This window comes from Pseudarthrobacter sp. CCNWLW207 (genome assembly GCF_037203945.1).
Lineage (GTDB): Bacteria > Actinomycetota > Actinomycetes > Actinomycetales > Micrococcaceae > Arthrobacter.
In genome coordinates, this window is record NZ_JBBCBS010000013.1 from 57,672 (window position 1) to 105,898 (window position 48,227).

Below are 48,227 nucleotides of genomic sequence, written 5' to 3' on the forward strand. Positions count from 1 at the left end.
GCCTTGGTGAAGCGTCCCGAGCTGTACATCTTTGACGACTCGTTCTCGTCCCTGGATACCGGCACCGACGCCCGGCTGCGGCAGGCGCTCAAGCGCAGCACCGCCGGCGCCACGCTGGTGATCATCGCCCAGCGGGTCTCCAGCATCGTGGACGCGGACCAGATTTTAGTGCTCGACGGCGGCAGGATCGTGGGGCGCGGAACGCACAGTGAGCTGCTGGAGACCTCGGAGACGTACCGAGAGATCGTTTCCTCCCAGCTGGCAGCGGAGGAGACGGTATGAGCTCGCCGCACCGGCCGCCGTCGGGCGCTTCCCCCTCAGGCGCCACCGGCGGAACCGCAGCCGCCGCACCAACCGGGGCTGCCGGCGTCGGACGCATCCCGCGTCCCGCCCGCGGACCGGGCCAGGGCGGTCCGTTCGCGGGCATGAACGTGCCCGCGGAGAAGGCGATGAACTTCGGGCCGTCGGCCAAGCGGCTGCTGGGCACGCTGCGGCCGGAGCGGGCGTGGCTGCTGCTGGTGCTGGTGACGGGGATCGCGAGTGTGGCGCTCTCGGTGATCGGGCCGCGGCTGCTGGGCGAGGGCACCAACCTGATCTTCGCCGGGGTGGTGTCGCGGGAGTTGCCGGCCGGGGTGAGCAAGGCGGAGCTGATCGCGCAGCTGCGGGCCGCGGGGGAGAACCAGCGGGCGGACATGCTCACGCCCATGTCGCTGACGCCGGGGCAGGGGATCGACTTCGCGGCGCTGTCCAGCGTGCTGCTGTGGGCGCTGGTGCTGTACGTGCTGGCGTCGGCGTTTATGTGGGTGCAGGCGTATGTGCTGAACGGCGTGGTGCAGCGGACGGTGTTCGGGCTGCGCGAGGAGATCGAGGCGAAGATCCACCGGCTGCCGCTGCGGTATTTCGATTCGATCCAGCGCGGCGAGCTGCTGAGCCGGGTGACCAACGACGTCGACAACATCTCCCAGAGCTTGCAGCAGTCCATCAGCCAGGCGGTCACATCGGTGCTGACGGTGGTGGGGGTGCTGGTGATGATGTTCATCCTCTCGCCAGCGCTGGCGCTGATCGCGTTGGTGACCGTGCCGCTGACGCTGGGGGTCACGGCGCTGATCGCCAAGCGCTCGCAGAAGTTGTTTGTGGCGCAGTGGAAGAACACGGGCGAGCTGAACGGGCAGATCGAGGAGACGTACACCGGGCATGCGCTGGTGAAGGTGTTCGGCCGGCAGCGCGAGGTTGAGGAGCGGTTCCGGCAGAAGAATGTGGAACTGTATGAGGCGAGTTTCGGCGCGCAGTTCATTTCCGGGCTGATCATGCCGGCCATGACGTTCATCGGGAACCTGGTGTATGTGGGGATCGCGGTGGTGGGTGGCCTGCAGGTGGCGTCCGGGGCGATGCAGCTGGGTGATGTGCAGGCGTTCATCCAGTACTCGCGTCAGTTCACCATGCCGCTGGCGCAGCTGGGGTCCATGGCCAACCTGCTGCAGTCCGGGGTGGCGAGCGCCGAGCGGGTGTTCTCGTTGCTGGATGAGGATGAGGAGTCTGCTGATCCTTCTTCGGGGGTTTCTGTGGATGGTGCGGGGCGGGGGCGGCTGGTGTTCTCGGATGTGTCCTTCTCGTACTCGCCGGACAAGCCTTTGATTTCTTCGCTGTCTTTGGTGGCGGAGCCGGGGCAGACGGTGGCGATTGTCGGGCCGACCGGTGCGGGGAAAACCACTTTGGTGAACCTGATGATGCGTTTCTACGAGCTGGATGCGGGGCGGATAACGCTCGACGGCGTGGACGTCACCTCAGTGCCGCGGCGCGAGCTGCGCTCGCGGCTGGGGATGGTGCTGCAGGATACGTGGCTGTTCGGCGGGACCATCCGGGACAACATCGCGTACGGGCGGCCTGGGGCTACGGAGGCTGAGATCCTGGAGGCCGCGCGGGCGACGTACGTGGACAGGTTCGTGCGGTCACTGCCTGACGGATACGACACTGTTTTGGAGGACGAGGGCTCCAACGTGTCCGCGGGGGAGAAGCAACTGTTGACGATTGCCCGGGCGTTCCTGGCACGGCCCTCTGTTTTGATCCTGGACGAGGCCACTTCTTCGGTGGATACCCGGACCGAGGTGCTGGTGCAGAAGGCTATGCGGGCTTTGAGGAGCGACCGGACTTCCTTTGTGATCGCGCACCGCCTGTCCACCATCCGCGACGCCGACCTCATCCTGGTGATGGAGGCCGGGCAGATCGTGGAGCAAGGGACCCACGCTTCGCTGCTGGCTGCGGGCGGGGCTTACGCGCGGCTGTACGAAGCGCAATTCGCGGCGCCTGTGGCGGAGGTTTAGGGGCTCCTTCGCTGGCCACAAGCAGTCGAGGATCATTGCCGTTCTAGCTCAGTGGTTGGGGACTATCCCGCCCCGCTCAACCTCATAAGGGACTCCGCCTTGCCGGGCTGCGATCGCCACGATGGTCGAAGTTAGGGGCCATGGCACGAGCTCAATGGTGGGCGGCGCTGTTAGCCCGCCCCTCACACCCTCAACCAACAGGGCCCAAGAGTGGGATCGAGGGGCTGAATGCATCAGCCCCTCGATCTGCTTCATACCGATTCACTTCTGGTTCGCTCAGGATGTTCCAAGTCGGACGGCTGGCCCGTTCTCCACAAAACTTGGGTGGAACCAACCGATCACGAACGGGGCCACCACGATCAACGTAAGGATGCTTCCGAGCGTCCACAAGACCACTGACCTCCACTTGGACGTGCGAATCCGCGTCGTCATGGAGGAAGCAGCAACCAGAAGCGGCAACCCCGGAAAGAGTGGGAACGCCACGAACTCAAGAACCACGAACAAGGCGAAGATCCAGTCGATTCTTTGATACAGGCGGCCATCATGGTCCGTGCCCGCTTGGACGCGTGCGCTCATGGTTTTACTCTTTCAGGTTATCCGCCGACTTGCCACGCAGTGACGCCGCCAAGCCTGTCAGTCTGGTAGTGGAGTCCCACCTGAAGAGTGATGGGGCTGCCCTGGTAGGCAATGCTGGCATCAAAACGGTAATACGCGTCGGCAACTACCCCGGCGGCAGGGGCGGTACAGCTCAATACCGTAACGGACCACCCGACGGCGACCCCGCCCTCGGAATGGCATACGTGATAGCCAGGATCCGTTGCTGAAGCAATCCACGCGTGTGTGCCGTTCCAGTAGGTCCGCCCGGTGTGTTTTTCGACAAGCGAGCCGCCCCAGTATGTGTGGGTCCACAAACGGGTCCAGATGGAGCCCGTCGCTGTCGCAGTAACGAGAGATGCGGTCTCAGCCTCGCTGAGACCTTGCCTGACGGCCTCGGCCTTGACTTCCGCGACAGTTGCCCTAACAGGCGCGGTTTCCGTGATCGTCACCGTTGCTGAACACAACTCCGCGGCATCCTTCGCGGACTGTGTTGCGCTGGTTCCCGTTTTGGCAGCAATCGCTTTGACCTGCGAAACGCACGATTCAGAGACAAAGCCGGACTCTGCCGAAACAGATATCTGGTTTGTAGGTGGACCAGACAACTGGACGACCCGACTTGGTTCAATGCTTACCGGCCGATCTTCCATCTGTTGGGCCGAGCCTATTTGAATGGCGTAAGCCGGAGCGGCCATAGAGAGACACCCCGATATCAACGCGAGAGATGCCAGGGCTGAGGCAAAAATATGTGGTCGTCGCATGTGAAGCTCCTCATCATATTGATGCCCCCCTGAGCTACGACTGTGTCGTGCCTCAAGACCTTACGACTTCTAAAGACTCACGGGAAGAGATCGAGGGAAAACCCATCGGCGGGGCGGGTGTTCTCGTTGCTGGACGAGGATGAGGAGTCTGCTGATCCTGCTTCCGGTGTTTCTGTGGATGGTGCGGGGCGGGGGCGGTTGGTGTTCTCGGATGTGTCCTTCTCGTACTCGCCGGATAAGCCTTTGATTTCTTCGCTTTCTTTGGTGGCGGAGCCGGGGCAGACGGTGGCGATTGTGGGGTCCGACAGGTGCGGGAAAGACCACGTTGGTGAATCTGATGATGCGGTTCTATGAGCTGGATGCTGGGCGGATAACGCTCGACGGCGTGGAAGTCACCTCGGTGCCGCGGCGTGAGCTGCGCTCTCGGCTGGGGATGGTGCTGCAGGATACGTGGCTGTTCGACGGGACGATCCGGGACAACATCTGTTATGGGCGGCCTTCGGCTTCTGAGGCGGAGATACTGGAGGCGGCGCCGGCGATGTATGTGGACCGCGGCAGCGCTATGCGACCTCTTCGATCCACCAAGTCCCTTCGAGCCCTTCAGGACGGATCTTCTCAAAGGACGTTTCGTAGATTTCCAGAATTCGAAATACAACTCCATACGCTGCCCAATCATGGACGCCACCGTATTCATCCGAATAGGAATCCCAGATTTCATCACCCTCGGCCTTCGGCAGCTGAAATTGTGCCCCGAACGGCCCCCTCGAATCATGGGGAAAGCCGTCGTAGAGAACCACAATTTTGCCATCGACCACCGAGATATCACCCGGCCTCAAGGTCCGGGCGAGCTCCGAATCAGCAAAAATCCTCCGAACCTCACCAAGGATCGAAGAATGAAGCTCCACCGAATCAGTCATCTGATGATTATCCCGATTGCCACTCGTGCCACCAGTGGCATTGGCTGTCGTCGCCTACCGACGCGCTCATAGCAGATCATCAGAGCTGCTTAGTCATCAGCGCAGATCAAATCAGCAACTCTTGCGCTCAGATTGGATTGCCACCGCGTATGAATAAGGACTTGACCCGTTGGACGTGCAACATTCGCGACGCCAAATGTCGCTTCCTTTGCGTGTGTTAGCTTGATCACCGTCCTTCCGGCCTGAAGGCTTCGGAAGGCCCAAATTCACCGCAGCTACCTTTTCGGAGGCACCATGGGACTTGGCTCCCACACACAAAGAAGTGATCGGGCTTTTACGGCCTATCTGCTCGACACGGCAGTCGCCGACGCCTGCACCGGTCGAGCCGCTGTTAGCACCGGGAACCCGGCCCGGCCCGCAACCATATCCAAGGGAGGTGCTGCATGACACCACCGAACGGAACTCTCGCAGAAACCAAGCCCGATGGAACAGAGGGGTCTTCCCTTGCGATAGCGGCAGTTCACGCTTCCGGCGAATCCACCAACGAACTTAAGCGGGGGCTAAACCACCGCCACCTGCAGATGATCGCCATCGGCGGAGCGATCGGTACCGGGCTGTTTGTGGCCTCGGGCAGCACCATTTCCCAGGCGGGTCCCGGCGGTGCTTTGGTCGGCTACGCGCTGGTCGGGCTGATGGTATTCCTGTTGATGCAGTCACTGGGCGAGATGTCGGCCAAAATTCCGGTTGCCGGTTCATTCCAGTCCTTTGCCACCCGTTTCGTCTCCCCGTCCTTTGGGTTCGCGATCGGCTGGAACTATTGGTTCAACTGGGCCATCACCGTGGCCGCAGAGCTGGTCGCGGCCGGAATCATCATGGACTTCTGGTTCCCGGGGGTCCCGGGATGGGTGTGGGCCGGGATCTTCCTGCTGGTGCTGACCGGGCTCAATGCCCTCTCGGCCAAGTCCTTTGGAGAATCGGAGTTCTGGCTCTCGCTGATCAAGGTCAGCGCAGTGGTGCTCTTCCTGATCGCCGGTGTGCTGATGATTTTCGGCATCCTCGGGGATAACTCTCCGGGACTAAGCAACTGGGAAAACCGCGAAGACGTGTTCCACGGGGGTTGGGTCTCGATCATCTCGGTCTTTATGGTTGCCGGGTTCTCCTTCCAGGGTACCGAGCTCGTAGGAGTCGCCGCCGGCGAAGCGAAGAACCCGCGCCGCGAGGTGCCGAAGGCTATCCGCACTGTCTTCTGGCGCATCATGCTTTTCTACATTGGCGCCATCTTCATCATCGGCTGCCTCATCCCGTTCACGGATCCGAGCCTGCTGGCTTCCGGTGAGTCCGACATCGCATCATCGCCCTTTACCCTGGTCTTCGATCGCGCCGGAATTGCCTTCGCGGCGGCCTTGATGAACGCCGTGATCCTGACTGCAATCCTGTCCGCGGGCAACTCCGGACTGTATGCGTCCACCCGGATGCTTTACGCCATGGCCCATGACGGCATGGCCCCGAGGATCTTCGGTCGAACCAATGCGCGTGGTGTACCGATCGCGGCGTTGCTCGCGACGGCGGCCGTGGGACTCTTCGGGTTCCTCTCCGCGATCGTCGGGCAGGGTGCTGCCTACTCCTGGCTGCTGAACATGTCGGGCCTTTGCGGCTTCATTGTCTGGGCGGGAATCGCAGTCTCCCACTACCGTTTCAGGCGCGGATTCCTGGCCCAGGGAAACAAAGTCAGCGACCTGCCGTACAAAGCATCCCTGTTCCCCATTGGCCCACTGCTGGCCTTCGCCCTGCTCATACTGGTCATCGCGGGACAGAATTACGAGGCCGTGCTTGCCGGACGGTCCGTGGAGGTGCTTTCCTCCTACATCGGGTTGCCTGTCTTCATCGTTCTTTGGCTGGGTCACCGCTACATCACCAAGTCCAAAGTAGTGCCGCTGCTCGAAATGGATCTCACGGCACCCAAGGACGTTGAGGACGAACCTAGGGTCGCAGCCCAGTAACTGGGCCGAAAGAGGGAAGCCGGGTGAGAACAGCACCCGGCTTCGCTCCTCTCCCAAGTCAGTAAAGGACGTGGAGATTGCGGTGGTGGGCGGGCTGCAGGTGGCGTCCGGGGCGATGCGGCTGGGTGATGTGCAGGCGTTCATCCTGTACTCGCGTCAGTTCACCATGCCGCTGGCGCAGCTGGGGTCCATGGCCAACCTGCTGCAGTCCGGCGTGGCGTCCGCGGAGCGGGTGTTCTCGTTGTTGGACGAGGAGGAGCATTCGCAGGATGCTGCTTCCAGTGTTTCGGTTGACGGTGCCGGGCGGGGGCGGCTGGTGTTCTCGGATGTGTCCTTCTCGTACTCGCCGGATAAGCCTTTGATTTCTTCGCTGTCTTTGGTGGCGGAGCCGGGGCAGACGGTGGCGATTGTGGGGCCGACCGGGGCCGGTAAGACCACGCTGGTGAACTGATGATGCGGTTCTATGAGCTGGATGCGGGGCGGATAACGCTCGACGGCGTTGATGTCACCTCGGTGCCGCGGCGTGAGCTGCGCTCTCGGCTTGGGATGGTGCTGCAGGATACGTGGCTGTTCGACGGGACGATCCGGGACAACATCGCGTACGAGCGGCCTTCGGCTAGCGAGGCTGAGGTCCTTGAGGCTGCGCGGGCGACGTATGTGGACCGGTTCGTGCGGTCGCTGCCTGACGGGTACGACACGGTGCTTGAGGATGAGGGCTCCAACGTGTCAACGGGGGAGAAGCAGCTGCTGACGATCGCGCGGGCGTTCCTGGCCCGGCCCTCGGTGCTGATCCTGGATGAGGCGACGTCGTCGGTGGATACCCGGACTGAGGTGCTGGTGCAGAAGGCGACGCGTGCTTTGCGGTCCGACCGGACTTCCTTTGTGATCGCGCACCGCCTGTCCACCATCCACGATCTGGCCGACCTCATCCTGGTAATGGAGGCCGGCCAGATCGTGGAGCAGGGGACTCACGCTTCTCTATTGGCTGCGGGCGGGGCTTACGCGCGGTTGTACGAGGCGCAGTTCGCGGCTCCTGTGGCGGAGGTTTAAGAATGCATTTGTTCTCACTATCCTGCTTAAGGTAAATGGGCAATAGCCGAGCGTTGGCCTTCCGCCACTAAGGTTGGCAATCCGTTAGATCTACACCCAATCTTCCCGGGACAGGAAGACTGCGCTCAAAAGTAGCCCGCCTTCCACAGTTGAAGCAATAAGCCTTTGGTAGCGTTGTGATCCGCCGAAGGTTCGAACAGAAGCCGCTTCGCCATGGTGGATGACCACGCTGCGGTCACCTCGTGCCGCCGTGACATGGGCTCGAGTTTCAGTAACGATGCATCTATTCCCCGTTACGCCTAACGAAAGAGGCAACTTCCCGTCGAATGAGTTTGTAACTGCGCGACGGCGACCATGGGACGAAAGTCTTCCAAAAGACGCGACGCCGACGTGATTGCCGACAAGCATGCGACCAAATTCCCAGAAGGCATAGGTGCCGGAACCCCGGGATTCTGGCCCATTGTGAGGCTGGTCGTTAGCACGTGAGACTGCAACAAGCATTGTCTTGCCCGAGGGATCCTTGATCGTTTCGCTCTTTAAAACCTCGTAGGAGTCATGAGTAGGGTGGTTAATCGCCTGGCCCCATCCGATACTGCTTCGAAGCGAACGGCTTTCAATCCTTGTCTCCCTCGATGGCTCCCGCGCATGGACATCGAGGAAGACCGCCAAGCCTTCGTCGCCCAAGGAAGCCGCGACAGCTCCCATTCCGGTACTTAGAGATTCGGTGGGTGCAGCCAGCATGCGCTCAGGCTTTAGGTTACCTTCAGATAGCTTTCCGGCACTATCAAGGCGAAATCTGTATGTTCCGATATCAGCTGCGAGAAATATTTGATTATAGAAAATACGCATATCTAAAAGCGCTGAGGCTTCGATGGGAATTTGGAAGGATGAGGATGGAGAGGATTTAACCCTAAGCATTGACGAGGGAACCTGATCAAGTGCTACGGAAGCACTCTTCATTTCGGGTCCCGCACCAATACCTTTGCTCGAGAACAAGGCGTAAGCTACGGCAAGCCCAGTTTGGCCATGTGCATCGCTTAGATCTCTTACCAGATGCTGCACATCGTAGGTAAGGAGGCGGCCATCAAAGGTCAGTACGTAAAGATTTCCTCTATAAGCGAAGGCGTCTAGGGCACTCGGCTCATCGATGAAGGCTGAAAGATGATGCACTATACCTTCCCTCTATCGATACGAGCTTTCTCAATTTCTGATATGTAGCCCTTATCGCGCCATCGCGAGGTCAGGGTAGCTGGTGGTCGGTGCTCGAACTCACGTTTCGAATCGCGGGCTGAAACCGGGTATCCATGCCGCTCATCTGATGGGTTTGATGGGTTAGGGAACTTTGCGATTCGTTCTCCGTCGGTTCCAAATTCTTCGAATTTGATGCCAACTCCCCAGTTGTGCTTCTTGTCGCATACATACTTTTCCTTATGGGAAGTTATGAAAATTCCATATTCCTCGAGCGGAAGAATCTTCCATTTGTTTCGGTGGCCGCTTGCTTGTTGACGATGGTCGGTTCGTGACAAATAGGCGGGCACCGTGCCGGATGCATCGAATAGAATGCCGGCCGATGTTGCTCGGCCGCTGGTGCCAGCAGAATTACCAGCGCCGGACGCCGAAGCTGAAGTGTTCTTTTTCGTCACAGATACAAAGATACCCTTGGCAATCCAGACCTAGGACGATTGCGAAGCATTATTTGGACAACAGCAGGATGTGTTCGCGAGTGCAGTCGGAGAATCAAAAACCAAGCAATTGGCCATCCGGGCCGCGTTCCTCCCAGGTGAAGTATGACCGTCCAGTCTTCACCTGGGCCCCCATAACAGCACCTAATTCATGACGCCGCTTATCGCGAGGAGGAAGATAAAGGTCAGTTCCCGTGTCGTGCCGGGAGTCCAGTGCACCTGCCCGGGTACTGGGGCGGACGCGCCCGCCCTCATCCAAGACTGCTTTCTCCGCCATTCGACTGCTGTAAGTCTTCCGCCCAAAGAAATTCTCAATGGCTTGCCAGATTAGCCGTTTGTTCGCCAAAGGCTCCTTCTCCAGCTGCCAAGGCAGGAGTTGCGAGCAACGATAGATCCTGCCGTTCGCTGGAATCGTCCCAACGAGCGAACCCACTCGGACCAAAGCGCCGTGGGTCGCACGGTGTGTGCTGGCAACAGCAAGGCCGGATCGTTCTTCTCAGCCCTGAAAAACGAGCGTGTCTGTCGGACCGTTTACGCGACTAAATCACAGGCCCGGAGCGACGTCATTCGCTACATCGAGGGATATTATTACAGCCGACGCCGTCACTCGCTCTCGGTTACCGCCGGCCTAACGAAGTCCATTATGGTTATCAGCAGGCCGCTTTGACAGCGTAGAAGAATCCGCTAATTCCCCTGTCGGAAATCCCCGCAGCAGCTCACTCCGTGGATTGCAGGACCGTATGAAATGTCGACACTCCTCGCAGGCCTTGGCGGTAAGAAGCATTTTCGTGTTGGTGATGGGGGTAGTCTCACAGCATGGCCATACCTTCCGCTCTCAATGCTGCACTTAGTAAGATCCCGAAACGGGCTGAGTCCAGAGGAGAAACTGAACTCCGCGACACTTTCGAAGACTCCGGCATAGCGAATGCGCTGGATAGTGTGGATCATCAAGTCCTCTATGGGAGGCGTGGTACGGGCAAAACACACGCTCTTAGATATTTGACCGCCACTAAAATTGGGGAGGGCGACGTCGGGATCTATGTTGATCTCCGGACAGTTGGCTCCGCCGAAGGCATTTTCGACGGGGAACAAATAGGGGCCGTGGAACGGACGGGCCGAATACTCGTTGATTTACTGAATCAAGTTCATGACGAGATCCTTCGAGTCGCTCTCGATGACAACGAACTGGTGGGAGACCCACTCTTTGTCACACGCCTTGATGATCTTCTAACAGCCATAGGTTCAATCCGAGTTGATGGACCTATCGAGCAAACGACAGATATCGAGACAGGGAGAGCACGGAAAGACTCTGGGGCTATCGGTCTAGATCTAGCTAAGCGAAACGTTACCCTAACTGCAAGCGGAGAAGACACTTCCTCAGAGAAAGAACGTGCCGTTGTAATCCGCAAAGGCAACGAACGTGTGTCGCTTAACTTTTCGGACGTGGCACGTGCGCTCCGACTTTTGGCGGAATCACTCTCTGCGAGACGAGTGTGGTTGATCCTTGATGAGTGGACAAGCGTTCCCTGGGAGGTGCAGCCCTATCTAGGAGCCTTCATCGTTCGTTGCGTGCTTCCAGTACAGGCAATGACCGTCAAGATTGCTGCCATTCAACAGCAGACAAACTTCCGCCAGAAGTTGGCAAATGGGAAGTATCTAGGCATCGAGTTGGGCGCGGACATGTCCGCGAACCTCAGCCTTGATGACTTTATGGTGTTTGAACAAGAAGAGACTCAGGCCAGGAACTTCTTTCGAGGGCTCCTGTTCAAGCATTTGACTGCGGGGGCAGAAGACCACCGGCAAGTCCCGGGGCTAACGAAGGAAGGTGAGTTGGTAAGACTTGGTTTTACAGACACAAGGGCCTTCGATGAGCTGGTTCGAGCAGCCGAAGGCGTGCCCCGGGACGCGATTAATATCGTAGCGAAGGCAGCTTGGAGAGCGGCAGACCGTCGCATATCAACCTCTGACATACGTCGAGCGGCGAGGCAGTGGTTTCAAGATGACAAAGAAGGTGCTCTCAGGGGCGAGCCAGAGGCCCAGAAACTTCTCAACTGGGTCATCGACAAGGTTATCCGTGACAAGAAGGCGCGAGGGTTTCTCGTCAATCAAAAGGATCAAGGTGCAAGCCCGTTAAGCGCACTATTCGATGCGCGGGTGCTGCACTTGGTTCGACGGGGTTACTCGGCTCAAGACGAACCAGGCGAACGATACGACGTTTACGTCATCGATTATGGCGCCTATGTCGATCTGATTAACACGCAAAGCGCACCTAAGGGAATGCTACCCATTTTCAGCGATGACGACGAGGAAGGCGACTGGGTTGAAGTCCCAACGCAGGACCTTCGCGCCTTGCGCCGAGCGATTCTCAACTTTGAGGAGTTCGCTGCTTCTCTAGGCAAGGAAGAAGCACTGCAACGAAAGGTGTCAGCGCCGCAATAAGATTCAGGCTCGTGCTCTACGCATATATCAGCACCCGACACAAACCAAGGCGCACGAGCGCGGGAAGTCCCGCCTTGTCCGCCTTGCTTGCGCCGCCGAATAGGAGCGCCACTAGAGACCTAAGCACGTCGCGGACTGCCAGCGAACTGATCAAGTGGGCTTACTCTCGGCTGAATCAGGCGCAGCCCTGCTCCTGCGACGGAGGCTAAAGCAGAAACTGCTCGCAGTCGCTGCTGAAGGCCGTGAACCACCGCGTCATCATGGCGGAACAACTCATTCTCGTTCAGAACTCACTCGCGTTTCGATGCTCTCAGGGCCGCCGTATGTGACCTAATCTTCCGAATTGCCATTGGGCAGTTTGAGTGAGGCCTCTGAGGGATCCATTGGTTCCAAGTCGAATCCTCGCCTAATCGGAAGCAAGACCGGCTCCACACCGAGCTTCGCGGATAACGACCGCAGTGACTCCCTCATAAATGGATGAAGCACCATTAGGCCCACTTTGGAAATGAAGTCTTGCCTTATGGATTGATCAACCTCGATTGGTCCTGGGAACTCGAAGGTCACTCCTTCGTCAACGGTAAAACGAGCATCATCCGAAACAACATTCAGGCGTTGGCGTACCTCGACTGCATCCATGGACGTCTGTATTCGGAAGTAGACTTCAGCATCGATGTCGATGCTTCCGTCATGATCGGCATCATCACGAGCGTCGCTGGTCACGGGTGCATCATCATCGAGACCTGCGTCGCGTCGGACTCCTCGCAGCTCGTAGCAGGTCATGCCACCTAGTTCGGAGTCGTCAATCATCGACTGGAGGTCCGTGTACACCTTCGAGGGATGTGCGGAGGTCGCAAGGTCAGGCACTGTTCACCCTGCCCCGCTCCAGCTGCTCGCTGGTCCACGGTTCTGGAATTGGCGCGTTTCCCAGACGCACATTTCCCCCCGTGTGGACCTTAAAATCGGTCCACCCCTGGGTTTGGTGGTAGCGGCCATTCCTGGCCTTAACCTGCACGACGAGCTCCGCGTCCACTGCACGTGCGTATCTCTGAAGTGTAAAAAGTGTCGGGTTCCCACCGAGCTTTTCGAACTCAGATACCGTCGACTGTGACGTTCCCATGATTTTTGCTAACTCTTTTTGCTTCAACTTCAGGTGCTTGCGCCGTCGAACCAACTGAAGGATTGTCTCGGTAAGTGTGTGCGCGTCCTTCCGCGCCTCGATGACCTTTGGGTCATCAACATTAACGCCGAGTGCTTCCAAAAGGTTGCCCATAGCTGTCTCCCTTCGAGGACACCTAACTATCGGGTATAACCGATATTCTTGTCAATTAGTTCCCGTTGTGATGGTTATAAGTCTTCAAACGTTCCTTGGCCAAGTCCACCGACTCGGTCTGGCGCTGCTTGGTCTTGCGGAAGAATGTAAGAGCGAGCAGAACGAGTCCGCCGTCGACCTCGGCGTACGCCATCCGATACGACCTGCGATCGAGATGCAGCACGAATTCCATCACACCATCGCCGAGAGGCTTGACGTCCTTCTTGAGGGTGTCGCCCGACGCGACCCTGTCCATGAGTTCGTCCAACTTGATCAGCTCCGTAGTCGAAAGCTTCTGCTTGGCTATCTCTTTTAGGACGGGGCTCCTAGCATCCCCCAACTTGAAGTAGTTCCACTGCTTCACGCCAGCCGGCCCGCCTGACATTCCCAGCTCCGCAAATCGCTGGCACGTAGGAGGGGCCTCCCTGAGCTTCGGCCACACGCTTTGGCATGCATCCCGTAACGGTCACGAGAGTGGACAATGAGACCGTTGAATTTCTCCTCATTGATACAGATAGAAGTCGTTACCGGCTGCCTTCCGCAGTAGGTGGCGAAAGACTCAGAACGGTGTTTCGGTGTCCGAAGGGCCAGCTCAGCGAGTTCCCTCGGTATTGTCGGTTCGTCCAAAACGGTAGTCTTCTCCACTCGCTCTGCCCTTGGTTAACCCCGGACGTACTTAGAAAAGTAATGTGTTCATCTTGGCAGACGGGACGACTGAACTTCCGACGGTGGGACGGTCAGATGAAAATCCGGGCTTGCTGCGCCGATACTTCTCCTCCTGGCTGGAGCTGGGTCGATGTTGGCGGTAAATTGGATGGCCCTACATATCGTCCACTTATTCGCCTTCACGCCTCTCTTGCTCCCACAGAAAATGTCAACGGGATGCTGAAGCGACCCTATCTGACTTCGCATACTTGAACTGTTTCGCGGGCACCAGCGAACTGATCAGGGAAACTCGCCCGGCCCCCTCAGCACCCAACACAAACCAGCGGGCGTGTGCACGGGAGGTCCTTCAGCGTTCGCTCTTCTTCTGCCGTGAATAGGCGAGCCGCTGGATACCTCGGCACCTCATAGACTGTCAGGGAACCGGCGGGGACGGGTTTACGTGAGCTGAATAGGCTCCCGTTAGCGGCTCAGGCGGCGGATGTTCATGAAGCCCCAGGCCACACACCCCCGCCGTAGCACACAGAAATACGAAGCAATATTTCGGCGTGTCGCACGTAACCTGTTTAGATGCCTCGTTTTGCTCTTGATATTGAGTCCGTGCCCCGCCCTGCCCGCGCCCAGGAGCTGCTGGACGCCGTGAACCAGCGGGTCGTCATTGCCGACGGCGCCATGGGCACCATGCTGCAGGGCCGGGAACTCTCGCTCGAGGAAGACTTCCTGGGGCTCGAAGGCTGCAACGAGATCCTCAACGCCACGCGGCCGGACGTCCTCGCAGACATCCATGACGCGTACTTCGCCACCGGCATCGACGCCGTCGAAACCAACACCTTCGGCGCCAACTGGTCCAACCTCTCCGACTACGGCATCGACGACCGCATCGAAGAGCTCGCCCGCAAGGGCGCGGAAATCGCCCGCGACCGAGCCGAAGCGGCAGAAAAAACGGACGGACGGATGCGCTGGGTCCTGGGCTCCATGGGGCCGGGCACCAAACTCCCCAGCCTCGGCCACACCACCTACGACTACCTCAAGCAGACCTTCGCCCTGCAGGCTGAGGGCCTCATCGACGGGGGAGCGGACGCCTTCCTCATCGAAACCAGCCAGGACCTCCTGCAGACCAAAGCCGCGGTCAACGGCTGCAAGCAGGCCATCGTGTCCCGCGGCATCCGGCTCCCCATCTTCGTCGAGGTGACGGTCGAGACCACCGGCACCATGCTCATGGGCTCCGAGATCGGCGCTGCCCTCACGGCCCTCGAACCGCTCGGCGTCGACGCTATCGGCCTGAACTGCGCCACCGGCCCGGACGAGATGAGCGAGCACCTGCGCCACCTGTCCAAGCAGTCCTCCGTGGCCATCGCCTGCATGCCCAACGCCGGCCTGCCCGTCCTCGGCCCCAACGGCGCGCACTACCCGCTCTCACCCACCGAACTCGCCACCGCGCACGAGCAGTTCGTGCGCGAATTCGGCCTCGGCCTGGTGGGCGGCTGCTGCGGTACGACGCCGGAACACATGGCCGCCGTCGTCGAACGTCTTGCCCCCTTCCGCACCGCCGCCGCTGTCACCAGCGGCGGACGGGGCGCCGACGGCTCCCGCGTTCCCACCGAGCGTGAAGCAGGCATCGCCTCCCTCTACCACCACGTGAACTTCGACCAGGAGTCCGCGTACCTCGCCATCGGCGAGCGCACCAACGCGAACGGTTCCAGGGCCTTCCGCCAGGCCATGCTGGAAGAGCGCTGGGACGACTGCGTGGACATCGCCCGCGAGCAGGTCCGCGTCGGCGCGCACCTGCTGGACGTCTGCATCGACTATGTAGGGCGCGACGGCGTGGCGGACATCAAGGAGGTCGTCTCGCGTTTCGCGTCGGCCTCCACCCTCCCGCTCGTCATCGACTCCACCGAACCTCCCGTGCTGCAGGCCGGGCTCGAGCACATCGGCGGACGCCCGGTGGTCAACTCCGTCAACTACGAGGACGGCGACGGCCCGGACAGCCGCTTCGCACGCATCATGCCTCTCGTGAAGGAACACGGCACCGCCGTGATCGCCCTGACCATCGACGAACAGGGCCAGGCGCGCACCACCGAAGGCAAGGTGGCCATCGCCTCCCGCCTCGTCGACGCCCTGGTGGGCGACTGGGGAATGCGCGTCGAGGACATCATCGTGGACGCGCTGACCTTCCCCGTCGCCACCGGCCAGGAAGAAACCCGCCGGGACGGCATCGAAACCATCGAGGCCATCCGCCAGATCACCACGAAGTACCCCGGAATCAACACCACGCTCGGCGTCTCCAACGTCTCCTTCGGGCTGAACCCGGCAGCGCGCATGGTGCTGAACTCCGTGTTCCTGCACGAGGCCGTCCAGGCCGGCCTGACCAGCGGGATCATCGACGCCGCCAAGATCGTGCCGCTCGCCTCACTGCCGGAAGACCAGCGCAAGGTCGCCTTGGACCTCGTCTATGACCGCCGCGAATACGATGCCGACGGCAACCTCACGTACGACCCCCTGGCCAGCATGCTGGACCTGTTCGCCGGCGTCGACACCGCAGCGCTGAAGGACCAGCGCGCCGCGGAACTCGCGGCGCTGCCTACCGGCGAGCGCCTGGAACGGCGCATCATCGACGGCGAAGGCAAGGGCCTCGAAGAGGACCTCGACCTGGCCCGCAGCGAAGGCATGACGCCGCTCGGCATCATCAACGACAACCTGCTCGAGGGCATGAAGGTGGTGGGCGAGCGCTTCGGCGCCGGCGAGATGCAGCTACCGTTCGTGTTGCAGTCCGCCGAGGTGATGAAGAACGCCGTGGCCCTGCTCGAGCCGCACATGGAGAAGTCCGACTCCTCGGGCAAGGGCACCATGGTGATCGCCACCGTGCGCGGCGACGTCCACGACATCGGCAAGAACCTGGTGGACATCATCCTCACCAACAACGGCTACAAAGTCATCAACATCGGCATCAAGCAGGGCATCGCCGAGATCATGGCCGCGGCCGAGGAGCACAACGCCGACGTCATTGGCATGTCCGGGCTGCTCGTGAAATCCACCGTGGTGATGAAGGAGAACCTGGCCGAACTGCAGTCCCGGGGCCTCGCGAAGAAGTGGCCCATCATCCTCGGCGGCGCAGCCCTCACCCGCGCCTACGTGGAGCAGGACCTGGCAGAGCAGTTTGACGGCGTGGTCAGGTACGCCAAGGACGCCTTCGAAGGCCTTGCCCTCATGGAACCGCTGGTCCGTGTGGCCCGCGGCGAGTCACCGGACGACGTCGGCCTGCCGCCGCTGAAGAAACGGATCCACAAGGGAGGCGCGAAGTTCACGGTCACCGAGCCGGAGGCCATGCCCGGCCGTTCCGACGTCGCCGCCGACAACGCCGTGCCCGCGCCGCCCTTCTGGGGCACCCGCATCGTGCGCGGCGTCGCCCTCCACGACTACTCGGCCTTCCTCGACGAGCGCGCCACGTTCATGGGTCAGTGGGGGCTCAAGCCCGGCCGCGGCGAGGACGGCGCCTCCTACGAAGAACTGGTGGAACGTGAGGGCCGCCCTCGCCTGCGCTACTGGCTGGACCGCATCCTCGGCGAGGGAATGCTCGACGCGTCCGTCGCCTACGGCTACTTCCCGGTGGTCTCCGAGGGGGAGCAGGTGGTGGTGCTGCACCACGGGGAGGATCGCGACGGCGTCCTCGGGACCGCGGGTCTGCTCGCCCCCGACGGCGGTTCAGGCGGTCCGATCGGCACCGACCGGCTGCGCTTCAACTTCCCGCGCCAGCGCCGCGACCGGCACCTATGCCTGGCCGACTTCGTGCGCTCCCGCGAATCGGGGCAGGTGGACGTCCTGCCGGTGCAACTGGTCACCGCCGGTTCGAAGATCGAAGAATTCACGTCCAAGATGTTCGCCGCCAACCAGTACCGCGACTACTACGAACTCAATGGCCTGGTCATGCAGCTCACCGAGGCGCTGGCGGAGTTCTGGCACGCACGCATCCGTAAGGAGCTGGGCTTCGCGGCCGAGGAGCCGAAGGACACGGCAGGATATTTCAAGCTCGACTACCGCGGTGCCCGGTTCTCGCTCGGCTACCCCGCGTGCCCGGACATGGAGGACCGCCGCAAGGTGACGGAACTCCTGAAGCCCGAGCGAATGGGCGTGATCCTCAGCGACGAACTGATGCTGCACCCTGAACAATCCACCGACGCGTTCGTGTTCCACCACCCGGAGGCGAAGTACTTCAAGGTGTGAGTTGGTGCTGGTCCCTGGCCTGGGCGTCGTGAGCCTGCCCGGCTTGCCTGTCAAGGCTGGAGACCGGCTTCACCCGCCGGAGCGCGGCGAGGATGGCCCGCCCCACCACAGCGATTCCCACCACCGTGGTGATGCCGCGCAGGGTGTCCCAACCCGCCGTCGACGTCACCAGCGAGTACAGCAGGAAGCTGCTGAGGTTGGTGCCCAACGGCGCGCCCGGCAGGTACGAGATGCCGGTGCCGGCTCCCACCGCGAACGGCCAAAACCACAGGTTGGTCAACAGGCCGAACACGTATGACGCCACGATGCCGTAGCCGCCCAGCATCCACAGTTCGGCTTTGCCCCGTACCCGCCGGGGGAGCAGTCCGGCCCCAGCACCCACCCACGCGCAGGCGAAGATCTGGAACGGTGTCCACGGCCCGATGCCACCCCACAAGGCACTTGAGAGGGCGATCGTGGCGGCGCCGAGGAGCATGCCGAAACGGGCACCGTACGCCCGGCCGGCCAGGAGCAGCAGGATAAAGACTGCCTCCACGCCCCCGACGCCGGTGCTCGCCACGCGCACCGCGGAACCGACGGCTGCCAGGACGCCGAGCAACGCCACCGTGTGTGCGGAGCGGACCGACCCGTCCAGAGAAACCACGACGGCGACGGCGGCGAGCGGCGCAATCGCCAGCGCCGCGTAGGGGAGGGCAGCGGCAGCGTCCTCCGGGAAGGCTGCGGCGAGCAGCGGCCAGCAGAACGCTGCGAGGGCCAGAAGGTTTGCGGCTGCGAGGACGGCGAGCTCGACGCCCCGGGGCATCCGGATGCGGCGCTGCCTTGCCGCGCCCTGGGTATCTGTTGGTTCGCTGACCCGTGGCCTCGGCCCGGCACCCGCCTGCCGGGAGAGCTGGAGGAGCGGTTCGGGCTCGTTGGCCGGTACGGAAGAGGGCACGACGCCGTCACTCATCGGCAGGATCCGGGCACCGAGGCCCTGGGCAAAGTCGACGTCGTGCGTGGCGATCAGGACCGCCGCACCTGAGTCCGCTGCCGCCCGCAGCGCTGCCGCCACTGCGGTGCGCGCCGCAGGATCGAGTCCGCGCGTGGGCTCGTCGATCAGGAGCACCTGGGGGCTGTCCATGGTCTGCAGCGCAATCGCAAGGATCCTCCGCTCTCCTGCTGAGAGGTCCCGGGGATGCTCATCCCCAATGGGAATCCGGACGTCACCGCGCAAGCGGGCCAGGCGTGACGCCGCGGGCATTGGGGAAAGCTGGTCACTGCTCCGGCTTGGGTTGCTTCGGCCCGGGTGACGCCGAGCCTGCCGCGCAGCGCGCATCTGGCGCCGCTCGGCCGCGCGGAGCTCTCCCGCCACCGTGTCCCTGGTGAAGAGGTCGTCCGAGGCATCCGGGACGAGGGCGACCCGGCCGCCGTCGACCGTCCCGCCGTCGACCGTTGTTCCGCCAACTGTTCCTTCACCCAGGGCGAGAGCCACCAGGAGGGATGATTTCCCGGCACCGTTCGGGCCCACGAGGGCCACCACTTCACCGCGGTGCAGGGTCAAGGACGCGTCGAGGACAAGCGGCTTGCCCTTGCGGTGCACCGCGACGTTTGCCGCCGTCAGCACCGGCGCGTGCTCCGCTGGCTGTACTGGCGTTGGACGGGCGGCAGGGGCCGACGGCGGCGCTGGCGCAACGCCCGGCGCCAGGGCGCCGTCGTCGATGGTCCACCAGGAGTCGGCAACCGGTACGAGCTGCTGCGCCCGGTGCTCTGCCACGATGACACAGACACCGTCGTCGCGGGCGAGGGCGTTGAGTACTGTGATGACGCGCCGGCGTGCTGTGGTGTCGAGGTCGGCCAGGGGCTCATCAACCAGGAGCAGCGCCGGATGCTGCACCACCGCGGCGGCGATGGCTACCAGAGTTGCCTCACCCGCCGAGAGGGTGCTGACATCCCGGTCCAGCAGTGCCGACACCCCGATTCGCTCCGCGACTTCCAGCACCCGTTCCGTGGCGGTACCCGATGCCATGCCGCGCAGCTCAAGGGCCAGGGAGATTTCGTCCCGGACCCGGGTGGAGGCGAAAGCGGCGCGGGGATTCTGCAGGACGACGCCGATGAGCCGTGCGGTATCGCGCGGCGGCGTGGTGGCGCGGTCCGTACCCGCGACGCGCACGGTGCCGGAGATTTCCCCGCCGTCAACGTGTGAGAGAAGGCCTGCGATCCCCCGCAGGATGGTGGATTTGCCGGAACCCGTCGGCCCGGTAATAACCGAAATTGACCCGCTCGACGGCGCAAACCCGGCAACGCGCACCTGAGCATCACCAATGCGGAACTGGGCGTCGCGCACCAGAAGCGGGCCGCCGTCGTCGTGCCCGGGTTGGTGTGCTGCCCTACTCCCGAAGCCGCGCAGCTCCAGGGCCGCTGCCACCCGGCCTGCGTGCTCAAGGGTGCGCTCGAGCACGGGTACCAGGGCCCGGGCTCCGAAACGTTCACCCCGCAATCGGAAGGCCAGGCGTACGGACGCGACGGCGTCGGCCAGCGCCGGGAGCGCCGCCCAGGCCACCACCAGGGTCCGGGCCAGGCCCTGCAGGGGGCCGCCGCGGGCCAGGCGGACGAAGCCGCGGGCTATGTCCACCCAGGCGTTGAGGATGCCGAAACCGAGGATGATCCCGGCGATCGGCAGGGCGGACAGAACTGCCTGCCACAGCCCAGGTCCCGTTAGCGGGCCGAGGAGGACCACATGGGCGTACGGGGCTGGCAGCCGCACCGGCGGCAGGTCGAGCAGAACCGGCTCACCGATGCCCGCCCCGTTGAAAAGGATGCGGTAGATGACCCGCGCCGCGATGAAGACGACGGCGAGAGCCGCCGCTGCACGTAGCGGCGCGGGTCGAAAAGTCATGCCTTCGGGGCGGCCGGTTCGCCGTCGACGGTGTACAGCAGTTCGAGGCTCTCTCCGGGGCTGACCTGAAGGGTGGCGAGGCCTTCCTGGGCGTAGGCCCAGTCACCGGTGGCGGGCTTCACCCAGAGGGACCAGTAGGCAAAGGCAGCCGGCATGCCGCTGCATTCTTCCTTGTACGTGCCGCCCTTGTGGACGATTTCGAAGTCTGCGGCGGGCACGCCGTTCACGCGGCACACCAGTTCGTTGGGGTACTGCGTGGTGCCTACAGTCTTCACGTCTGCCTCCTCGAGCACCTTGGAGGCGGGGGTCTTCGCGTCCACGGGCACGCACACGGACTTGTCAGCGGCTGCCTGCTTCAGGGATCCCGAGTCGACGATGACCTTCACTCCGGAGCAGGGTCCGGCGGCGGCGGAGGAGGCCGCTGCCGTGGAGGCCGGTGCAGAGGTGGTTGGCTGGGTGGCGGCCGGCGTTGAACAGGCGGCGAGGGTAAACAGGAGACCTGCGGCGGCGAGGGAGCTCGCGGCGGCGGTGCGGATCGTAGTCAAAGTCACGTGTCAAGCGTAGGGCGTTGCTGGTCAGGAGCGGGATGCCGTCGCATTGTGTGACGCTACTTCTCCACTGAAACCAGGAATGACGCCTGCATCAGCAGGCGTCATTCCCTTTCGGCGGGCGGCCACACCGTAACCACGCACCGGACAACATCGCCCAGCCGGAGGTTTTCCAATGAGCCAATTCGCGACCTTGTGCCTGCCGACGTCGAGGTTTACCGTAATCCCATGGCTCGGCGAATTCGCGGAGATGCGACGGCGGCGGCCGTCATGGTGGCGGGGTCGGCAACGTTCCTGGCCGGGGCCTTCATGCCAGTCTCGCGTGTGTATGTCGAAAGAGACCCGCAGCGCAAACTGGCCATTCTGCTGGCGGACCCTGGGCAGTGGAGTCCCCAGCAAATGCTCTTGGCCGCAGGCACAGCTGCGTTGCCCGTTGGCGTGGTGATGCTCGCCCGTCACTGGGATACGGGAAGCGGGCGGGGCAGTCAGGAACCCTTGGCGGGGCAGCGGCTTGCCCAAGGCGCCGCACTTGCGTGGGTCGCGGGAGCTGGTCTGTTCCTGGGTCACCTGAAGGCGCGATCCAGGGATCCGGAGGCCTTCGCGTTGGGGAATATGCCCTTCTGGCCCTTTCAGGGATACATGGGGCTGAGCCTTGCCGGCATGGCTGCCCTGGGTGGCGGGCTTTTGGCACGGGCGCGTGCTCACACCAATTCCGGCGCCCTGCCACAGGACCCGCGCTGGCCGGGCTGGCTCAATGTGGGCGGGGCCGGAGTCTTCGCCGGCGTCCTGGTGGCTACCGGTGACCTGCCGCCCCTGCTGGTCTACGTCGTGGAGCTGACAACCGGGGCTGCGCTGCTACGGCAGCTCCGCCGGAGCGCCGACCCGGGGAAGCCAGCCTAGCTCGCGGACCCCTCAGCGATTGTGAACTTGTACGGACCCCAATTCACTGGGGCCGTCGCCGTGCAGGAGCAAAATAGTCCTCGGTTAGAACTGGGTAGTGCCGCGCATCTTCCGGGGGCGGCCGTCCGGGTCCACCACCAGGCGGTACGCAGGGTCCGCCCAGAGACGCTGGAGGGGCGTCACCGGTTCTGTGGTGTGGTGCCGCACATGTCCCCTGGGGCGGGGTGGGTGGGCGCCGGTCTTGTGCCAATGGTCCAGGGCATCGGCGGCGGCATTCCACAGGCCTAGGCCGTCCGCCGGATCGAGCAGCCGGGGATCACTCTGGTCCAGGCCCAAGTGTTCGGCCCAGAGCTGGAGCCGGAGCCCTTGGGCCAAAGGACGGGAAGCCCCGGAACCATTGCGTGCCTCGGGTGCTTCCTCCTGGCCATCAGAGGTGTCGATGACCGCGCAGGTCAGCTCGCTGTCCGTGGTCCAGGACCGCCGGTTGAAGTTGTCCGACCCGCAGGTGAACCAGGCGTCGTCGATGATGCAGATCTTGGCATGGACATAGATCGGAGTTCCGGCCCTGTTCTCCAGGTTGAACACGCCGAATCTGTCGGGAGCAGCGCGGCGCATCCTATCGATGGCGCGCAGTTGCCCAAGCCGCTTGGGTGGCCCTCCCAGCGCACCGTCGGAATCCGGGTAGCGGGGTACCACGGCGATCACGTTCAAACCGGGGTTCTGTTCGAGGGCCGCCGCGATTCCCTCTGCCACCTCAGCCGACCACAGGTACTGGTCCTCGATGTAGATCAACGAACGGGCCAGGCCGAAAGCCTTGGTGTAGGCCCGGGCAACGCTCCGCTCACCATGGGGTGCGAACGGGAACGGCGGATGCTTCACGCCGTAGGTGCGCAGCAGTTGCACGGCGTGGGGGCCAGCCGGCGGCGGGGGCGGCGCAGTCTCCGGCAGGGGTTCGGGGTGCCGGGGCATATCGGCCAGGCGTTGCAGCAGCATCCGGTATGGAGTGCGACGGTCCAGAGGATGGGGGTCATCCCACCGTTCCGCGAACAGCTTCAGAACATCCGCCACCACCGGGCCGCGCAGTTCCAGGGCGGCATCGTGCCAGGGCGGCTGTTTCCCGTACCGGGGATCCATGTCCACAGCCTGCGGGTCTCCCATGTGGTCGGCGTCGTCCCGGCGGCTGTGGGAAAGGTCGATCCCGCCAACGAATGCGACGTCCCGCGAAGGGTCCTGACGATTGCGGATGACGAACAGTTTCTGGTGATGGCAGCCGAAGAGGCGCACCCGTTGATCCAGCAGCACCTCGCCGCCGGCGTCGTTGATCTGGCGGCTGAGGTGCTCGTTGGACAAGTTGCTCATGGGGCAGACACGCGCTCTCCGTGGGACCTCCAGACAAGCCCGCGCACTTCAACTCCGGCCCGGGCCAGCCGCGCCAGCACCTCGCCGATCGCCGGCCCGTCGGGCGTCAGCCGTTCGTCGCCGTCGCCACGCCAGTCGGTGAACCACACCCGGTCTCCCGCCTCAAGGGCGGACAGTTCCTCGTGCAGCCGGGCGAAATAGGTGGCACCGTGAATCAGGGGCCGCACGAGGTTCCCCTCCGACCACGACTGCGATTCCCCACTGCCTGTGTGCACTTCGGTGGCTGCATTGCCCCACTCGGCGGCACTCAAGAACCAGTAACCAGCACTACTGTCCACTCGTCGTTCCCTTCGGGACCCGGGGCCTGTCATTGGGCGTCCGGCCTACCAGTAGCCTACGACTGTGCCGGTCAATGTCATCCGGTGGTGCCGTCGTCCCGCCAAATCCGGAGGTCTGGACACACTGAGCCGCCGGATTTATCGTGCAGATGTGGCGGCTGCCTGACTGGCAGGATTGCCAGTGCTGCCGGTCTGTTGTTGCGGCCGTCCGTCATGACAGGAGGAAGCAGATGGAACACGTAGAAGAGACCGTTGACGTCGCCGTACCGGTGCGGACCGCGTACAACCAGTGGACCCAGTTCGAATCCTTTCCGCAGTTCATGTCCGGTGTGGAGTCCGTAACCCAACTGACCGCCACCACCAATCACTGGGTTACCAAAGTAGGTGGTGTCCAGCGCGAATTCGACACCGAAATAGTTGACCAGGAGCCTGACGACCGGATCGCCTGGCGCAGCACCGACGGCAAGTCCCATGCTGGCATCATCAGGTTCACGCCGCTGGACGCCAATCACACGAAGGTCAAAGTCCATTTCGAATGGGCGCCGGAAACCGTCACTGAAAAGGCAGGCGCGGCACTGAAGATCGACGAGATGCAGGTCAAGTCGGACATGCGTAAGTTCAAGGACTTCATTGAATCGCGCGGCACCGAAACCGGCGCCTGGCGCGGTGAAGTCAAGGACAGCGGCCCGACCGGGCAGGTCTAAAACCGGAGGGTTCGCCCAATTCGTGGGAAGCGCGCGGGATCGCTGGATCGCTCCAGCGATCCCGGGCCCTTTCCCGCGAGTTCGGCAGCGGGGGCTGCGTTGGGCCCTCGCCACAGCTGGAAAAACGTCCGCAGCCAGTCCCTGCGCCCAGTCCAAGGGACTGAAATGTACTTGTATAGATGTATACAAGTATGCTTAATGCGGAGGTCACCACATGGCACATTCACCGTCCCGGAACACCGGGGCACACGTTGTCTACGCGGAGCTGAAGCGGCAGATCCTGAGCCTTGAGCTGAAGCCCGGGGCGCGCATCTACGAACCAGCAATGGCCGAGGCGCTGCAAGTGAGCCGTACGCCGCTCCGGGAGGCCATCCGCCGGCTCATTTCGGAGAACCTGCTGGAACAGCAACCAACCGGTGGTGTTCTGGTGCCGGCCCTGGATGAGGCGGCAATTTCCGAGCTGTAAGAGGTGCGCGCGGCCATGGAATCGCTCATGGCGCGGCAGGCGTGCGTGAAGGCCACGACGGCGGACATCGAAGCCCTCCACAGCATTCTTGAGCGCAGTGCGGCCATGGTGCAGTTTGCCGATGAAGCCATGAAGCTGGGCATGTCGCTGCATTCAAAGATCGCCGATATTGCGGGGAACTCGTGGGCCCGGCGGTTTCATGACCAGATCTCCAGCCAGATGGAGCGATACCGCCATTTCACCAACAGTACGCAGGAACGGCGGGACCAGGCGCTGGCACAGCATCGGATCCTGGTCGACGCGGTGGCCGCCGGCAAACCCGACAAAGCCGCCAAGCTAGCCTTCGACCACGTTATGGGAGCCAGGGACGCGGCCGTGCGTGCCCTCACAGGCAGCAGCCTCGTCATCACATGATCGGCGAACTCGGACGCCGCTCGGCCACAGCACTCCTCACGCATTCCGCCCTGATCCAGGCGGTCACCTTCCTGGTCCGTCCGGCCGCCACCTACCGGGCGCTCGAGCTGGAGGTTCCTGGATTCGCGCTGGGTCTCCTCGCCGCCAGCTACGCGGTCTTTCCCCTGTTGCTCGCCGTCCCCACGGGCGGACTGGTGGACCGCCTGGGCGAGCGGAGGCTGATGGCGATCGGATCCGCCGTCGTTCTTGCCTGCTCTGCCTTCCTGCTGCTGTGGGGATCGTCCATCGTGACGCTGGTCATCGGAACCGCGTTCCTCGGTGCCGGCCAACTTGCCTGCGTAGTGGGGCAGCAGGCCGTGGTGGCCAACAACGCTGCCTCATCCAGGATGGATTCCGCGTTCGGCTACCTGACGTTCGCGGCATCGCTGGGACAAGCCTTGGGGCCGTTGGCGATTTCCCTGGTGGGAGGCGCCTCGGTGCGGCCCGATACGCAGGCGATCTTTTTCCTCTCCGCCTGCATGAGCCTGGTGCTTTTCGTGACCACATTCGGCGTTTCGGCCAACGTCAGCGGGGGCAAAAGGAAGGCAGTGGTGGGCGATGGTGGCGGAGGCAAAGGCAGTGTTGTTGCGCTGCTGAGGACACCCGGCGTCGCACGCGCTCTGGCCACCAGCGCCACCGTCCTGGCCGTGGTGGACCTGACCATGGTCTACCTCCCGGCGCTCGGATCCGAACGCGGGCTCTCAGCGGCAACGGTGGGCCTGATGCTGACCACCCGGGCCGTGTTCTCCATGGTTTCCCGGCTCCTGCTGGGCCAGATGGCACGGAAGCTGGGGCGCATGCGGTTGTTGGTGTTCAGCCTGGCGTTGTCCACTCTCGCGCTTTCCGCGGCCGCAATTCCCATGCCGGTATGGCTGCTGTTTGTGATCATGGCTGTGCTGGGGTTGGGCCTCGGCATCGGCCAGCCCCTCACCATGTCCTGGCTTTCAGCCCAGGCTCCGGCGGGGCAGCGCGGCCGGGCGCTGGCCCTTCGGCTTGCCGGCAACAGGGTAGGCCAGGTGGTGCTGCCCAGCGCCATCGGCGTCGTGGCGGCCGGACTTGGCGCAGGAGGCGTCTTCCTGGCGTCAGCAGTGGTGGTGGGCGGGACGCTCCTGCTGCTGCGCGGCGTGCGCCTGGACGATTAGACTCGTCCGCTCAGGACGGCGAACGGGTGTCGAACGCCCCAGCCGATTCCCGTAGAAGGCGTGCGACGGTGTCCACCGGCGTACTCGGTGACCGTCGCCGGTCGAACCGGCGCAGGACGATCCGTCGCGTTCCGAGCCCGGGGACGTCCAGGACGTCGACCCCGTCGTGGGCGACGCCACTCAACGCCAAGGTGGGCACGATCGCAATACCCTCGCCCGCAGCGACGAGCGCGAGTGCGGTGAGCGTTTCCTGGTATTGATGCACGGTTTCCATCTGGGCGCCCGTTGACTGGCGGAGCCGACCGAGCACTGCAGAGTTGGCGGCTGTGGGTTCCACGCCGAGCCACGGAAGTGGCAGCCGGGCAAGGTCGATGTTCTCGGTGCTGAGCAGGGCGCCGGCGGGAACCACTAGCTTCCATGGCTCGTCCAGCAGGGGCTCCTCGGTCATTCCGGCGGAAAGCGAACGCTGTTCGGCCGTCGTGGAATCGAGCTCCACCACGACGGCGTCGAGCTGGCGCTGGCGGAGCAGCCGCATCAGGGCAGGGAAGTCGTCCTCGACGATCCTGATCTGCAATTGCGGGTACTGGGAGCGCCACTCGGGCAGGCGTGGGATCACCACCGTCCGAACGAAGCTGGTGAATCCGCCCACGCGCACGACCCCTGCGATCTGGGCCCCGCCTTCGATACGGGCGCGGGCGACGCTGAGTGCGCGTTCAATCTCCTCGCCGGCTTCCGCGACTGCCAGGCCGGCCGGTGTCAAAACTGAACCTTTGGGCGTGCGCACCACCATGGCGTGCCCCGTCTCGTCCTCCAATTTGTTGAGCTGCTGTGAGACGGCCGAGGCCGTGATTCCCAACTCGTCCGCCGCGGCGAGCACCCCGCCCGTACGGGCAACAGCAAGAAGAACGCGCAGCCTGCGCGGATCGATATCCATGTTAAGTAGTTCTAAACCACACCTTCAGTGAAATGCAATTGCTCTAAAGGCATTTCAAACTCATAATTGCTGTTAAAACCGGACGGGCCCGCGGAAAAATCCAGGCAACACCCTCTTCCCGGGCATCACCTCTGAAAGGACATCATGGAACTGCTGTGGGAAATCGCAGGTTGGTCGGGGGCAGTTCTGATCCTGTCGGCATACCTGTCTGTTTCCATGGGTTGGTTGAAGGCCGGCAAACGCTTCCAGATGGCCAACCTCATCGGTGCATGTGCCTTCATCGTCAATGGCGCGGTCCACGAAGCGTGGCCTTCAGTAGTCACGAACGTTGCCTGGTGCCTCATTTCCGCCGTCGCGATTCTTCGTATGCGTGCCACACGCGAGTCGCCGGTTGCTGCAGTTGAGGCCCTGCAGGTGCAGTTTCCCGGCGTCCCTGACACCACCGGCCAGATCGCTGTTGTCGAGGCAATTACGTCTGCCGTTCACGGCGACGCCGCGGGACGGGTGGCTGAGTGCCAGGCCAGCCGGCGTGACGCGCGGGCAGCACTGCCCACTGCGTGGACGTCCTGAATTCGCCCAGTTCGCGGGAAAGGTGCGAGATCGTGGGATCGTTCCCGCGATCTCGCACCTTTCCCGCGAGTTCGACGGCGGGTCCCGGTGCTCATGCCGGGGTTCTCCCTTAGAGGCGGAGTTCCATAAAGACGCTGTTTGGATCCAGGACGTAATCGGCGAAAGGAGCGCACTCGGTGAAACCGTTGCGGGCGTACAGGCGTCGCGCCGGAGCAAAGTAGTCCTCGGTTCCGGTCTCAAGGTAGAGGCGCTCAAGATTGCGGGCACGGGCGTCGTCGAGGATGTGCCGGAGCATGAGCGTGGCCACGCCCCGCCCCCGTGCGTTTGCCGTGGTGCGCATGGACTTGATCTCGCCGTGTGTGGGGGACCCGGGCGGGGAATCCAAGAGCTTGAGCGCGCCGCACCCCAGCAGGCCGCCTGCCTCCCGGGCCGTCCAAAACGTGATTGACGGTGCGGACAGCGCCGAGTGGTCCAGCGCGTGGACGCTTTCGGCCGGCGAGGTGGCGAACATGTCAGCCAGGTGTTCGCTCAGGAGCTGATGGACATCGTCGCGTGCGGGGTCATCCCGGTCAATCGAAATCACGCTCTCCAATTTACCGTTTCCGTACTCGGCCTCGTCCGCCTACAACCTTGCTCGTAAGAAGTGCTGCCAACGCGAACCGAGGAACGCGCGGGGAACGGCCGCGACCTACCTTTAAGCGAGAAATCGGAAAGGAGGTGAGAGCAATGGCAGACCACTATGCCTCAGGAACCTGGCAGGTGAAGCAGGGCAGCGATCAGGAGTTCATAGACCGATGGACGGAGTTCCTTCAGTGGTCCCGGGCGAACTACCCGTCGATCCTCGTGGCGAACCTCATTCGTGACCGACGTGTTGCCGGGCATTATGTTTCGTTCGCGGAGTGGACCGACGAGGCGTCCCGGGACGCATGGAAGCAGAACCCGGAGTTCATGACCCACTTTGATGCCTGCGTGGCGCTGTGCGAACACATGAGCGGCGCTGATTTCGATCGGGTAGCGACTGTGTAATCCATCTGCTTTATTGCCTGACCGCCGAGCGCGGTCCGGCCGCCGACAGCGTCAGCCGGACCGCCCGCGCGGGCCAATGCGGCCTGCAGTGGGCGGTTTCGGTCATGTCAGGCTCCAGTCTCTTTTGCGATCACACAGGTTGCGGGACGATCCGAATGTACGGCTTGGGCTCCTTCCAATCGCCAAATATCCCGAGGGCCTCGCTGTTCGGCACGGAGCCGGCGATGATGACTTCCTCGCCTTGCTTCCAGTTGACCGGCGTCGCCACCCGGTGCTTCGCAGTGAGCTGAAGCGAGTCGACAACACGAAGCACTTCATCGAAGTTGCGTCCGGTTGTCATGGGGTACACGAGGATCAGCTTGATCTTTTTGTCCGGCCCAATGACGAACACGTTGCGGACGGTCTGGTTGTCCGCGGGCGTGCGGCTCTTTGCGTCCCCGGACGTGGCCGCCGGGAGCATGCCGTAAAGCTTCGCCACGGTGTAGTCGTCGTCGCCGATCACGGGGTAATTGGGGCGTGCCCCCTGCGTCTCTTCGATATCGGCGGCCCACCGCTCGTGATCAGCTGTCGAGTCCACAGACAGGCCGATGATCTTGACTCCGCGTCGGTCGAACTCGGGCTTGATCTTGGCCATGTAGCCGAGCTCGGTCGTGCAGACCGGGGTGAAGTCCTTCGGGTGGGAGAACAGCACTCCCCATGAGTCTCCGAGCCAGTCATGGAAGCGGATATCGCCGACAGTCGTCTTGGCGGAGAAATCGGGTGCGATCTCACCGAGTTGCAGTCCCATCATGTCCTCCTGGTCGTTGTGATGTGATGACGGAACCAATTGGCTCGCGTCACTTCTGACGGTAAGGCGACCCTGTTCCCCGACCGTTCCCCCCAGCTACCATGAGGGCGTGGAGAAGTGCGCCGTCCTCATGCTGGGCGCGTTCGGTGTCGTGATTGACGGCCGGCCGGTTCAGGACGACGCGTGGAAGCGGACCAAGGCGGCCGGGCTCGTTAAGGTCCTCGCCCTCGCAGAAGGGCACCGACTGCATAGGGACGTCGTCGCCGATCTGCTCTGGCCCGACCTCAGCGCGCAGGCTGCCGCTTCGAATCTTCGCAAAGCTATGCATTTCGCGCGCGCCGCCCTCGGCTCGCCAGACGCCGTTCAGGCGCACGGCGACCTGCTGGTGCTGCTGCCAGGCGTGGATGTTTCCATTGACGCGGAGCGGTTCGAAGAGGACGGGCGCGCCGCCCTTGCCTCATCGGCAGGGGTGGATGAAGCGCTCGCCCTGTATCGAGGCGACCTGCTTCCCGATGATCGATTTGCCGTGTGGGCCGAGGACCCCCGCGATCGGCTGCGCACGCTGTACCTGCGCTTGCTCAAGGCCGCGGCTCGATGGGACGACGTGGTCAAGGCCGACCCAACGGACGAGGAAGCCCACCGCGCGATCATGGTTCGTGCGCTCGGCGCGGGCGATCGCCAGGGCGCGATCCGCCAGTTCGAGCGACTGTGTCGTCGGTTGCGCGCCGACTTGGGCGTCGGCCCAGGGGCGGCGACCGTCGCGGTCTACGAGGAGGCCATCGCCCAGGACAGCCGACGCGCGGAGAATCGCACGCGGGTCACGTTGGCGCGAGCACTCATCGCCCTCAATAGTGGCGACCTCGTCGAAGCCACATCATACGCACGGCGTGCACGCGAGCTGGCCATGGAAGCGGACTTGGGCCGAGAGATCGGCGAGGCCAGCGCAGTGTTGGCGATCGCGGCGAACATGCAGGACCGTTGGCCCGAAGTGTTCGAGGCCGAGTTCGTGGAGTTCACCCAGCACGACTCTGCGCGCTCCGGCTACATTCTTGACGCACAGTTGTGCCTTGCCGAGTTCTGCCTGAGCGGGCCGGACGGGCACGGGAGAATTGCGCGGCGAATAGCGCGCCTGCGCACGATCGCCGAACGAGCAGGCTCGGTGCGCGGCCTGGCCATCGCAGACCTGTTGCTGGGGGAGGCGGCACTCTTCTCCGGTGAGCTCAGCGAGGCGCGCAGTCTTCTCCAGTCCGCACTCGAGTTGCACCGGCGGGCCGGGGCACCGGCCGGCGAGATCGTGACACTGCAACGACTGGCTGAGGTTGACCTCGCGCAGGATCGGCCCGAGGAGGCCGCCCGGGCAGCCAGTCGCGCTCTGGGTGCCGCGGCGTCCACGTGGCTCGAGCCGCATCTCGTCGTACGCCTGTACGGGGTGCTCGCTGAGGCTGCCAGATCTCCGGCGCAAGCGGTCCGCATCATTGAGCGAGCCGACGCGGCACTGGCCGGGAGGAGCGTCTGTCCACCGTGCTCGATGGGTTATCAAGTGGCCGCAGCGACGCATTACGCACTGGCCGGGAAGCTGGACGCAGCCCGCCGCCGGCTCGCCAACGCGGAGCAGCTCGCAGGCATGTGGCCTGGCGGACCATGGCACGCCGCCCTCTGGGAAGCACGAGCCGTCCTACGCCGCGCAGAGGGTCACGATGATCAAGCCATCGCCCTGTTTTGGGAGGCGGCAGCTAGTTTTGCCGAGCTCGGCAGGCGCCAGGACGAGCAGCGCTGCCTGGCCCGAGCAGCACAAAGATCGCCAAAGGCGACCGGAAAGCCTTTGGCTGGATAGTTCCGGAGAGCTTCGTTCCTCAACTGCTGAGGTCCCAGTGCACCCGGATGGCCTCGGCAATGGGGCCGGCGGTGACATCGACGCGGAACGCGACGGGCGCTGTCCCCGTTTCCTCGATCACCGAGTCACGGTACACGCGGCCGCAGGAGGGGCACAGGGTGTAGAGGTCCTCATCGGATGGCCATTCCGCCAACCCGGCGGGGACCGGGGTGTCGTCGACGTTGTGGACGGGGACGCCTTCTGAGTTGGCCTGGATCAGCCCGTCCTTGCTGACGGTGTTGCCGCACACGCAGGTGATGGTGGTGACATCATGACCGGTCACGTCGGCGGTTTCCGCGTCCATGGTGACCTCCCCGGTGATGGAAGAGATGTTGTGTAATCAGCTTATGCCTGCTGATCCTTGGCGTCGCCGGTGCTTGTAAATCCCCGTTGTGGTGGGCGCCCAAGAGGGCCACCATGATGCTATGAACGCTGAAACATCGAAGGCGTCGGAGCTGAACCTCCCCCAGGCCTTCCTCCTTCTGGCAACGAACGACGTCACCGGCAAACCAGATATTCCGGTGTTCGCACTCAGGACCACCTTGGCCGGCGCAATCCTGGCCGAACTGGACCTGATCGACGCGATCGAACTGCAGGGCAAGCACGTCAAAGCTACGGGCGCCTCCGCGGAAACGGATCTCCAGCACGAACTGGAACTCATCCGTGGCAAATCCCGGCCCCACACCCCCAAACGGTGGGTCTCCATGCTCGAGGGCCGCGCCGAAGTCCAGCGTATCTATGAAGGGATGGCGTCACGGGGCATCGTGGAACATGTGGGCGAACGGCACCTGGGCCTGTTCCGGGCTGTGCGGTACCCGGAGAAGGACCATGCTCCGGAAGCGGCGCTCCTGGAAAAGATCCGCGCCGCCCTCAGCGGCCCGCCGTCCAACCTTGAGGTGCCGGACACTTCAACCGACGCCGGAACGGCCGTTGCGGGCACGGCCGTTGCGGGCACGGCCGACGCCGGGACCTCCGACGCAAGGACCGCCGACGCAAGGACCGCCGACGCCGACCCGGCTGAGGCTGCGGCGACCGAGTCCACGAAGCCCGGGGACGGTGCCCCTGCTGCCAAACCTGGCTCCGAAGCGCCCGATGCCAGGACCACGGCACTGATCGCCCTGCTTCAGGCTTCCGGGCTGCTCGTCAAGCTCTTTCCGGAAGCGGACCTGACGCGGGCGAATGAGCTGTCGTGGGACTACTGGCCGACCCGCGCGGTGGAGGACGAGCTCCGGATGATCCGCATTGCGGAGCAAGAAGCCGCCAACTTGTGATGCCGCTGCGCCGGGCCTGATCAGATGAGGCCGAGCTCGGCGAAAGCGGCAACGAGCCCTTCCTCCCGGGGAGGCGCGGCGGTGCGATCGGCGAGTGCCACCAGCTCCGGGAGTGATCCTTCGATGGCGACGCCGACCCCTGCGTAGGCGATCATCTCCAGGTCGTTGGCGCCGTCGCCGATCGCAACCGTGTCTTCCCGGGCAATGCCCAGATGGGCGATAACGGCTGCGACGCCGTCGGCCTTGCTGATCCCGCGCTGGTACAGTTCCCCCGCGTGCCGGCCGTCGTCGGCCACCGAATTGCCGACCACCGCGATGGCCCCGCCGATTTCGCCGACCAGATGCTCCATGGCAACGGGGGAGTCAAACACGGAGACCTTGGCGAACGGTACGGCGGCCAGGTCCGAGGTGGGCCGCACGGCCCGCATGATGTCGGACGAACCCACCGGGCCCTCGGGTGACTGCTCGAAATGGGCGTCCAGGATCACCTGCAAGCGTTGCATCGCGTCCGGTGGTGCGTACAGGGCCTCCTGCGCCTCCAGGACATACACGGCGTCGTGCGCGTCGAGCGCCCGGACAGTGCGGGCCGCAAGATCAGCCGGAAACAGCCTGTCCAGGAGCACAGTCCCGCCTACTTCGGCGTAGGCACCGGCGCTGGCCACCAGGCCGTCGAAACCGGCGGCGAGAATGCTCTTGGGCAACATTGACACTGGACGCCCTGTGCATAAAAAGACCCGATGACCGGCCTTCCGTGCCGTCCGGACTGCGCGCACGTGCCCCTCGGGAACCACGCCATAGTCCGCATAAGTGCCGTCAACATCAAGGAAGACAGCCCGGACAGTTCCAGTGGTGCTCGGCGTTACGCTCATGATTCCGGATCTTACACACCGGCAACATCCCCCTCGTAACAGTCGCCCTCGGCCGGGTTAGACTCGCCTCCATGGGGGAACACAGCACATCAGGGGAACGCAAGGAAAAGTCAGCCCGGGTCTCGGCGGCCGTCCTGCCCGTGGCGGGCCTCGTCGCGTTGGTGGTGGGTTGCCTCGTCGCCTGGAGCAACGCGAATGTCAGCTTCGGCTGGTTCGCTTACGCGCCGCTGAGTGACCAGCTCTTCATGGGGAGCGGTGTGGCAATCGTTAGCCAAGGGACACAGATCGGCTTGGCGGTAGCAGCCACCGGCCTGCTCATCCTGGCGTTCTGGGCCGGGTACAGAATCGGCAGAAGAGCTAGCCCCAAGCCGAACAGCAATAAAACCGTTCCGTAATTGGTGATCCCGGCAGCTCCGTAACCGACGCCTCCCGTTCACCGTCCCGAAACCGTTGTGGCCACGCCCGTTCTCCCGCAGCAGGAAGTCTTTTCACGCACCACTGCCCAGCGCCCCCATCGCCTGGGCGATGAATCGACTCAGCTGTACCAAGGAGAACCCCGTGTTCCTGAAAAGCGCCGTCACCGCCCTCGTGGCACTCACCTCCCTGACCGGAATCGCAGCCCCGCCGGCCGCGAACGCGGCCCACGCGCCGTCGTCCGTGGTCCTCGGACAGCCGCTGCCCGCCGCCCACGCCCACAACGACTATGAGCACGACCGTCCGCTGTTCGATGCCCTCGAGCACGGCTTCACCAGCGTTGAGGCAGACGTCTGGCTCGTCGACGGCGAACTGCTCGTCGCCCACGACCTCGAGGATGCCACGCCCGGAGTAACGCTCGAGAGCCTCTACCTCGATCCGCTGGACGAGCTGGTTCGGAACCAGGGCCACAGCGTTTACCCCCACTGGGACGGCAGCTTCCAGCTCCTGATCGACATCAAGAGCGAAGGGGAGGCCACCTACGCCGCAATCGAGCAGGAACTGGCCGAGCACCGAAGCATCATGAGCCGCTACAGCAACGGAACCACCAAACCCGGGCCCGTCACTGCCGTCATCAGCGGAAACCGTCCCCTGGCCACCATGGAGGCACAGGACAAGCGGTTCGGCTTTTACGACGGACGCTCCGCCGACCTCACCTCCGGAAAGCCTGCCGAACTCATGCCGCTGGTCAGTGACAACTGGACCAAGCTTTTCAGCTGGCAGGGCGTTGGCCCCATGCCCGAGGCCGAACGCGCCAAGCTCCAGGCATACGTGGCAGAGGAACACATTCAGGGCTACCGCGTCCGTTTCTGGGCCACCCCGGACCAGCCCGGCGCCGCCCGAGACGCTGTCTGGAACGAACTCTTCGACGCCGGCGTGGACCACATCAACACCGACGACCTTGAGGCGCTGGAACAGTTCCTCACCGCCCGCACGGCCTAACTGCCCCGCAACAGAGAGTAGGAATAGCTCCATGCCTTCAAAGACCCTGAAAACGACGACGGCGGCAGCCGCCCTGGCGCTCGGCCTCCTTGCGCCGCTGCCCGCCAACGCGTCCAACCACACCTCCGACAACGAAGCGTTCACCTTTGGCGTCATCGGCGATATCCCTTACGGCGACGCCGAAATCGCCAAGTTCCCGTCCCGCATCCAGGACATCAACGCCGACAGCGCGCTGAAGTTCGTCACCCATGTGGGCGATATCAAGAACGGCTCCTCGGTCTGCTCCGACGAGTACTTCGCCAGCATCCGCTCCCAGTTCGATACCTTTGAGCACCCGTTGGTCTTCACCCCGGGCGACAACGAGTGGGTGGACTGCCACCGCACCAACAACGGCGCCTACAACCCGCTGGAACGGCTGAGCAAGCTGCGTGAGGTCTTCTTCGACGAGCCCGGCAAGACCCTCGGGGAGACGATGCCGGTCCAGACCCAGGAGAACCTGGGTCTGCCGGAAAACGTCCGCTTCGTCCAGAACCGCGTGGCCTTCTCTGTGCTGAACATCCAGGGCAGCAACAACTCGCTGCTGCCGTGGAGCGGCCTGGGCGAAACCGCGCCGACTCCGGAGCAGTTGACCGAAGTTGAGCACCGGACGGATGCCGTCCTGGACCAGATACACAGCACCTTCGCCGACGCCGATCGCCGCAACGACCGAGCCGTGGTGCTTATGACCCAGGCCGACATGTTCGATCCTTCGCAGCTCGCCGCGGCCTCTGCCAACCCCGAAACGGTCTCCGGGTTCCGCGAAATCGTGGCGGCTATCATCGACGAAACCAATCGCTTCGACCGGCCGGTCTACCTCATCAACGGCGACAGCCACGTCTTCGCCGAGAACCAGCCGCTGGCGGATGGCTCGCCGTGGCTGGACATCTACGGCCAGCCCGCCGCGGATGACCTGCAGCGAATCACCGTGGACGGCTCGGCCAACGCCACCAACTACGTCAGGTTCACGGTGGGCGGCAACAGCGGCGAGGCCGGCAGCGTCCTGAGCTGGGAGAAAGTCCCCTTCCGCCAGTAGGCACCCAACCGAAGCGAACGACGGCGGGTACCTCCCGCCGTCGTTCCCTTGCGTGAGTGCCCCTGAAGGTTCAGCATGAGAGCATCCTGCGCCGCCCGCCATGCGGCCGGCTACGCGCAGAGTCAGCGCCACACCGGAAGCCGCGGCGAAGGAGACACGGATGAGCAACTCACGAATTGCCGAGGCGATCTCGTCAGCCAAGGCGTACCTGGCCGCACACCCTGACGAGGCGCGTTATCGCGACTCGGTTGCCTCCGCCGTGGTGGAGGACGGCCTTCGGGTTCGCGTAACCGGCGCCGATGGTGCATCCCTTGTCACAGACATGGTGGCGGGGGTCGGAGGAACTGCATCAGCGCCCTCGCCCGGGTGGCTCTTCCGTGCCGCGTACGCTTCCTGTGCAGCCACACTGATCGCGATGCGCGCTGCCGAACAGGGGGTGGTCTTCTCTTCCTTGCAGGTCGAGGTGGACGGCGAATCCGATGACCGGGGCATTCTAGGCATCGCGGAGGACGTGCCGGCCGGCCCGGTCAGCATGAAGGTCACCGTTCGAGCGGTGTCGACCCAAGACGAAGGAACGGTGCGGGAAGTCATCGCGTGGGGGCTGGACCATTGCCCAGTAGATGATGCGGTCCGGCGGCCCGTCCCGGTAGAGCTCGACGTCCACGTAGCCAGACCATAACCGGGCCTGGACCCAAAACCCCTGCAATGCATTCTTTTGGGAAACCGGTATCAATGCATCTGGAATTGGCCGCCTAGACCACGATTTTTGTTGTAAATTTTAGCAATGGAATTGAAACGTAATGGCACGGCTACCCTGATGGACGTGGCCCGGGTGGCGGGGGTCTCGCGTTCCACTGCGGCACGTGCCCTGGGGGGATATGGGGCAGTGAGCCCGGAACTCCAAGCGATGGTGTCTGCGGCAGCCGAAGCCCTTGGTTACCGGAGCAATGCGCTGGCCAGGAGTGTCAGTTCGGGCCGTTCGCACACCATTGGGGTTGTGGTGAGCGATATCGAAAATCCACATTTCGCCCGGGCTGTTCGGGGAATGACCGATGCTGCGAAGGCGGCAGGCTTCGATGTCATCCTCGCAAACACGGATGAGAATATCGACGCAGAACGCGCGGCAGTCCAAGTGTTCCTGGACAAGCGCGTGGACGGTCTGATCGTGGCGTCAACCAGCCGGAGCGATTCCGGGCACCTGCTGGATGTTGTGGGCATGGGGCGGCCTTTGGTGCTCTTCGACCGGCGTCCCGACAACGTGGACTCCGATTGGGTTGGGACTGACTGCTACGCGGACGCCAAGACCGTCATGGAATACCTGATCAGCAAGGGGCACCGGAATATTGCCTTCCTTTCGGCCACCACCAAGACTCCCGAGGAGCTGGAGGCGGGACACCCCCTCCCTATCTCAACCATTGCGGACAGGGTCCGCGCCGTGCGGGAGTCGGCCAGGGCCGCGGGCGTGCGCTATGAGTTCATTTCCGACGCCATGTCACCACAAAAGACCCACGTGATTGTTGCCTCCTTGCTCAACCGCCGGGACAGGCCCAGTGCCATCATCGCTTCCTACAGCAAGCTGGCACTCCCGGCCTTCCAGGCAATTCGCGCGGCGGGGTTGACCGTTCCGGAGGACATTTCGCTCGTATGCCTTGACGATGCGGACTGGATGACGGTCAGTTGCCCGGAAGTCCACGCCATTTCCAATCCTGCCTATGAGATGGGGATGAAGGCCGCGGAGGTACTGCTGGGTCGTATCGACGGTTCGGGCCCGGAGTTCAAGGACCACCTGCTCCCGGCAACGTTCACTCAGCGCGCTTCCGTTTCCGACCTCGCGGGAGTGGCGGTGGTCACGCCCATCGCGTAGCCCCTCCAGCGTCCCTCTTCAGGGCCCGAGACCCTTGGTTTCGGGCCCTTTCTTGCGCTCTGTACCTGGCATCGTGAGGGCGCCGGCGGCGCCCGGCGGTCCGGCCCTAAAGAAAAACAATTGCTGGAGATACCGGTGTCTCATAGCATAGACGAATTGCGGGAGACCGGTGTCCTACCTTGGACTGCGCTATACGTAATCTGAGCGAAACAACATTGAAACCATTGACAATTACTGTTTACTTCAGAAATACTTTCGTTGCATGAAGTGATACGGATCACTCATCGGCGCAGACTTTTTCCAGGCAGGAGCTGTACGAATGAATGAACAGACAAAGTTGTGGGGCGGCCGTTTCGAGGGCACGTCCAGCCCGGAACTCGCCCGCTTTTCGCGGGCTGATCCCCGGTACTTCCGCATGGCACCGTACGATCTGCACGGTTCACGGGCCCATGTCCGGGAGCTCAACCGCTCCGGCCTCATCGGTGATGCTGAGCTGGGGAAGTTCCTGGACACGATTGATGACCTGGCAAGGGACATCGAGCGTGACCGCGTTCGCCCCCAGGAAGCGGACGAAGACGTCCACACCTTCCTTGAACGCCTCCTCATCGAGCGCATGGGACCGGTGGGCGGCAAGATCCGCGCCGGACGCTCACGCAACGACCAGGCTGCCAACGACCTCAGGCTCTACATGCGGGACAAAGTCCGGCGGGTCAGCGAACTGCTGATCGAACTGGCGGAGTCCCTGGCCGGGCAGGCCGACCAGCACCTGAACACGCCCGTCCCCGGCTTTACGCATCTTCAGTCCGCACAGCCGGTGGTCTTTGGCCATCAGATCCTGGCGCACGCACAGCCCCTGATCCGGGACCTTGAGCGCTTCCAGGACTGGGACCGCAGGGCAGCTGTTTCGCCCCTTGGAGCCGCGGCCCTGGCCGGTTCAACCTTTGCCCTCACCCCCGAAATCGCAGCAAGGGAACAAGGCTACGAAACCAGTGCAGAAAACTCGATCGACGCCGTGGGAAGCCGCGACGCCGCCATTGAATTCCTCTTCGTCTGTTCCCTGACGCTGATCGACATTTCGCGTTTGTGCGAGGAGATCATCTCCTGGGCCTCCCAGCAGTTCCGCTGGATCACCATGGATGACGCCTACTGCACGGGCAGCTCCATCATGCCGCAAAAGAAGAACCCGGACATCGCCGAGCTGGCCCGCGGCAAGGCAGGGCGCGTCCTTGGAGACCTCATGGGACTTATGGCAACCGTCAAATCCCTGCCGCTGGCCTACAACCGGGACCTCGCGGAGGACAAGAACGCCGTCATCGACGCCGTTGACACCCTGGAAGTTGCGCTTCCGGCACTGTCGGGCCTGGTCCGGACCTTCACCGTCAATGTCCAGGAAGTCCGCCGGCAGGCGACAGCCGGCTACACGCTCGCCACCGAAGTTGCCGACTGGCTCGCCAGGCAGGGGATCCCCTTCAGCGAGGCACACGAAGTTTCCGGCTCCCTTGTGCGCTTCTGCGAAAGCCGGGGACTGGACTACGACGACCTCAGCGATGAGCAACTGGCCTCGGTCGATCGCCGCCTGACCCCCGACATCAGGAACGTCCTGACTCTCGAAGCGGCACTCGATGCCCATTCAGGGTTTGGTGGAACGTCACCCAAGCGAGTGGCCGAACAACTGACGCGGCTGCGGGCAAGGCTGGACCAGATGAAGACCTGGGCTGCCGACTACAACGGCCTGCGGGTCAGGCCGGACCACGAGGGCTGAACCATGGGCCCTATCAGCGCAGATGCACGCGGCGCAGCAGATACCCTCCACGATCAGGAAAAAGCCATGAACACTCAAACTGAGCCCAGCGTCACCGACGCTGCTTCGGTCGACTTGAAAATTGTCCCCCGGCGGCACGTGGGGCGGTGGGTTGGCGCCACAGCGGTGGTGCTCCTCCTCGTCTGGTTGGGAGTCTCCTTCTCCCGCGCCAAGATCGACTGGCCCACGGTCCAGGAATACCTGACGGTCCCCGTGCTGATCCAAGGCATCGGTGTGGCTCTTCTCCTCACCGCAGTGGCCATGGCCCTTGGCCTGATCCTGGGCGTGGTCACCGCCGTGATGCGCCTGTCCAAGAATCCTGTGGTCTCCGGTGTGGCCTGGCTGTATATCTGGGTCTTCCGCGGCACCCCGGTCTACCTACAGCTCCTTATGTGGTTCAACCTTGCGCTGATCTTCCCAGTGATCGGCATCCCGGGACTTTACTCGGGCCGCATGATTGATGTGCTCACACCCTTTGTCGCAGCGTCCATCGGCCTCGGTTTGAACCAGGGCGCCTACACCTCCGAAGTGGTCCGCGGCGGCATCCTCTCCGTTGACGAGGGCCAGACGGAAGCCGCCCAGGCCGTGGGCATGACACGCCTGCAGGCTATGCGCCGCATCGTGCTGCCGCAGGCGATGCGGGTCATCATCCCGCCCGTGGGCAACGAAGTGATCGGCATGCTGAAGACCACCTCGCTGGCCTCCGCCATCGGCGTGAGCGAAATCCTCTCCGAAGCCCAGCACATTTACTACGTCAACAACCGGATCATGGAACTGCTCATCGTCTGTGCCGTCTGGTACTTGGGTGCGGTATCCATCCTCAGCATCGGCCAGTACTACCTTGAACGATTCTTCGCCAAGGGTTCCTCCAGCCGGCAATTGCCGCTGACTCCCTTCCAGCATCTGAAAAGCATCTTCGGCACAAACAGGAAGGCACTCTCATGACCACGAACGTTCTGGTTCGCGCCGAAAACGTCCACAAGAGCTTCGGCCTGAATGAAGTGCTGAAGGGCATCAACCTTGACGTCAATGCCGGAGAGGTGGTCTGCCTCCTGGGAGCCTCCGGTTCCGGAAAGAGCACATTCCTCCGCTGCATCAACCACCTTGAGACGCTCTCCAACGGGCGCATCTGGGTGGGCGAGAAAGTGGTGGGGTACCGCCAGGACGGTAACCGCCTCTATGAACTTTCAGACAAAGAGGCGGCCAGGCAGCGGCGGTCCATCGGCATGGTTTTCCAGCGGTTCAACCTCTTCCCCCACATGACCGTGCTGGAGAACATCATCGAAGGGCCGGTGCTCGTCAACAAGGTCAAGCCCGCAGAGGCCAAGCGGCATGCTTCGGAACTCCTTGCCCGGGTGGGCTTGGAAGGACGCGAGTCGTCCTACCCCCGTCAGTTGTCCGGCGGACAGCAGCAGCGCGTTGCCATCGCGAGGGCGTTGGCGATGAAGCCGGAACTGATCCTCTTTGACGAGCCGACGTCGGCGCTGGACCCCGAACTGGTGGGTGAGGTGCTGGACGTGATGAAGGACCTCGCCAAGTCTGGCCTCACCATGATCGTGGTCACCCACGAGATCGGATTCGCCAAAGAAGTGGCGGACCGCGTCGCCTTTATGCACGGTGGCGAAATCGTAGAGCTCGGCCCGCCCGCCGACGTCCTTGGAAATCCCCAGCACGAGCGGACCAAAGCCTTCCTTTCCCGCGTTTTCTAAGTTCACCATCCCCAAGATTTTCTAGACTCACCATCCCCAACGAACTGGAGCCATCATGAAGCACTTCACCAATGCCGCACGCATCGCGGCTCTGACCGCCGTCGCGGCCTTTGGCCTCACAGCATGCGTGGGCGGCGCAGAGACTGCTACCGAGGCAGCCGCAGGCACTACCGGCCTGCCCCAGGCAATCAAAGACGCCGGAAAGATCCGGATCGGCCTGTCTCCCGACTTCCCGCCCATGGAGTTCCGGGACAGCGACAAGAAACTCTCCGGCGTCGACATCGAACTGCAGCAGAAGCTTGGCGAGGTCCTCGGTGTCGAGATCGAAGTGGTCGAGTCGCCTTTCGACCAACTGATCAACTCCGTCCAGACAGGCCGCGTGGACCTGGTGATGTCCGGCATCTCCGACACCCTGGAACGGCAGAAGACCGCCGACTTCGTGGACTACTTCAAATCCCAGGGCCGCCTCTACACCTCCGGCGCCCGTGCGGGAGAGTTCACTCAGCAAACGGATATTTGCGGCAAGAAGCTGGCAGTCAGTGGCAAGACCGATTACTTTGAGCAGGTCAAGACCCTCAGCAAGACCGTCTGCACGGACAAGGGCCTTCCTGAGCTGGGTATCCTCCCCACGGACTCCGGAGCTGCAGCCCGCCTCCAGATCGAGCAGGGCCGAGTGGACCTTGCAGCGCAGGGCGGCGAAAACCTGGCCTACTTCGCCAATACGGAACCCGGAAAATATGCGTCCGTCCTGGACCCGCTGCCGGCCAAGCCGTTCGGCGTCCTCATGAAGAAGGGCGACACCCAACTGGCCAACGCCGTGAAAGACGCGTTCACCGAGATCGTTGACAATGGCGAGTACCAGAAGATCCTCGACAAGTGGGGCCTGGGCTACGGTGCCATGACCCCCGAGGTCAACGGCGTCAAGTGAACCGAGACGCAGCAGTGAAGGCTGGGGCGGCGGTGTGGCCGGAAGGCAAACGCAGCGCCGTCGCCCTGGCCTTCGACCTTGACGGTCCCACCGGCGATGCCATGCTCAAAGGCACCATCTGGGACCGGCCGGAGTACTTCAGCCAAGGCGCCTACGGACCGTGGCGGGCCGTGGACAGGATCCTCGGGCTGTTGAAAACGCACGAAATAGCAGCGACTTTCTTCACTCCTGCCTGGGTGGTGGAGACGTGGCCGGAGCAGTGCCGGCGCATCGTTGAGCAGGGCCACGAAATGGCCCACCACGGCTACAAGCACGAAAAGTATTGGGACCTCAGCCTGGTGGAGCAGCGGCACGTCATCGAAACCAGCCAACGCATCTTCCAGGATGTCCTGGGCACCACGGCGGTCGGCTTCCGGACACCATCGGGGGACTGGCGCCCCGAGACCCCGGCCTTGCTCGAGGAGATGGGTTTCCTCTACTCCAGTTCCATGCGCGGAGACGACCGCCCGTACTTCCACACCGGCGGGAAGCTCGTTGAGATCCCTGCCCGGTCCGACATGGATGACTACGCCTCGCTTGCCTACACCACCAACCCGGACTGGCCCTCGGGCGGTGATCGGATAGCCAGCTATGACCTCACGCTGGACAACTGGACCAGGGAGTTCGACGGCTATCACGCCGAAGGCCTGTGCCTGTCCACCATCTTCCACCCCAAAGTGGTGGGCAAACCCGGCCGGGCAGTACTGCTGGACCGCTGGATCCGGCACGCGAAAGATGCCGACGACGTCTGGTTCAGCACATGCGCCGACATCGCCACGTGGTGGCAGCAGACCAAGGAGCCCCAGACGTGACTATGACTCAGGAAACCCAGGGACGGTGGCCCGAGGGTAAAAAGTGCGCCTTCGTAGTCACGGTCGGGTTTGAGGCGGAACTGTCCGTACTTGCTGCGGCGCCTGACGCCGTCGACCGCGCCAAGAGCCTGTCGGTGGGACAGTACGGGGGAACGCGGGGAGTAGACCGCCTGCTGGCTGAACTGGACCGCACAGGCACCAAAGCGAGCTGGTTCGTTCCCGGCGCCAACCTCGCGAGCTACCCCCGGCAGCTCGAGGCAGTCGCCGGGGCAGGGCACGAGTTCGGCAACATGGGCTGGCAGCTCGAAGACATGGGCAGCCAATCCCTCGCCGAACAGGTGGACAGTATCGGTCGCGCCCAGGACGCCTTCCAGTCCCGCCTCGGGCTTCGTCCGGAGGGATTCCGCGCAGGACGCGGGTCCTACGCGCCCGGGCTGACTGACGAACTGCTTACCCAGCGATTCACGTGGTCCTCGTCTTGGCACGGCGACGACCTGCCCCACTTCCACGCAGGATCTGCGGCCGCATTGGTGGAAGTGCCCCGCCACCACGAACTGGACGACTACCCCTACTTCGTCTTCAACCTGGACCCACCCATCCCCGCGGGAAGTCCACGGATTGCTTCCAGCCGGGAAGTGCTGCGGAACTGGATCCTGGAATTCGACGCCTATCGTGCAGAAGGGTTGTGCTTCGTCCTGACCCTCCACCCGGAAATCATCGCCACACCCGGGCGGATCGGAATGCTGCGCGAGTTCATGGACCATGTATCCGCCCACGACGACATATGGCACGCCACCGGCGGCGATGTGGCCCAGTGGTGGCGGCAGAGCGCCAAACCCAATCCTGCAGACCACCCCGCCGAGATATTCCACGCACTTACCCGCGAAGGCAGGCCAACATGACCAACGACCCCACAGCTTCAGAGCGGATCGCCGGTTTCCTCACGGCGCTGCGGCCAGGAGACATCCCCGCCGATGTCCGGCACAGGGCCAAGATCCACATCCTTGACACTCTTGGTGCCGGAATTGCAGGAGCCTCCTCACGGGAAGTGGACATCAGCCGGACAGCGCTCGGAGCTGTCTATGGAACTCCCGCCCCCGGCTCAGGGGCACCGCTTTGGGGGACACCCGCCGAACTGCCCGCGCTGGGGGCGGCGTTCGTCAACGGCATCGCCTGCCACGCCTTCGAACTGGACGACTCCGGCGGGTGCGACCATTCCGGTGCTGTTGTGCTGCCCGCGGCGCTTGCGGCAGCGTCGCTGCCCACGGCCGGTTCCCGCGGAGGAACCGACGGCGGAACAGCCGACGGCGGACCGCACGTTGGCGGCGCCAGTCTCCTCCACGCCGTTATCGGTGGATATGAAGTGGCCCGCCGCGTCCAGGACGCTCTGGGCGGCTACGACTCCGTCAACAATGCGGGCTGGCATTCCACCGGCGTGTGCGGAACGTTCGGAGCCGCAGTGGCGTCCGGCGTGATCCTTGGCCTGGACACCGAACAGATGGTTTCTGCCATTGGCCTGGCCGGGTCCTTTACTGGCGGCACCTGGTCATTCATCGGTGACGGTGCAATGTCTAAGCGCATGCACGTGGGCCGCGCTGCCGAAGCAGGCCTGAACAGCGCACTTCTCGCCAGGTCCGGGTTCACCGGACCGCGGGACCTGTTCGCCGCCCCGTGGGGCAGCTTCCTGCGCCTCTACGGCCGGCAAGAGGACATAGACCAATCCCGCCTGTTCGAAACACTCGGTGAGGAATGGCAGATTGAACGGGCATCCATCAAGCCCTACGCCACCTGCCGCAGCACCCACGCCGCCATCGATGTCATCCTGGACCTGCGGGAGCAGCCCGGCGTCTCTGCCGAGTCGGTCCGCAATATCACCGTCCACACCAGCGCGCTCATCGCCGACATGTGCGGCAAGGCCGACGTGAGCTCCTTGGTTTCGGCTCAGTTGAGCATGCAGTTCGCCCTCGCCACGGCCCTCCTGCACGGGGGAGTCGGCCTGGCTGAAGTGGCTGAACAGGGCAGGACTGACCCCCGGATCCTCGAACTCATGGAACGGATCCACTTGGTGGTGGACCCCCAGCAGCAGGGAGGTTCGGCGGAACCGCGGATCGAGGTGCAGACGGAGTCCGGCACCATCATTGTCCAGGCCGTCCGGGCTAAGGGTGCCTCCACCAACAGGCTCAGCGACGACGACACCATAAGTAAGTTCATGGACCTCGCCACCACCAGGCTGCCGGAGACGGCGGCACTCAGCGTGGTGGAGAACGTCATGGAACTCGAATCCAGCCACGACATAGGCCCGCTCCTTCGGCTGCTCACCGTGAATTCCGAACCGGCGCTCCTGAGGTAATAGGGAAACGGAAACCAGGGTCCTGCGCGATCAGGTCAGCCGGTTGGCACCAGACGGAAAGGTACGACGGCGGCGACCCCCCGCCGTCGTTCGCTCGCCCGGGTGACTCTCGGCTCAGTCCGTTTCCGGCCCTTCGCAGAAGTGGCAGCCGTCTTCACAGCCCTCCTGTGCTGACACTTGGCTAGAAGCTGTCAATGGAGGCTCCCGCGGCAGAGAGGACATACTGGGGCTTGCGGGACCCGAACTGGCTCGCCACCAAGGTCCACGTCACCAACTCGCCGCCGCTCGGCGGCATGATGCTCCCCTCGGCGAGGAGTTGCGCATCTGCCTCCTGGCCGGCCGGCGCCCACCATCCGTTCAGCGGGCAATGTTCGCCGGTCCGCGCCTCGCGGCCTTTCCGGGAACTCTTGCTGGGGAACTGCCGGTGCGGGATACGTTTCTTCATCGCTGCTTCTTCGCTTTGCGGGATTTTAGTGGGCTGACACCAGACGGGTAAATGTGGTGTGGATCCCAGTATCTAACTGCATAGCATTTAAGAAAAAGCGATGTTTTCCGCACAATATTCATCGCAATTAGTGATGAATAGTTTTACGTTTCGGGGCGTCCCGCGTCGGCAGGTTCGGTCCGGAACTTTATCAGCTTGTGGGTCCCGTCGCAGTACGGTTTGATCGCTGAGGCTCCGCAGCGGCAGAGCGCCACCGTCCGGCGCTGCCTGGGAACGGGTTCCCCTGTTGGCGTGAGGATCTCGAAGTCCCCGCGGACCAGCAGCGGTCCGTCCGGGCAGACCACGATCGACCCTTCTGCTGGTTCGTGGTTCATGTGCTCCTGATCTTCTGTAGTCATGCCGCGGCGGGCAATTTGGTGCGCAGCGATGACCGGCCGTTTTCCCAAGCGTCCACAACGTGGTGGGTGAGCAAGGTGTCCAGGGCGAGGGCCGCCGTCGCGCCGAACAAGACGTCGGGGAGCAGGTCCGGGTCCGCTTCCACCAGGCCTCCGGCCAGATCCCGCCCGGCAATCTGCTCGTGGACGGCGTCTGCTTCGACGTGCTCATCGAAGTACGCTGTCGCTGCGGCATCGAAGTTATGCCGGCGGAAACCGTTCCCGTAGAGCTGGTTGGGCCGGGAGGACGTCATCTCATAGATCGCCAGGTGACCGGCGATGGCACCGCGCAGCCGGCGGTTCAGCCCGAAGAGGGACATCATGTTCACTGATGCCAGGGCAAGGGCCGGAACCGTGTTGACGTAGGCGCCATAGCGGTCATCGAGCCCGAGGGCACGCATGGTCCTGGCAAAGAGGGCGCTGTGCATCCGGTCCGCGCGGCCGCCGCCGTATTCGTCCGCCTGGATTTCCACCAGGGCCGCCTTCGCACGGCCGGCGAGGCGGGGAATGGCCCACGTGTGCGGGTCCGCTTCCTTGAGTTGGTAGATGGATTTCTGAATGAGGAATTCCTTGAGCTGGGAAAGTGTGGCCCTCTTCGCCACATACTTCGACATGCTGGGCCCCGTGTCCGACGCCGCGAGGTTAAACAGGACCGTGGCCACGCCGTCGCTGATCGGAACCGCCCCGGGAACCTGCGGAATGTCGGGAACCGCAGCTTTGGCTGCAGTCCTCAGTCCCTGTTCGAACGGCTTCTCCAGAAGCCGGCGGACGGCGATCATGCCGGGGTGCCATTCCCAACTGTCATCCACGCCGTCCAGCCCGCTGTAATGCAGCTCGTACAGGCAGAACAAGGCCAGCTGGAGGTCGTCGTCCTCGATAGCGTCTTGAGCCTCGGCCAGTTGTGAGGTCACAAGTGCGTGGAGGTCGGCCAGGCCGGCGGGGGTATCAACGGGCTGGCCGGCGAGGATCGCGAGCAGGGCGGCGCTGATCGGCCCCCGCTGTTCGGGGATGTGCATGGTACTCCTACTGAATCTTCGGCCCGGGGCGGGCCCCTCTAAGGACGTTTCTAGGATCAGAACCGGTTGCGGCTGCGGGGATTCGCGGCCGGGTTCTGCTTGGCCCGGCGGGCGCGCATGATGCGGCTGATGATGGTGGGGAGCAGGGCAAGCAAAAGCTTTTTCATGGAGTTTCCTTCGTCGAACGGGGGAGAGGTGAAAAGCAGACAGGCCGGCGCCGCCGGGGGAGGCGGGTTGCCGGCCTGTCTGCTGGGTGGTGGTTAGGGGTT

At 63.3% G+C, this 48,227-nt stretch carries 44 protein-coding genes and 4 pseudogenes (1 of these 48 only partly in view); 28 read left to right on the plus strand and 20 right to left on the minus strand.

All coding sequences use genetic code 11. The annotated features are described in order from the left end of the window. Together V9L17_RS18530 and V9L17_RS18535 are read left to right on the plus strand one after the other, a co-directional pair. On the plus strand, positions 1 to 282 hold the 3' portion of the coding sequence (locus tag V9L17_RS18530) for an ABC transporter ATP-binding protein (RefSeq protein WP_337352444.1). The gene continues 1,452 nt to the left of window position 1, outside the view; only the last 282 of its 1,734 coding nucleotides appear in the window; the start codon falls outside the window, past its left edge; its stop codon occupies positions 280 to 282. Next, complete coding sequence (locus tag V9L17_RS18535) at positions 279 to 2,321, plus strand: ABC transporter ATP-binding protein (RefSeq protein ID WP_337352445.1); 2,043 nt, start codon at positions 279 to 281, stop codon at positions 2,319 to 2,321. Before V9L17_RS18530 ends, V9L17_RS18535 begins: the two co-directional genes overlap by 4 nt. 276 nt (positions 2,322 to 2,597) lie before the next feature. Here the strand turns inward: V9L17_RS18535 and V9L17_RS18540 are convergent, their stop codons facing one another. Together V9L17_RS18540 and V9L17_RS18545 are read right to left on the minus strand one after the other, a co-directional pair. Beyond that, the gene (locus V9L17_RS18540) at positions 2,598 to 2,897 is read right to left on the minus strand and encodes a hypothetical protein (protein ID WP_337352446.1); all 300 of its coding nucleotides are present in this window, start codon (positions 2,895 to 2,897) and stop codon (positions 2,598 to 2,600) included. 17 nt (positions 2,898 to 2,914) lie between these two features. After that, positions 2,915 to 3,610: a hypothetical protein gene (locus V9L17_RS18545; protein ID WP_337352447.1), complete on the minus strand. Its 696-nt coding sequence runs from the start codon at positions 3,608 to 3,610 to the stop codon at positions 2,915 to 2,917. Between the two features lie 171 nt (positions 3,611 to 3,781). Between V9L17_RS18545 and V9L17_RS18550 the strand changes: the two are divergent. Further along, a pseudogene (locus V9L17_RS18550) lies at positions 3,782 to 4,229 on the plus strand (ATP-binding cassette domain-containing protein); the annotation flags it as partial. A 7-nt stretch (positions 4,230 to 4,236) separates the two neighbouring features. Here V9L17_RS18550 and V9L17_RS18555 read toward each other — a convergent pair. Continuing rightward, positions 4,237 to 4,593, minus strand: coding sequence for a hypothetical protein (locus tag V9L17_RS18555; protein WP_337352482.1), 357 nt, complete (start codon positions 4,591 to 4,593; stop codon positions 4,237 to 4,239). A gap of 443 nt (positions 4,594 to 5,036) precedes the next feature. On the opposite strand from V9L17_RS18555, the gene V9L17_RS18560 reads away from it, so the two are divergent. Both V9L17_RS18560 and V9L17_RS18565 read left to right on the plus strand, forming a co-directional pair. Beyond that, positions 5,037 to 6,593 carry an amino acid permease gene (locus V9L17_RS18560; protein WP_337352448.1) on the plus strand — a complete coding sequence of 519 codons (1,557 nt, stop codon included), beginning with the start codon at positions 5,037 to 5,039 and terminating at the stop codon, positions 6,591 to 6,593. 70 nt (positions 6,594 to 6,663) lie between these two features. After that, positions 6,664 to 7,643, plus strand: a pseudogene (locus tag V9L17_RS18565) (ABC transporter ATP-binding protein); the annotation flags it as partial. A 90-nt stretch (positions 7,644 to 7,733) separates the two neighbouring features. On the opposite strand, the gene V9L17_RS18570 reads toward V9L17_RS18565, so the two are convergent. Then, on the minus strand, positions 7,734 to 8,813 hold the full coding sequence (locus V9L17_RS18570) for a hypothetical protein (RefSeq protein WP_337352449.1): 1,080 nt from the start codon (positions 8,811 to 8,813) through the stop codon (positions 7,734 to 7,736). Next, on the minus strand, positions 8,813 to 9,286 hold the full coding sequence (locus tag V9L17_RS18575; protein ID WP_337352450.1) for a hypothetical protein: 474 nt from the start codon (positions 9,284 to 9,286) through the stop codon (positions 8,813 to 8,815). The genes V9L17_RS18570 and V9L17_RS18575 overlap by 1 nt, the downstream gene beginning before the upstream one ends. A gap of 502 nt (positions 9,287 to 9,788) precedes the next feature. On the opposite strand from V9L17_RS18575, the pseudogene V9L17_RS18580 reads away from it, so the two are divergent. Together V9L17_RS18580 and V9L17_RS18585 are read left to right on the plus strand one after the other, a co-directional pair. After that, positions 9,789 to 10,000: pseudogene (locus tag V9L17_RS18580) on the plus strand (IS3 family transposase); the annotation flags it as partial. Between the two features lie 141 nt (positions 10,001 to 10,141). Then, positions 10,142 to 11,764: a hypothetical protein gene (locus V9L17_RS18585; RefSeq protein WP_337352451.1), complete on the plus strand. Its 1,623-nt coding sequence runs from the start codon at positions 10,142 to 10,144 to the stop codon at positions 11,762 to 11,764. A gap of 330 nt (positions 11,765 to 12,094) precedes the next feature. Here the strand turns inward: V9L17_RS18585 and V9L17_RS18590 are convergent, their stop codons facing one another. From V9L17_RS18590 to V9L17_RS18600, 3 genes are all read right to left on the minus strand, one after another. Further along, on the minus strand, positions 12,095 to 12,484 hold the full coding sequence (locus V9L17_RS18590) for a hypothetical protein (protein WP_337352452.1): 390 nt from the start codon (positions 12,482 to 12,484) through the stop codon (positions 12,095 to 12,097). 136 nt (positions 12,485 to 12,620) lie between these two features. Further along, positions 12,621 to 13,034, minus strand: coding sequence for a helix-turn-helix domain-containing protein (locus V9L17_RS18595; protein ID WP_337352453.1), 414 nt, complete (start codon positions 13,032 to 13,034; stop codon positions 12,621 to 12,623). A gap of 55 nt (positions 13,035 to 13,089) precedes the next feature. After that, the gene (locus V9L17_RS18600; protein ID WP_337352454.1) at positions 13,090 to 13,437 is read right to left on the minus strand and encodes a type II toxin-antitoxin system RelE/ParE family toxin; all 348 of its coding nucleotides are present in this window, start codon (positions 13,435 to 13,437) and stop codon (positions 13,090 to 13,092) included. An 869-nt stretch (positions 13,438 to 14,306) separates the two neighbouring features. Here V9L17_RS18600 and metH point away from each other — a divergent pair. Continuing rightward, positions 14,307 to 17,957, plus strand: coding sequence for a methionine synthase (gene metH / locus V9L17_RS18605; RefSeq protein ID WP_337352455.1), 3,651 nt, complete (start codon positions 14,307 to 14,309; stop codon positions 17,955 to 17,957). Here the strand turns inward: metH and V9L17_RS18610 are convergent. Together V9L17_RS18610 and V9L17_RS18615 are read right to left on the minus strand one after the other, a co-directional pair. Further along, on the minus strand, positions 17,947 to 20,832 hold the full coding sequence (locus V9L17_RS18610) for an ATP-binding cassette domain-containing protein (protein WP_337352456.1): 2,886 nt from the start codon (positions 20,830 to 20,832) through the stop codon (positions 17,947 to 17,949). The two genes, metH and V9L17_RS18610, sit on opposite strands and share 11 nt — an antisense overlap. Further along, positions 20,829 to 21,383 (minus strand): hypothetical protein, encoded by a 555-nt coding sequence (locus V9L17_RS18615; RefSeq protein WP_337352457.1) that lies wholly within the window; start codon positions 21,381 to 21,383, stop codon positions 20,829 to 20,831. Before V9L17_RS18615 ends, V9L17_RS18610 begins: the two co-directional genes overlap by 4 nt. Before the next feature lie 225 nt (positions 21,384 to 21,608). Here V9L17_RS18615 and V9L17_RS18620 point away from each other — a divergent pair, with 225 nt between their 5' ends. Then, positions 21,609 to 22,280: a hypothetical protein gene (locus V9L17_RS18620; RefSeq protein ID WP_337352458.1), complete on the plus strand. Its 672-nt coding sequence runs from the start codon at positions 21,609 to 21,611 to the stop codon at positions 22,278 to 22,280. 84 nt (positions 22,281 to 22,364) lie between these two features. Here V9L17_RS18620 and V9L17_RS18625 read toward each other — a convergent pair whose 3' ends face one another. Both V9L17_RS18625 and V9L17_RS18630 read right to left on the minus strand, forming a co-directional pair. Beyond that, positions 22,365 to 23,639: a phospholipase D family protein gene (locus V9L17_RS18625; RefSeq protein WP_337352459.1), complete on the minus strand. Its 1,275-nt coding sequence runs from the start codon at positions 23,637 to 23,639 to the stop codon at positions 22,365 to 22,367. Then, the gene (locus tag V9L17_RS18630; protein ID WP_337352460.1) at positions 23,636 to 23,977 is read right to left on the minus strand and encodes a hypothetical protein; all 342 of its coding nucleotides are present in this window, start codon (positions 23,975 to 23,977) and stop codon (positions 23,636 to 23,638) included. Before V9L17_RS18630 ends, V9L17_RS18625 begins: the two co-directional genes overlap by 4 nt. A gap of 230 nt (positions 23,978 to 24,207) precedes the next feature. Between V9L17_RS18630 and V9L17_RS18635 the strand changes: the two genes are divergently transcribed. From V9L17_RS18635 to V9L17_RS18645, 3 genes and pseudogenes are all read left to right on the plus strand, one after another. Beyond that, positions 24,208 to 24,681 carry an SRPBCC family protein gene (locus V9L17_RS18635; RefSeq protein ID WP_337352461.1) on the plus strand — a complete coding sequence of 158 codons (474 nt, stop codon included), beginning with the start codon at positions 24,208 to 24,210 and terminating at the stop codon, positions 24,679 to 24,681. A gap of 214 nt (positions 24,682 to 24,895) precedes the next feature. Beyond that, positions 24,896 to 25,561: pseudogene (locus tag V9L17_RS18640) on the plus strand (GntR family transcriptional regulator). Then, complete coding sequence (locus V9L17_RS18645; protein ID WP_337352462.1) at positions 25,558 to 26,742, plus strand: MFS transporter; 1,185 nt, start codon at positions 25,558 to 25,560, stop codon at positions 26,740 to 26,742. Before V9L17_RS18640 ends, V9L17_RS18645 begins: the two are co-directional and overlap by 4 nt. 10 nt (positions 26,743 to 26,752) lie before the next feature. Here the strand turns inward: V9L17_RS18645 and V9L17_RS18650 are convergent, their stop codons facing one another. Further along, a complete protein-coding gene (locus tag V9L17_RS18650) occupies positions 26,753 to 27,676 on the minus strand; it encodes a LysR family transcriptional regulator (protein ID WP_337348782.1) in 924 nt (307 codons plus the stop codon). A gap of 144 nt (positions 27,677 to 27,820) precedes the next feature. On the opposite strand from V9L17_RS18650, the gene V9L17_RS18655 reads away from it, so the two are divergent. Then, positions 27,821 to 28,246, plus strand: a complete 426-nt coding sequence (locus tag V9L17_RS18655) for a CBU_0592 family membrane protein (RefSeq protein WP_337352463.1) — start codon at positions 27,821 to 27,823, stop codon at positions 28,244 to 28,246. A gap of 109 nt (positions 28,247 to 28,355) precedes the next feature. Here V9L17_RS18655 and V9L17_RS18660 read toward each other — a convergent pair whose 3' ends face one another. After that, positions 28,356 to 28,829 (minus strand): GNAT family N-acetyltransferase, encoded by a 474-nt coding sequence (locus tag V9L17_RS18660; RefSeq protein ID WP_337352464.1) that lies wholly within the window; start codon positions 28,827 to 28,829, stop codon positions 28,356 to 28,358. Positions 28,830 to 28,972: 143 nt separating this feature from the next. Between V9L17_RS18660 and V9L17_RS18665 the strand changes: the two genes are divergently transcribed. Next, positions 28,973 to 29,272, plus strand: coding sequence for an antibiotic biosynthesis monooxygenase family protein (locus V9L17_RS18665; RefSeq protein ID WP_337348785.1), 300 nt, complete (start codon positions 28,973 to 28,975; stop codon positions 29,270 to 29,272). 130 nt (positions 29,273 to 29,402) lie between these two features. On the opposite strand, the gene V9L17_RS18670 is transcribed toward V9L17_RS18665, so the two are convergent. Then, positions 29,403 to 30,062 (minus strand): peroxiredoxin, encoded by a 660-nt coding sequence (locus tag V9L17_RS18670; RefSeq protein WP_337352465.1) that lies wholly within the window; start codon positions 30,060 to 30,062, stop codon positions 29,403 to 29,405. A 106-nt stretch (positions 30,063 to 30,168) separates the two neighbouring features. On the opposite strand from V9L17_RS18670, the gene V9L17_RS18675 reads away from it, so the two are divergent. Beyond that, positions 30,169 to 31,893 carry a BTAD domain-containing putative transcriptional regulator gene (locus V9L17_RS18675; protein WP_337352466.1) on the plus strand — a complete coding sequence of 575 codons (1,725 nt, stop codon included), beginning with the start codon at positions 30,169 to 30,171 and terminating at the stop codon, positions 31,891 to 31,893. Between the two features lie 19 nt (positions 31,894 to 31,912). Here V9L17_RS18675 and V9L17_RS18680 read toward each other — a convergent pair whose 3' ends face one another. Further along, complete coding sequence (locus V9L17_RS18680; protein WP_337352467.1) at positions 31,913 to 32,236, minus strand: hypothetical protein; 324 nt, start codon at positions 32,234 to 32,236, stop codon at positions 31,913 to 31,915. A gap of 121 nt (positions 32,237 to 32,357) precedes the next feature. On the opposite strand from V9L17_RS18680, the gene V9L17_RS18685 reads away from it, so the two are divergent. Next, positions 32,358 to 33,203 carry a GOLPH3/VPS74 family protein gene (locus V9L17_RS18685; protein WP_337352468.1) on the plus strand — a complete coding sequence of 282 codons (846 nt, stop codon included), beginning with the start codon at positions 32,358 to 32,360 and terminating at the stop codon, positions 33,201 to 33,203. 20 nt (positions 33,204 to 33,223) lie between these two features. Here the strand turns inward: V9L17_RS18685 and V9L17_RS18690 are convergent, their stop codons facing one another. Then, a complete protein-coding gene (locus V9L17_RS18690) occupies positions 33,224 to 34,072 on the minus strand; it encodes an HAD family hydrolase (RefSeq protein WP_337352469.1) in 849 nt (282 codons plus the stop codon). Between the two features lie 71 nt (positions 34,073 to 34,143). Here V9L17_RS18690 and V9L17_RS18695 point away from each other — a divergent pair, with 71 nt between their 5' ends. The 12 genes from V9L17_RS18695 to V9L17_RS18750 all read left to right on the plus strand — a co-directional run bounded on the left by V9L17_RS18695 (position 34,144) and on the right by V9L17_RS18750 (position 46,063). Beyond that, complete coding sequence (locus tag V9L17_RS18695; RefSeq protein ID WP_337352470.1) at positions 34,144 to 34,467, plus strand: hypothetical protein; 324 nt, start codon at positions 34,144 to 34,146, stop codon at positions 34,465 to 34,467. Between the two features lie 163 nt (positions 34,468 to 34,630). Further along, entirely contained in the window at positions 34,631 to 35,488 is an 858-nt protein-coding gene (locus tag V9L17_RS18700) for a phosphatidylinositol-specific phospholipase C/glycerophosphodiester phosphodiesterase family protein (protein WP_337352471.1), read from the plus strand. 31 nt (positions 35,489 to 35,519) lie between these two features. Then, positions 35,520 to 36,560: a hypothetical protein gene (locus V9L17_RS18705; protein WP_337352472.1), complete on the plus strand. Its 1,041-nt coding sequence runs from the start codon at positions 35,520 to 35,522 to the stop codon at positions 36,558 to 36,560. 160 nt (positions 36,561 to 36,720) lie between these two features. Further along, positions 36,721 to 37,239: an OsmC family protein gene (locus V9L17_RS18710; RefSeq protein WP_337352473.1), complete on the plus strand. Its 519-nt coding sequence runs from the start codon at positions 36,721 to 36,723 to the stop codon at positions 37,237 to 37,239. 105 nt (positions 37,240 to 37,344) lie between these two features. Then, positions 37,345 to 38,424 (plus strand): LacI family DNA-binding transcriptional regulator, encoded by a 1,080-nt coding sequence (locus tag V9L17_RS18715; RefSeq protein WP_337352474.1) that lies wholly within the window; start codon positions 37,345 to 37,347, stop codon positions 38,422 to 38,424. A gap of 319 nt (positions 38,425 to 38,743) precedes the next feature. Continuing rightward, entirely contained in the window at positions 38,744 to 40,186 is a 1,443-nt protein-coding gene (argH, locus tag V9L17_RS18720; protein WP_337352475.1) for an argininosuccinate lyase, read from the plus strand. Between the two features lie 66 nt (positions 40,187 to 40,252). Beyond that, positions 40,253 to 41,170, plus strand: a complete 918-nt coding sequence (locus V9L17_RS18725) for an amino acid ABC transporter permease (RefSeq protein ID WP_337352476.1) — start codon at positions 40,253 to 40,255, stop codon at positions 41,168 to 41,170. Continuing rightward, positions 41,167 to 41,934 carry an amino acid ABC transporter ATP-binding protein gene (locus V9L17_RS18730; protein WP_337348798.1) on the plus strand — a complete coding sequence of 256 codons (768 nt, stop codon included), beginning with the start codon at positions 41,167 to 41,169 and terminating at the stop codon, positions 41,932 to 41,934. The genes V9L17_RS18725 and V9L17_RS18730 overlap by 4 nt, the downstream gene beginning before the upstream one ends. A 55-nt stretch (positions 41,935 to 41,989) precedes the next feature. Beyond that, positions 41,990 to 42,862, plus strand: coding sequence for an ABC transporter substrate-binding protein (locus V9L17_RS18735; protein ID WP_337352477.1), 873 nt, complete (start codon positions 41,990 to 41,992; stop codon positions 42,860 to 42,862). Next, complete coding sequence (locus V9L17_RS18740; protein ID WP_337348800.1) at positions 42,859 to 43,713, plus strand: polysaccharide deacetylase family protein; 855 nt, start codon at positions 42,859 to 42,861, stop codon at positions 43,711 to 43,713. Before V9L17_RS18735 ends, V9L17_RS18740 begins: the two co-directional genes overlap by 4 nt. A 2-nt stretch (positions 43,714 to 43,715) precedes the next feature. Then, positions 43,716 to 44,615, plus strand: coding sequence for a polysaccharide deacetylase family protein (locus V9L17_RS18745; RefSeq protein ID WP_337352481.1), 900 nt, complete (start codon positions 43,716 to 43,718; stop codon positions 44,613 to 44,615). Continuing rightward, entirely contained in the window at positions 44,612 to 46,063 is a 1,452-nt protein-coding gene (locus V9L17_RS18750) for an MmgE/PrpD family protein (protein ID WP_337352478.1), read from the plus strand. Before V9L17_RS18745 ends, V9L17_RS18750 begins: the two co-directional genes overlap by 4 nt. Positions 46,064 to 46,244: 181 nt before the next feature. On the opposite strand, the gene V9L17_RS18755 is transcribed toward V9L17_RS18750, so the two are convergent. The 3 genes from V9L17_RS18755 to V9L17_RS18765 all read right to left on the minus strand — a co-directional run bounded on the left by V9L17_RS18755 (position 46,245) and on the right by V9L17_RS18765 (position 47,958). Continuing rightward, complete coding sequence (locus V9L17_RS18755; RefSeq protein ID WP_337352479.1) at positions 46,245 to 46,508, minus strand: hypothetical protein; 264 nt, start codon at positions 46,506 to 46,508, stop codon at positions 46,245 to 46,247. A gap of 143 nt (positions 46,509 to 46,651) precedes the next feature. Next, positions 46,652 to 46,882, minus strand: a complete 231-nt coding sequence (locus V9L17_RS18760) for a CDGSH iron-sulfur domain-containing protein (RefSeq protein WP_337348804.1) — start codon at positions 46,880 to 46,882, stop codon at positions 46,652 to 46,654. Positions 46,883 to 46,902: 20 nt separating this feature from the next. After that, the gene (locus V9L17_RS18765; RefSeq protein ID WP_337352480.1) at positions 46,903 to 47,958 is read right to left on the minus strand and encodes an iron-containing redox enzyme family protein; all 1,056 of its coding nucleotides are present in this window, start codon (positions 47,956 to 47,958) and stop codon (positions 46,903 to 46,905) included. Positions 47,959 to 48,227: the final 269 nt, after the last annotated feature.

Bases quoted from the DNA above. Each gene is read 5' to 3' on its own strand.
- V9L17_RS18535 (WP_337352445.1), top strand. From the start codon at position 279: ATGAGCTCGCCGCACCGGCCGCCGTCGGGCGCTTCCCCCTCAGGCGCC.
- V9L17_RS18540 (WP_337352446.1), bottom strand. From the start codon at position 2,897: ATGAGCGCACGCGTCCAAGCGGGCACGGACCATGATGGCCGCCTGTAT.
- V9L17_RS18545 (WP_337352447.1), bottom strand. From the start codon at position 3,610: ATGGCCGCTCCGGCTTACGCCATTCAAATAGGCTCGGCCCAACAGATG.
- V9L17_RS18555 (WP_337352482.1), bottom strand. From the start codon at position 4,593: ATGACTGATTCGGTGGAGCTTCATTCTTCGATCCTTGGTGAGGTTCGG.
- V9L17_RS18560 (WP_337352448.1), top strand. From the start codon at position 5,037: ATGACACCACCGAACGGAACTCTCGCAGAAACCAAGCCCGATGGAACA.
- V9L17_RS18585 (WP_337352451.1), top strand. From the start codon at position 10,142: ATGGCCATACCTTCCGCTCTCAATGCTGCACTTAGTAAGATCCCGAAA.
- V9L17_RS18595 (WP_337352453.1), bottom strand. From the start codon at position 13,034: ATGGGCAACCTTTTGGAAGCACTCGGCGTTAATGTTGATGACCCAAAG.
- metH (WP_337352455.1), top strand. From the start codon at position 14,307: ATGCCTCGTTTTGCTCTTGATATTGAGTCCGTGCCCCGCCCTGCCCGC.
- V9L17_RS18610 (WP_337352456.1), bottom strand. From the start codon at position 20,832: ATGACTTTTCGACCCGCGCCGCTACGTGCAGCGGCGGCTCTCGCCGTC.
- V9L17_RS18620 (WP_337352458.1), top strand. From the start codon at position 21,609: ATGGCTCGGCGAATTCGCGGAGATGCGACGGCGGCGGCCGTCATGGTG.
- V9L17_RS18625 (WP_337352459.1), bottom strand. From the start codon at position 23,639: ATGAGCAACTTGTCCAACGAGCACCTCAGCCGCCAGATCAACGACGCC.
- V9L17_RS18635 (WP_337352461.1), top strand. From the start codon at position 24,208: ATGGAACACGTAGAAGAGACCGTTGACGTCGCCGTACCGGTGCGGACC.
- V9L17_RS18645 (WP_337352462.1), top strand. From the start codon at position 25,558: ATGATCGGCGAACTCGGACGCCGCTCGGCCACAGCACTCCTCACGCAT.
- V9L17_RS18650 (WP_337348782.1), bottom strand. From the start codon at position 27,676: ATGGATATCGATCCGCGCAGGCTGCGCGTTCTTCTTGCTGTTGCCCGT.
- V9L17_RS18655 (WP_337352463.1), top strand. From the start codon at position 27,821: ATGGAACTGCTGTGGGAAATCGCAGGTTGGTCGGGGGCAGTTCTGATC.
- V9L17_RS18665 (WP_337348785.1), top strand. From the start codon at position 28,973: ATGGCAGACCACTATGCCTCAGGAACCTGGCAGGTGAAGCAGGGCAGC.
- V9L17_RS18670 (WP_337352465.1), bottom strand. From the start codon at position 30,062: ATGATGGGACTGCAACTCGGTGAGATCGCACCCGATTTCTCCGCCAAG.
- V9L17_RS18680 (WP_337352467.1), bottom strand. From the start codon at position 32,236: ATGGACGCGGAAACCGCCGACGTGACCGGTCATGATGTCACCACCATC.
- V9L17_RS18685 (WP_337352468.1), top strand. From the start codon at position 32,358: ATGAACGCTGAAACATCGAAGGCGTCGGAGCTGAACCTCCCCCAGGCC.
- V9L17_RS18690 (WP_337352469.1), bottom strand. From the start codon at position 34,072: ATGAGCGTAACGCCGAGCACCACTGGAACTGTCCGGGCTGTCTTCCTT.
- V9L17_RS18695 (WP_337352470.1), top strand. From the start codon at position 34,144: ATGGGGGAACACAGCACATCAGGGGAACGCAAGGAAAAGTCAGCCCGG.
- V9L17_RS18705 (WP_337352472.1), top strand. From the start codon at position 35,520: ATGCCTTCAAAGACCCTGAAAACGACGACGGCGGCAGCCGCCCTGGCG.
- V9L17_RS18710 (WP_337352473.1), top strand. From the start codon at position 36,721: ATGAGCAACTCACGAATTGCCGAGGCGATCTCGTCAGCCAAGGCGTAC.
- V9L17_RS18715 (WP_337352474.1), top strand. From the start codon at position 37,345: ATGGAATTGAAACGTAATGGCACGGCTACCCTGATGGACGTGGCCCGG.
- argH (WP_337352475.1), top strand. From the start codon at position 38,744: ATGAATGAACAGACAAAGTTGTGGGGCGGCCGTTTCGAGGGCACGTCC.
- V9L17_RS18725 (WP_337352476.1), top strand. From the start codon at position 40,253: ATGAACACTCAAACTGAGCCCAGCGTCACCGACGCTGCTTCGGTCGAC.
- V9L17_RS18730 (WP_337348798.1), top strand. From the start codon at position 41,167: ATGACCACGAACGTTCTGGTTCGCGCCGAAAACGTCCACAAGAGCTTC.
- V9L17_RS18735 (WP_337352477.1), top strand. From the start codon at position 41,990: ATGAAGCACTTCACCAATGCCGCACGCATCGCGGCTCTGACCGCCGTC.
- V9L17_RS18745 (WP_337352481.1), top strand. From the start codon at position 43,716: ATGACTCAGGAAACCCAGGGACGGTGGCCCGAGGGTAAAAAGTGCGCC.
- V9L17_RS18750 (WP_337352478.1), top strand. From the start codon at position 44,612: ATGACCAACGACCCCACAGCTTCAGAGCGGATCGCCGGTTTCCTCACG.
- V9L17_RS18755 (WP_337352479.1), bottom strand. From the start codon at position 46,508: ATGAAGAAACGTATCCCGCACCGGCAGTTCCCCAGCAAGAGTTCCCGG.
- V9L17_RS18760 (WP_337348804.1), bottom strand. From the start codon at position 46,882: ATGAACCACGAACCAGCAGAAGGGTCGATCGTGGTCTGCCCGGACGGA.
- V9L17_RS18765 (WP_337352480.1), bottom strand. From the start codon at position 47,958: ATGCACATCCCCGAACAGCGGGGGCCGATCAGCGCCGCCCTGCTCGCG.